We start from the raw sequence: 56,996 nt of genomic DNA, 5'->3' as shown, positions 1-56,996 counted from the left end.
CGCTCGTTTTGCTCACGCGGTGCGCTGCTACGACGCGTGGTTTCACCTGGCTGCTCATCCAGACGCATGGTGAGCGCAATACGTTTACGCGCCAGATCCACTTCCATGACTTTCACTTTGACGATATCACCGGCTTTCACCACTTTGTGCGGGTCGTCGATGAATTTGTCGGAAAGTGAGGAGATGTGGACCAAACCATCCTGATGTACGCCGATATCCACAAATGCGCCAAAGTTAGTCACGTTGGTGACGGCACCTTCCAGAATCATGCCAGGCTGAAGATCGTTCATGGTTTCAACGCCATCAGCAAACTTCGCTGTTTTGAACTCAGGACGCGGGTCACGGCCTGGTTTTTCCAGCTCTTTGATGATGTCGGTAACCGTTGGCACACCAAAACGCTCATCGGTGAAATCACGTGGACTCAGGCCACGTAACGCTTCACCGTTACCCATCAAATCCTGTAGTGCCTGTTCGGTCGCAGCCAGGATACGCTCAACAATCGGGTACGCTTCCGGGTGAACGGTGGAGGCATCCAGCGGGTTATCACCGTGGTTAATACGCAAGAAGCCTGCACACTGCTCGAAGGCTTTTGGCCCCAGACGGCTCACTTTCAGCAACTGCTGGCGGTTCTGGAAACGGCCATTTTCATCACGCCAGTTAACGATGTTCTGCGCCATCATGCGCGTTAAACCTGCCACGCGAGTCAGTAACGGCACAGAGGCGGTGTTCAGATCCACGCCAACGGCGTTTACGCAGTCTTCGACTACCGCATCCAGTTTCTTCGCCAGTTGAGACTGGCTGACATCGTGTTGATACTGGCCGACACCGATAGATTTAGGATCGATTTTCACCAGCTCAGCCAGTGGGTCTTGCAGGCGACGAGCAATGGAAACTGCGCCACGAATAGATACGTCTAAATCAGGGAATTCCAGCGCTGCAAGCTCGGATGCGGAATACACCGATGCGCCCGCTTCGCTGACAATCACTTTTTGTGCGGTGACTTTCGGGAATTGCTCCTGCACATCGAGGAAGAAGCGCTCGGTTTCACGCGATGCTGTGCCGTTGCCAATAGCAACCAGCTCGACGTTATGTTTTTCGCACAGTGCAGCAACTGCAACAGCAGCTTTCGCGGCCTGCCCGGTGTGTGGGTAAATGGTGTCGGTGGCAACAAGTTTGCCAGTTGCATCAACTACTGCCACTTTCACGCCGGTACGCAAACCTGGGTCGAGACCCATAGTCGCACGCAGTCCAGCAGGGGCTGCCATCAATAAATCATGCAGGTTACGGGCAAAAACGTTGATCGCTTCGTCTTCGGCGCGTTCACGTACTGTACCCATCAGCTCCGTCTCAAGGTGCATCAGCACTTTAATGCGCCAGGTCCAGCTCACCACTGCGCGGCGCCAGGTGTCTGCCGGAGCATTGTTCAGGCGCAAACCGAGATGGTCGATAATGATTTGTTCACAATAGCTTTCACGCGGTGGTTCATCGTGTTGCGGATCGGCATTCAGCGCGAGCTGTAAAATGCCTTCGTTACGGCCACGGAACATGGCGAGGGCGCGGTGAGAAGGAGCGGTGGCAATCGGTTCGTGATGGTCGAAATAGTCGCGGAATTTCGCGCCTTCTTCCTCTTTGCCTGCAACCACGTTTGCGACCAGGTGCGCGTTCTTCCACAAGTAGTTACGCACTTTTGCAAGCAACGCCGCATCTTCGGCAAAACGCTCCATCAGAATGTAGCGTGCGCCATCGAGTGCGGCTTTGGTATCGGCAACACCTTTATCGGCGTCAACATAACTTGCAGCGGCTTCTTCCGGCGTGTGGGAAGGGTCATTCCACAGCAACTCAGCCAGCGGCTCCAGACCTGCTTCGATAGCAATCTGGCCACGTGTGCGACGCTTTTGTTTATACGGCAAATAGAGGTCTTCGAGCTCGGTTTTGCTCAGCGTGCCGTTGATGGCCGCGGCGAGTTCGTCGGTCAGTTTGCCTTGTTCGGTAATGGACTTGAGGATCGTCTGGCGACGGTCTTCTAATTCGCGCAGATAGCCCAGACGAGTTTCCAGTTGACGCAGTTGCGTGTCGTCCAGACCGCCGGTGACTTCCTTACGATAACGTGCAATAAACGGCACGGTATTCCCTTCATCCAGCAGGCGAACGGCGGCGTCAACCTGTTCATTTCTGGCCTTAAGCTCGCTGGCAATAATGCGGCAGAGTGAATCATTCATCATGGTTTTTTCATCTGTGTAGACTGACATATCAGGGGTGTAGTTATACGGATTGGAGGGCAAAAATGCCAGCTACAGCGCCCGAGAGGTGATGAATCGGACGGTTCTGTTGCTGGCCTGCGGGCTATTTCACATACTCGATTTCGTTAACGTACCATTGCGCTTCACCGGCAGGTGTTTGCACGATGGCCAAGTCGCCGACTTCTTTTTTCAGCAACGCACGCGCCATCGGCGAATCGATAGAGATGTAGTCTCTGCGCCCAAAAATTTCGTCGTAGCCCACAATGCGAAAACGCATCTGGTTTCCTGCATCGTTTTCAATCTCAACCCACGCGCCGAAGAACACTTTGCCTTCCTGTTGCGGCGAATAGTCGACAATCTTCAACTGTTCGAGGCATTTCGTGAGATAACGCACTCTACGATCTATTTCTCGCAGACGTTTTTTGTTGTACTGGTAGTCGGCATTTTCACTGCGATCGCCAAGGCTTGCCGCCCAGGTGACCTTTTTTGTCACCTCTGGACGCTCTTCACGCCACAAGTAGTCCTTTTCTTGTTTGAGCTTTTCATAGCCTTCGCGGGTAATTAATGGCGTTTTCATCAGCAAGCCTTGCATGGGTGAAACAATTAAAGGTGATTTAAACCGAAATATCAGGGTGATGGCAATCCCGGAGATTTGCGAAGTAAGTCATTATTCTGTGTTAAAAAGTGCCTATAACCATCTGTTTAATATGCTTTGTAACAATTTCGACTAGAATATATACCAGATTTGACTGGTCGTAACGCTCCAGTTTTTTAAGAATACGCACTCACTGTTCGTGCCTTTGGGAGTATAAGAATGCAAGAGAATTATAAGATTCTGGTCGTGGATGACGACATGCGCCTGCGCGCGCTGTTAGAACGTTATCTCACCGAACAAGGCTTCCAGGTCCGTAGCGTTGCTAACGCAGAACAGATGGATCGCCTGCTAACCCGTGAGTCCTTCCACCTGATGGTGCTTGATCTGATGCTACCAGGTGAAGATGGCTTGTCTATTTGTCGCCGTCTGCGCAGTCAAAGCAATCCAATGCCAATCATTATGGTCACCGCCAAAGGCGAAGAAGTTGACCGTATTGTTGGTCTGGAAATTGGTGCCGATGACTACATTCCAAAACCATTTAACCCGCGTGAACTGCTTGCGCGTATCCGTGCTGTTCTGCGCCGCCAGGCCAATGAACTGCCGGGCGCTCCTTCTCAGGAAGAGGCGGTTATTGCGTTTGGTAAGTTTAAGCTGAACCTCGGCACCCGTGAGATGTTCCGTGAAGACGAGCCTATGCCATTAACCAGCGGCGAGTTCGCGGTGCTGAAAGCACTGGTGAGCCACCCTCGTGAGCCATTATCACGCGATAAGCTGATGAACCTGGCCCGTGGCCGTGAATACAGTGCGATGGAACGTTCTATTGACGTGCAGATCTCCCGCCTGCGCCGCATGGTTGAAGAAGACCCTGCGCATCCACGCTATATCCAGACCGTATGGGGCCTGGGCTACGTATTCGTGCCGGACGGTTCCAAGGCATGAGGCGAGTCCGCTTCTCCCCCAGAAGCTCGTTTGCACGCACGCTGTTACTGATCGTCACCTTGCTGTTCGTCAGCCTGGTGACGACATATCTTGTGGTGTTGAACTTCGCCATTCTGCCGAGTTTGCAACAGTTTAATAAGGTACTGGCTTACGAAGTCCGTATGCTGATGACCGATAAGCTGCAACTGGAAGATGGCACGCAACTGGTGGTTCCGCCTGCATTTCGGCGTGAAATCTACCGTGAATTGGGTATCTCTCTTTATTCCAATGAAGCGGCGGAAGACGCGGGTTTACGCTGGGCTCAGCATTACGAATTCCTCAGCCATCAAATGGCGCAGCAGTTGGGTGGCCCAACCGAAGTTCGTGTTGAGGTTAACAAAAGCTCGCCAGTTGTCTGGTTGAAGACTTGGCTGTCACCGAATATCTGGGTTCGCGTTCCTCTGACTGAAATTCATCAGGGCGACTTCTCACCACTGTTCCGCTATACGCTTGCAATAATGCTGCTGGCGATAGGTGGCGCATGGCTGTTTATTCGTATTCAGAACCGACCCTTGGTTGACCTTGAACATGCTGCTTTGCAAGTAGGTAAGGGGATCATTCCACCACCGCTTCGTGAATATGGTGCTTCTGAGGTGCGCTCGGTAACGCGAGCCTTCAACCATATGGCTGCTGGTGTGAAGCAACTCGCCGATGACCGCACGCTGCTAATGGCGGGTGTTAGTCACGATCTGCGTACCCCCCTCACTCGTATTCGTCTGGCAACAGAAATGATGAGTGAAGAAGATGGCTATCTGTCTGAATCGATTAACAAAGATATCGAAGAGTGTAATGCGATAATCGAGCAGTTCATCGATTACCTGCGTACAGGGCAAGAGATGCCGCTGGAAACTGCCGATCTCAATACCGTGTTGGGCGAAGTGGTGGCTGCGGAAAGTGGATACGAGCGAGAAATCGACACCGATCTGCAAGCCGGCGAATTGCTGGTCAACATCCACCCGTTATCCATTAAACGTGCCGTGGCCAATATGGTGGTGAATGCTGCGCGTTACGGAAATGGCTGGATTAAAGTCAGCAGTGGCGGCGAGTTAAACCGCGCCTGGTTCCAGGTGGAAGATGACGGCCCAGGGATTAAACCTGACCAGCTCAAACACCTGTTCCAGCCTTTTGTGCGTGGCGATAGCGCGCGGAGCACCAGCGGCACCGGTTTAGGGCTGGCGATTGTGCAGCGTATTATCGACAACCATAACGGCCTGTTGGATATCGGCGTTAGCGAGCGGGGCGGTTTGCGGATACGGGCTTATTTACCGTTACCGATGAACAAAACGGTCAGCCAGCTAAAAGAAAGCTGAGTGATAAATAAAAAAGCGAACCTTTAAGGTTCGCTTTTTTGTAGGTCGGGTTAGCGTAGATGGTGGATGTCACTTGCGCCAATCCACCTTACGAACTCATTTGCTATTCGAAAATTAAAGCTTTGGCCCTGCGCTTACAAGGGCTGCACCCGCTGGAGTGTCGGTATATTTCTCGAAGTTCTCGATAAACAACTTAGCCAGTTGCTCCGATTTTTCCTGCCACTGTTCTGGTGATGCGTACGTTTTACGCGGGTCCAGAATATTGGCTTCCACACCTGCCAGTGCTGTTGGAACAGCAAGACCAAAGATTGGCAGCGTGAAGGTTTCGGTATCGTCCAGAGAACCATTGAGAATAGCGTCGATAATCGCGCGCGTGTCTTTAATGGAGATACGCTTACCTGTGCCATTCCAGCCAGTGTTAACCAGATAGGCCTGTGCACCTGCCGCCTGCATGCGTTTCACCAGCACTTCTGCGTATTGTGTCGGGTGCAGCGATAAGAATGCAGCGCCAAAACAGGAAGAGAAAGTTGGAGTCGGTTCAGTAATGCCACGCTCGGTACCCGCAAGTTTGGCGGTAAAGCCAGACAGGAAGTGATACTGGGTTTGGTTGGCAGTCAGGCGCGAAACAGGTGGCAATACACCAAAAGCATCAGCCGTCAGGAAGATAACTTTCTTGGCATGCCCGGCTTTCGAAACCGGCTGAACGATGTTTTCAATATGGTAAATCGGGTAAGAAACTCGGGTGTTCTCGGTTTTCGAACCATCGTCAAAATCAATTGAACCATCGGCACGTACCGTTACGTTTTCCAGCAGCGCATCACGACGAATCGCATTATAAATTTCTGGCTCTGCTTCCTGGGATAAACGAATCGTTTTTGCGTAGCAACCGCCTTCGAAGTTGAACACGCCGTCATCGTCCCATCCGTGTTCGTCATCACCAATCAGGCGGCGTTTCGGATCGGTAGAAAGTGTGGTTTTGCCTGTTCCAGACAGGCCAAAGAACACAGCAACATCGCCTTTTTCGCCGACGTTTGCCGAACAGTGCATTGAAGCGATGCCTTTTAGCGGCAGCAGGTAGTTCATGATCGAGAACATCCCTTTCTTCATTTCGCCGCCGTACCAAGTGCCGCCAATCAGCTGCACGCGCTCGGTGAGGTTAAACGCGATGAAGTTTTCAGAGTTCAAACCCTGCTCTTTCCATTGTGGGTTGGTGCACTTGGCGCCATTCATTACCACAAAATCTGCTTCGAATGTTTCAAGCTCTTCTTCGGTTGGACGGATGAACATGTTCTTAACGAAGTGAGCCTGCCAGGCCACTTCGGTAATAAAACGCACCGACAGACGGGTGTCTGCATTCGCACCGCAGTAAGCATCAATAATAAAGAGGCGTTTGCCAGAGAGTTGGGTAGTAACCAGACCTTTCAGATGCTGCCAGGTTTCTTCACTAAGCGGTTTATTGTCGTTTTTACCTTTGCCGTTATCTGCCCACCACAGGGTGTCGCGGGTGGTGTCGTCACGGACGATGTATTTATCTTTTGGGGAACGGCCGGTAAATATGCCGGTATCTACGGCTATTGCACCGAGATTGGTTTCTATGCCGCGCTCAAAACCTTCCAGATTGGGGTTGAGTTCTTCGTGATACAGAGTGTCGTAATCGGGGTTGTAAACCACTTCACTTGCGTCATGAATTCCATAAGCCTTGAGATCTTGCGGGGTTATGCCTTTAACTCGCATTTCACTGCTCCTTAGCCAATTTGTACTGCCTGAGATTGTAGGGTTGTTTATTGGTTGTTAACCGCGACACCTATCATAGATTTGAGCATCCACTCGAATCCATATATACCCTTCGCCCTTCAAAATGCGGGGGTATTGGCTGCTCTCATTTACCCGAATCACTTACTTGAGTAAGCTCATCGGGATTCATTCGATTGCCGCCTACCTGCATTTTGAATAGCTTGGGTATAGCGGAAAACGCTGTGAAGCGAGTCACAACGGGGTGAGAGTATGGCAGGAAATGCTAATGCGGCAGGGAAAATATTCTGAATATGTTAAAAAATAGTGCGATTAACGGACGAGGTGTGATTAAGCACTCAATTCTATGAAACGCAGATTTGCCCTTCCACAAACGGAAGGGCAAAAGGCATTAATGCACTTGCGGATCGGCTGGGGATGCGTTGTTGCGGATCTCTGCAATGTCCATGGCGTTGAACACGTAGTGATTGCCGCAGTAATCACAGTTCATGTCGATTTCGCCTTCTTCTGCAATGATGCTATTCACTTCTTCATCCGGCAGAGTTCTTAGTGCATCGGCACAGCGTTCGCGTGAACAGGTACACTTAAACTCAACGTTTTGCGGATCGTAAAGTGTCACTTCTTCTTCGTGGTACAAACGCCACAGCACGTCATTAGCTGGCAGGGTCAATAACTCTTCAGCCTTGATGGTTTCAGTCAGTGCCGCCAGGTGGTTGAAATCGTCAGCCTGCGCATCTTGCGCTGGCAGAACTTGCAGCAACATGCCGCCCGCAGCTGGTTTGCCTTCAACATCACCAGTACGGATAAACAGACGCGTTGGCAGCTGCTCGGAACGTAAGAAGTAATCTTCCAGACATGCCGCCAGAGTATCACCTTCAAGCCCAACAACACCCTGGTAACGCTCCCCTTGAGCCGGAGTGATAGTAATGACCAGATAGCCATTGCCAACCAACGTTTTCAGATCCGCATCGGCAGGGATATCACCTTTAAAACGCGCAACACCACGCATTTGCTGGTTATTGTTGCCGTTAATCACTGCAAGGGTCATTGGGCCATCACCCTGCAATTGCACAGTAATATCACCATCAAACTTCAGCGTTGCAGTCAGTAGACTGGTTGCGACCAGCAATTCACCAAGAATGGTTTTTACCGGGGCTGGGTAATCATGGTTTTGCATGATTTGCTGCCAGGTGTCTGAAACCGTTACCAGTTCACCGCGAACGGCAAAGTTTTCAAACAGGTAACGATGTAGTTGGTCGTGTTGGGTCATAATTTTCTCTCATTCGGATGACATCTTTTATTCGTTGCCACCGTGTTTAAATTTCATCAAATCACGACGCTCTTTTTTATCCGGGCGTCGGTCGGGGTGGGGCATGGTCAGCGCGTTCATTTTGCGTGCCAGCGCTACTTTTTCCCGCTTAGTGATACTTTCTGCTGTCTCTTCATAAAGCTGCGAGGCATCGGTGGCCGGGCGGCGCTGTTCAGTTAGCGCCAGCACTTTAACGGTTTTTTCGTCATTGCCCTGGCGTAGCGTCAACATGGCATTCAGCTCAACGATTTTACTCGGTTTGCTGCGTTGCCCGTTGTAATGCACCTTACCGCCTTCAACCATTTCCCGGGCAATAGCGCGCGTTTTATAAAAACGAGCAGCCCACAGCCATTTGTCGAGACGCACACCTTCAGACGATTTTTCTTTCATCACGACTCCTTAGATATCAACTTCGGGAGTAGTCGGCGATAGTCGTTCAATGCCGGATGGCGCTGATAAGTTTTGCCAGCCTGGCCAGAATCGGGATTGGTCACGCCCAGGCAATAACGAATACCAAACTTCGCGGCGGAATCCAGAATAGCTTCGCTATCGTCAATAAATAGCGTTCTGGCGGGTTCCAGCCCGGTATGCTCGGCAACGGCTTGCCACAACCGCTGATCTTCTTTCGGATAACCAAATGTGTGGGTGGAAAGCAATAAATCAAGGTGCTGAGCTAAACCAGTGTGCTCAAGTTTGACAGCCAGATTATGTGGGTGAGCATTCGTCAGTAAAATACGACGTTTGCCACAGGATTTTAGGGCATCAAGGAACGGGACCGTATCTTCACGTATCACCGCGTTTGGCCCCTGAGCTGTAGTCATGGCACAAATGTCCAGGCCAAGACGCTCACTCCAGAAATCCAGGCAGTACCAGTTTAGCGTATGTTGTACGGCGTGATATTCGCGGGCGATCAACTGATGGGCTTCATCCAGTGGAATGTTCCTTTGCTCACTGACTGTTTCTGGCACCAATTTTTGCCAGAAGTGGCTATCGAACGCGAGATCCAGCAATGTGCCGTCCATATCGAGCAATACGGTATCGACATCCTGCCAGGCAATATCAATATGCATAGGTTCGGACCTGATTAGAGGAAACTGCGCGACAGGTTAGCACAACCTGCCGCGTGACGTTTAGAACAGCGGGCGTACAGCGGAGATCGTGGTTAACGATGGATTTATACAGTTATCGTAGTACTGCTGGATTTGCGCCAGGCGATTGCGGCTGCGGCGATAGCGGCGAATCGCCAGCACGCTGTTAATGAGCAGACAGGCAATCATGCCGATAAGCAACAGTGTAGTACTGATGTAGCGCCACATGCTGCTGCTATCCGGGATTTTATGCAGGGTGATGTGCTGCGTACCGTTAGCATCCTGGTAGATGCCGGTAATAATGCCCTCGGCACTAAACGGTGTTTTAAGCAGCATATCTGCCAGGCGTTGGAATTCACTCCACTGCTCCTGGGCCGGAATGTCATACAACGGAACCGGTGGCAAAGGCTGGTCTACGAGATCACTTCCTTCATCGCTAATAATCACATATCCAGCAGGAGCAGGACTGTTCAGAGACTGTGCTGCGCGTGCTGTTTCACGAATAAAGAACGGCGCTGTCGAGGTGGTGACCAGGTTATCTAGTGACTCGGCACTGACCGGTCGCAGCAGAACATTTACGCCTGTGAGTTTTCCTGAATCTGCCTTCTTAGTCAGCGTATCCCAATCCTTGGTATTACCCAGATTGACCAGCGCATTTTTCAGGCGCACACATTCATCTTCTGCGGTACATAGTGCCTGTGTTTTCAGCACAATACCGGCGAAATCATCCAACAACACCATGCCTGATTTCTGAATAGCGCTGCGTAGCTGCGGGTTAACTTTTGAATCATCACTGGTTTGCGGATGAATTTGCCCACTCACCGCCTGAGTTAGTGCTGTGGCTTTATCCATAATATCGGATTCAGGCAACGGCAACGCCTGTGCGTTATTCCAGATGATTTGCGAACAGTCGAAGGGGGTAAACGGATAAGATTGTCGATTGGTATAATTACTAGGCGTGTGGATATTGCACATGCCAGTACCGTTTACTTTCAGCGTATCACCAACACGAAGCGTCGTTTTATCGAGGTCAGCTACGGTGGTCGCTTCTATAGTTTGCGCGCCTTTTAGCTTGGAGATACTCAGTTTTAAAGGCATCTCCAGCGGCACCCAAATTGTCAGCATGATTAAAACGGCCAGGCTTCCAATGGCAATCACCAGATTGCGAACCCAATGCTGAATAGGGAAGTTGCGTACTTCGTCATGCAGTGACAGGAATCGACCCTGGCGAATAACATGCCTGTCGAGATAAATATCAATATCGGTTTTTTGCCCCAGGTCCTGAGCAACATAAGGTTGCCAGTGCGCAGGGTAGATCAGATCAATTATCCCCAAAGAGATATTGTTAACCTGATCCTGATTCGATTCCCCAAAAAGCCCCCAGCGCTTAGGTGTCCCACGTAAACAGTGGACCTCACGCAGCGCATTCTTTGCCGGAGGCGCAAATAGGCCCCAAAGGCTCGCAGCCAGTAGCATAAATGCACCACCGACTAACCACGGCAACACAACTGCAGGCGTAACCAGGCACAAAAACAGCATTACAAAGGCGACACAAATAAGAATGGCTTCGCGTAACCCATCGGGGCGGCTCAGTGCATACTCTTCGGGCGTTTCCTGGCGGATATTGAGCAGCTCTATCTGTTCGCTTTCTTCGCCACGAATAGAGGCCTGACTATGAGGAGTTTGTTCCAGTGCAAAACCACGATTTTCGCTGCTGTAGTCGATAAGGGTGTGCCCGTTAAGGGAAATAACCAACGGCATGGTTTCAGTACGAATCAACTCAACGTAGTTATCGTTAGTAATGTACTGTTCCCAGAATGGCGGAAGATGTACCTCTACTGAATCAAGGTAATAGCGCCACTTGTTCGGGTCGTCAGTTGATAAGCCATAGCGGGTGATGGAGCGTGTGAGAGCAAGTGCTGTGTTGCTCAGGGAATTTAATACTAGTTTTGTCGGTGCAGCACTGGCACCTGAAGGCCCCACGATATCCTGCGTGCGGTCTAATGATTCAATATAGTTTTCAACGGCGCTGCGTTCGTCTGTGGTCAACTTGCGCGAAGTTGCACCGCTAAACGATTGGGCTTGTGAAGCACGAGCGCGTAAACGCAGGCTGCGCCAGATAAGCCACCCCGCAATTAAGATGCAGGCCAGCATAGCAGCTAAAAGAAGTAATAAGGTGCTCATGCCTTCCCCATCAAACACTCGTTTTCTTATTAAAACGCAGCAAGTTGCACCCTTTACAGCATCTGGGTGTAAAAAACGTTATCGGCAGGTACGGCCTCAATCTTGAGGCATTTTTGTATGTATAGCCTGCTGTAACATAATGTTAGCAAAGCGACTTTACGAGAAATATCAGCAAATTCCTATTTCATTTGTCGTCTATTGACACGTGACGGAGGTCTTGAAAAATCACCTAAAGTTGCAAAAATGTAAATAATAACTAATGTCCGTTGCGTGAGATATGTGGCATAACGCACAATGGAGCACCTGTATTTACTGTTAGCCCTGCAACGATGAGCAAACCATTACAAAAACCGACCATTTTACATGTTGAAACAGTGGCTCGTTCACGGCTGTTTAATGTCGAAACGGTGGACCTGGAGTTCAGCAACGGTGTGCGCCGAGTCTATGAGCGCATGCGCCCATCTGCCCGCGAAGCTGTAATGATAGTCCCTATCGTTGATAACCATTTGATTTTGATTCGCGAATACGCGGTTGGCACGGAATCATATGAACTTGGCTTCTCTAAAGGGTTAATTGACCCGGGCGAGACAGTCTTTGAAGCAGCGAATCGCGAGTTGAAAGAAGAGGTTGGCTTTGGAGCTAACCAGCTGACATTCTTGAAAAAATTGACGATGGCACCGTCCTATTTCTCCAGCAAAATGAACATCGTGATTGCTGAAAATCTCTATCCAGAATCTCTGGAAGGTGATGAGCCAGAAGAACTACCGCAAGTGCTTTGGCCGATAGAATCAATGCTTGATCTGCTTAACGAGGAAGATTTTAGCGAAGCGCGGAATGTGAGTGCGCTTTTCCTCGTGCGTGAATGGTTGAAAGAGCAGGGGCGTTTGTAACTTTTCTCTTAAAGCCCGTTTCAAGGTGAAACGGGCTTTATCACTACCTAGAACAGCTCGTGGGTCTCGCCGTTATCAATTATCGTAGTCCCGACTTCATGCACAGCCTGCTGCGTCGGTTGGGTACCTTCAATAAAGAATTCAGGACGGCTATTCCCGCCATTGGCAAGTTGCCCGGTGCTGCGATCGATATTGACCGTAACAATGCCCGGTGGCGGCGTTAACGGCTCTTCCGGAACACCTTCCAGTGCGGCTTTCATAAACTCATCCCAGGCTGGTTGAGCACTCTTCGCCCCACCTTCATAACCTGAGATTTGATCTTTAATCGCACCTGATGCTGATGTACGTCCAAGATCGCGACGATGATCATCAAAGCCAATCCAGACAGAAGTCACCACGCCCGGTCCGTAGCCTGAGAACCATGCATCTTTCGAACTGTTTGTCGTACCGGTTTTGCCGCCGATATCATTGCGTTTCAAATCACGCCCTGCACGCCAGCCAGTACCTTGCCAACCTGGTTCGCCATAGATGTTTGAGTTCAACGCACTCTTAATCAGGAAAGCCAGTGGGGTGTTGATAACATGTGGCGCGTATTCAGGCGGGCTGCTCTGCGCAACCAACTCGTTATTCGCTTGTTCAAGCTTCGGCATCGGAACGCTAACATTCTGTTTTTCCTCAGACTGCGCTACGTCTTCTACATTCTGATTTTCCAGCACGTTAGACTTCTGCGTTTCACCATAAATCACCGGGATATCACAATCCGGGCAAGCTACTTTCGGCTTCGCTTCAAAGATTGTGCCACCGATTTCATTCTCAATTTTAGAGATGTAATACGGGTCAACCAGGAAGCCACCGTTAGCCATCACCGAGTAACCACGCGCGACTTGCATTGGTGTGAAGGATGCCGAGCCTAATGCCAGCGATTCGGTATGCACGATGTTTTGCGCAGGGAAGCCAAAGCGTTGCAGGTATTCAGCCGCATAATCCACGCCCATAGCGCGCATCGCACGCACCATTACCACGTTTTTCGACTGACCAAGGCCCTGACGCAATCTTATTGGTCCGGCATATTCTGGCGGGGAGTTTTTCGGTCGCCAGTCGGAACCCGCACCAGCATCCCAGCGGGAAATTGGCACATCATTGAGCACGCTCGCCAGCGTCAAACCTTTATCCATTGCCGCTGTGTAGAGGAATGGTTTGATGTTGGAGCCAACCTGACGTAATGCCTGCGTTGCGCGGTTGAACTTGCTCTGGTTGAAATCAAAGCCACCGACGAGTGCGACTACAGCACCATCATGTGGGTTGATGGAAACCAGGGCGGAGTTCACATCCGGGACTTGTCCAAGCCACCAATTATCATCGACTTTACGCACCCATATTTGCTGCCCGGATTGCACCACATCGGTCACTTTTCGTGGCGTTGGGCCCTGTGCAGTATCTGAACGATAAGGGCGCGCCCAGCGCATACCGTCCATATTGATGGAAACGGCGCTGCCATCCGCCAACAATGCGGTAGCTTCATTCGGTGATGCTTCTGTAATCACAGCAGGGAAAAGCGGGCCGTAGGTCGGTAGATTCTTTAGCGAATCGACAATCTTCGTTTTGTCCCACGGTGTTTCACCTACTTTCCACAACACGTTTGATGGGCCGCGATAGCCGTGGCGCATGTCATAGGCCATTACGTTGTTACGTACGGCTTGTTGCGCGGCTTCCTGCGTTTTGCGAGTGATGGTGGTGTAAACCTTATAACCATCTTCATAGGCCTTCTCACCATACTTAGCAACCATGTCCTGGCGGACTAACTCAGACAGGTAAGGTGAGGAGAACGCGATTTCCGGTGCGTGGTAGTTCGCATCTATTGGCTGATTCCGCGCTTCATCGTATTGCGCCTGAGTGATGTAGTTCTCACTCAACATACGTGATAACACCACATTACGACGGGAAGTTGCACGATCAAGCGAGTAAAGCGGGTTAAAGGTTGACGGTGCCTTTGGCAAACCGGCAATAACCGCTATTTCACTCAGGCTCAATTCATCAACTGACTTACCAAAATAGACTTGTGCTGCAGCACCCACGCCATAAGCGCGGTAACCGAGATAAATCTTGTTGAGGTACAGTTCTAGGATTTCGTCTTTGGTCAGCAACTGCTCAATACGAATTGCCAGGAACACTTCTTTTATCTTACGCGTCAGCGTGCGTTCAGGACTTAAGAAGAAGTTACGTGCCAACTGTTGGGTGATAGTACTTGCGCCCTGCGATGCATGACCAGAAAACAGTGCCACGCTGGCGGCACGGAAGATCCCAACCGGATCGACACCGTGGTGTTCGTAAAAACGGCTGTCTTCAGTCGCAATAAATGCTTTCACCATCACCGGCGGAATTTGATCGAGCGTAACCGGAATACGGCGCTTTTCACCGTATTGCGCGATTAACTCGCCATCAGCTGTATAAACCTGCATTGGAATTTGCAGTCGCACATCTTTCAGCGTGGCGACATCAGGCAACTGCGGCTCAATAAATTTGTAGAGCCCGAAGATCGAGCCTGCTCCCAGCAGAATGCAACATACTGCAAGGATGAATAAATACTTTACGAACTTCACCTTAAATTTCCCATTACGTTTCCATTGGGCAGTTTATAAACAACCGCGCGGTAGTATAAAGGCAAGCCAGTGGCATTGGTATGGCATTTTCCGTAACCGGCGATAAGGAGATCGTAAACATGGTATTCACAACCTGGCAAATTGGCATGGATATTCAACGCGAAAGCATTCGTGTTGTGGCTGTTCAGCGCCAACGGCAAGGGTGGCAACTTCGGCATTGGTGGCAATTGCCATTGCCTGAAGGCACCTTCAGCGATGGGCTAATAATGAATACTGAAGCGCTGACTAAAGCACTGGTGGAGTGGCGAAAAGAGTTACCTCTACGTCACCAGATACGCATCTCTTTTCCTGTGTCACGGACATTACAACGCCCGGTCCCGGCTCCCGATAAACGTTTGTCTGAACCAGCAAGAGAAGCTTATATCGCCTCAGCAACTGCCCGTCAGTTGCAAATGACATCGGCTCAATTGTGTTGGGATTATTTACCGTCACAAGATGTTGCTGACCCACATTTGATAGTAGCTGCGCGCCAGACAGATGTTGCTGCGTTGCTCAAAAGTCTGGCCGCGATAAGGCTCTATCCCACGACACTAACCCCCGGAGCCAGCGCATTGCCGGCACTCGTTTCTCCGTGTCGTCTGGAGAAATATCAGTACCTGGTTCATCAAGAACAGGGCCATTGGCTGTGGGCTTCTACCGAGCCTGTGCCACGTTGGGGATGGAGTGATACCAACGCGGTGCCAACAATTTTCGACTTGTGTCAGCAATTAAAAACCGAGCCTGAGTTGGTTGCATTGAGCCTTGCGCAATCGTCACCAGTACCGGCGAAGATTTTATCTTTGGATGCCTGGCGAGCATTTTCCCGTTTACAGCCACCATTACCGCGTAATGGCGCTGAGTTTACGGTCGCGATAGCGCTGGCGATAGGTAGAGTATTCAGCTGATGCGCCTGATTAATTTACTACCCTGGCGTCAGATACAGCGCCAGCAACGTGTACGCCGCTGGAGCCTGTTATTCAGCCTGATTTTGGTGCTTGTGCCGTTGCTTGTAATGGGCGCGCTGCAGTTCACCGTATGGGAAATTCGCCTACAGCAGGCACGAAACGACCACCTGACAAGCATGCAATCAGCATTGCAGCATCTCTATCAGCAGCGGCTGGTTTTACAAAAGCAGAACCAAGAAATACTGCGTTTGCAGCGCATTCGTGAAGAGCAGCAAAAAGCTATTCGGATTTGGGAAAAACGTTTGATCCATATCGCTAGCTTTATGCCAGGTGGGGCCTGGCTGTCTTCCCTAACACTGCAAAAAGGGCAATTGATAGTAAAGGGACGCACCAACCTTCTTGAAGATTTACAGGGGCTGGAAAAGGAACTTGCTCATCTTGAAGGTGTTTCTACAGTTCGGACAGGTGCGGTCCAGCGCGAAGCACAGGGCGGTTTTGGTTTTGTTTTCACCTTAACGATATCTGAGGTGGCAAATGCCCTGGTTAATTGAACGCTGGCTGAGTGGGCCAGGCTGGAGGCGTGTGGCGATGATTGTCGTCGTAACGGGCTTAGTCAGCGTTGTTGCCTGGGTGAGTTTGATACGGCCACATCATTCTCATTTTTCTCAGCTGGAAGTGGACAACAAGCAGACAACTCAACGCATTGCTGAGTTGCAACGCAAAGTCCTTCAAGTTTCACCCTCTGAACTGCACATGCGTCCATCTAATTTACGGGTATTTTCTGTGGCGGAGTTCGTTGGGGAATCAAGGGGGAAGTTGCTGAAGTGGCAGCCTGAAAATAAGGAGGGAACACTGGAAATTCTTTTGCCATGGGAAGAGCTACCGGGTTTATTTACCAGGCTTGCAGAATATCGAGTGGTATCGGGGCACTCTTTCACCATTACTGAACAAGGTGACTTACTCAAGTTTGTGATAAAAATGGAGTTTTCAGATGGAGCGTAACATTTTTTGGGTAGGATTCATGGTCATTTCAACCGTGAGTGCGATGCCTCCAAACCCCTTTCAGCAGCATATTTCTCCTTGTGAAAAACTGACCGTGCAACTGGCGGCCTGGGTATTACAGGGAGTAATCAGTTCGCCCACTGCGAATACTGCGCTGATGCTCAGTCCACAAGGTATCGGGCAGCGAATCAAAGTTGATAAAGAGCTATTTCCCGATGTTCGCATTGAAAATGTCGGGATGGGGTATGTGGTGGCGAGGGTTAATCCTGCCTGCAAACCCTCTTCTTATCGTTGGGAAATAAAAGGAAAAACATATGCCATGGATGCGGGTATTTCTTCTGGTGTTGGCTCTGCCTCTCTCCAGCCAGGCTGGTAAAGGTATTTCTCTGGTCCTCGATAACGCGCCGGTAACCCAGGTTTTGCAGGCATTAGCTGAAAACCAAAACGTTAACCTTATGGTTGCTCCTGGCGTGGATGGAGTTCTTTCGCTTAACTTGATTGACGTACCGTGGAAGCAAGCATTTGAATTGGTATTGAATAGTGCGGAGCTTAGCCAGCAGCGTGAAGGAAATGTAATACAGATTTTTCCGAAGGCTCGCTTACGTGAGCAACAAGCGCAAGCGATGGAGCAACGAAAACAGCAGGCACTTGATCAACCGATGTTCTACCAGGTCTTCACTCCTCATCATGCCGATGTTGAAGATTTATCGACATCACTAAAATCTGGTGGAAATAAGTTATTGAGTGCTCAGGGTAATATCACGGCTGACAAACGCACTAACCGGCTGATTGTGCGTGATAATAAGACAGTGCTCAAACAGATTGCTGACTGGGTGAAAGAAATGGATTTGCCAATCGGGCAAGTAGAAATTTCAGCCCATATCGTCACTATTAACCAGGATAAGTTACGTGAACTTGGCGTGAAGTGGTCTACTGCCGAGCAAAAAGGGGAAAGTAAGCTTCATCAGACCACAGGTTTTTCAGCCGATCTTTCCGTCAAGAACGCTACTACAAAGGTCGGTTTTAATATCGCTCGAATAGATGGCCGACTGTTGGAGCTTGAATTGTCTGCTCTGGAACAACAGCAACAGCTTGAAATCATTGCCAGCCCGCGCCTGATGGCGGCACATCAACAGCCTGCCAGCATCAAGCAAGGTACGGAGATCCCTTATCAGGTATCCAGTGGCGAGAGCGGGGCAACTGCAATCGAGTTTAAAGAAGCTGTTCTGGGGATGGAAGTGACGCCCACTATTCAGTCAGATGGCAATATTCGTCTAAAATTGCGCATCAGCCAGAACATGCCTGGCCGTAGCATTCAGCAATCTGATGGCGAAGTTCTGGCGATTGACAAGCAAGAAATTGAAACTGTTGTTGCGGTGAAAAATGGCGAAACCCTTGCCCTTGGTGGGATCTTCCAGCAACACAACACTGACAGTAGCGACAGCGTCCCATTGCTTGGCTCAATACCTATTGTGGGCAGCCTGTTTCGCCATGATGCAAAAAATCATCAACACCGTGAATTAGTGGTATTTATTACCCCTCGACTTATCCCTGTTTCGTAGCGTTTTCTTTCCTCATCGTGCAGTTTTTCTTTGAAACGTTGCCCAGGTGTTTGACGGCAGAGAGGAATTAGCTTACAAGGTGTACCGTTTCGAGAGGCTGGTTGCTCAAGTCTTGTGACAGATAACCCCGATTTATGCATTTTCTTCTTCATAAGAAGGCTGGGGAATATAATCGGTTGCCAAACCACCTTGAGTATTGAGATAATTTTCAGTCTGACTCTCGCACTATCGCTTATGAGGTTTCAGTTCATGTCCCGCTGCACCTGGTTGTAACAGGGCGGGTTTATCATCAACGAATTGTCTTAGTAGTACCGAAAAAATGGCAGAGAAACGCAATATCTTTCTGGTTGGGCCTATGGGTGCCGGCAAAAGCACTATTGGGCGTCAGTTAGCTCAGCAACTCAATATGGAATTTTTCGATTCTGATCAAGAGATTGAGAAACGTACCGGAGCTGATGTGGGCTGGGTATTCGACGTTGAAGGCGAAGACGGCTTCCGCGATCGCGAAGAAAAAATCATCAACGAACTCACTGAAAAACAGGGCATTGTGCTGGCAACTGGCGGCGGTTCTGTAAAATCTCGTGAGACCCGTAACCGTCTCTCAGCCCGTGGAGTTGTGGTGTATCTTGAAACCACAATTGAAAAACAGCTCGCTCGTACGCAGCGTGATAAAAAACGCCCACTACTGCAAGTTGAGACTCCACCGCGTGAAGTTCTTGAAGCCTTAGCTCAGGAACGCAATCCTCTTTATGAAGAGATTGCTGATGTGACGATTCGCACTGACGACCAAAGTGCCAAAGTGGTTGCTAACCAGATTATTAATATGTTGGAAAGCAACTGATTCTGGCTTAATCGAAAAAACGCCTGCGGGCTAAGCAACATCAAGGTGGACTTCGCGTTATGGAGAGGTTAACAGTCACTCTCGGGGAACGTAGTTACCCTATCACCATTGCTGCTGGGTTATTTAGTGACTCGGCATCTTTTGGGCCGCTGAAAGCTGGCGACCAGACGATGCTGGTGACCAATGAAACCCTGGCGCCGCTCTACCTGGATAAGGTGCGTGGCGTGCTGGAGCAAGCGGGCGTTAAAGTCGATTCCGTCATCCTTCCGGATGGCGAACAATTTAAGAGTCTCGCTGTATTAGACACTGTCTTTACTGCGTTGCTTGAAAAGCCACATGGTCGTGATACGACACTCATTGCCCTGGGCGGTGGTGTCGTCGGTGACCTGACTGGCTTTGCCGCGGCGAGTTATCAACGCGGCGTGCGCTTTATTCAAGTTCCAACCACTTTGCTTTCGCAAGTGGACTCTTCTGTTGGCGGTAAAACAGCCGTTAACCACCCCCTCGGTAAAAATATGATTGGCGCGTTCTACCAACCTGCTTCGGTAGTGGTGGATCTCGACTGTCTAAATACTTTACCTGCTCGGGAGTTGGCATCTGGTCTGGCAGAAGTCATTAAGTACGGAATTATTCTCGACGGCGATTTCTTTAACTGGCTTGAAGAAAACCTGGATGCATTGCTTGCGCTGGATGGTAAAGCAATGGCCTGGTGTATTCGTCGTTGTTGTGAGCTGAAAGCAGAAGTTGTTGCCGCTGACGAGCGCGAAAGTGGCTTACGTGCTTTACTGAATTTGGGCCACACCTTTGGTCACGCTATAGAAGCAGAAATGGGCTATGGCAATTGGCTACACGGTGAAGCTGTTTCCGCAGGTATGGTTATGGCGGCACGAACAGCTCAGCGTTTAGGGAACTTCAGTGAGGCAGATGTGCAGCGCGTTATTAAATTGCTGCAACGTGCCGGGCTGCCAGTTACTGGGCCGAAAGAAATGTCTGCTGCCGCGTATATGCCCCACATGATGCGTGACAAAAAAGTTTTGGCTGGTGAGCTGCGCTTAGTGCTGCCGCTGGCAATCGGGAAGAGTGAAATGCGTGGCGGAGTTCCACACGATATCGTTTTGTCCGCCATTGCTGATTGTCAGCAGGCTTAATTATTAGAAATTTCGGTCGCTGAAGTCAGGCGATTTTTAACTTCGGGCGATGTGCTGACTTTGAATTGCTGGCACAAGCCTTTGAGTGGGGTGTTAAATGGATGAATTTAAACCGGAAGACGAGCTGAAACCCGATCCCAGCGATCGTCGTTCAGGCCGTAACCGTAAATCTGATGAGCGCGATAATGAGCCGCAAATCAATGTCGATGATGTTGAATTAGACTCTGATGAGCCTCGTCCAGCGCGTACCCGTCGTGCTCGTGATGAAGAAGAGTATGAAAACGACGATGATCTGCAAGTTGATGCAGAAGAACGTCGCCCGGCGCGTACCCGCAAAAAATCCGCTAAACAGAAAGTTCCGGTCTCCCGCCAGCACCTGATGATGGGCATTGGTATTCTTGTACTGTTGCTGCTAATCATCGGAATTGGTTCGGCCCTGAAGGCCCCTTCTACTGATACTGAAACAGCGAATAACAATCCGAACGCTGAAAAGAATATCGACTTGTCCGGCGCTGCTGCTGACCAGGCTAATGGCGCACAACCGCAGCCAGGCAACACCTCTGCTGCTAATCAGACCGAAACCGCAGGTAACCCGCAAGAAGTGACTCTTCCTGCAATTTCTTCAACGCCGTCTGATGCGCAAACTCAACCTGCGCCACAGGGACAACAGCGTGTTGAAGTTCCGGGCGACCTGAATAATGCACTGACTCAACAGTCCGGCCAGATTGACAATGCAGTTAATAGCTCAACATTGCCAACAGCACCGGCTACTGTTGCGGCAGTTGCGGGTGCAACTACAGCTCCGCGTGCGGTAGTGAAATCAGAGCCAGAGAAACAAGCAGCTCCGCGTCAGGAACGTAAAACTGTCGTGATTGAGTCCCAGCACAAGGCTCAGCCTGTAAAACAACCAGCGGTGAAAGCGGAACCAAAACCGGTAGCTACGGCAAAACGTAGTGAGCCTGTTACAGCTCCTGCGCCAACAGCGACTGCACCAGCTAAAGCACCAGTCAGTGCTGCGGCACCTAAAGCTGCTGCTACTCAAACTGCAGCAGCCCCGGTAACGAAAGCCGCAGAAGCTGCTCCTGCAACGGCCGCAACTGGCGCTGTCGCGGGTGATGCAGGTGCAATCAAAGGTGCTCCGGGAAGCCATTATACCTTGCAGCTCAGCTCCTCTTCTAACTCAGCAAACCTGAATGCCTGGGCGAAGAAAGAGAACCTGCAGCACTATATGGTTTACCAGACTGTGCGAAATGGTCAGCCGTGGTATGTGTTGGTTAGCGGTATTTATGCCAACAAAGATGAGGCAAAACGTGCCGTTGCAACATTACCAGCCGATGTGCAGGCCAAGAACCCATGGGCAAAACCTATCCATCAGGTTCAGTCTGATCTGAAGTGATGAACAAGCGCAGCCGCTGTTGGAACCTTTCCACAGCAGGAAAAGGTGTAAATAGTTAGGCAGCATGAAAAAAAATCGCGCTTTTCTGAAATGGGCGGGGGGGAAATACCCCCTGCTCGAAGACATTAAAAAGTATCTGCCGAAAGGTGATTGTCTGATTGAGCCGTTTGTTGGTGCCGGCTCAGTCTTTCTGAATACTGAATACTCTCGTTACATCCTCGCAGATATTAATAGCGATCTGATTAACCTCTATAACATCGTCAAAACCCGCACGGATGAGTATGTTCAGGAGTCACGTAAACTCTTTACTGCCGAGCAAAACGATGAGCAGGCGTTCTATCTCAATCGTACCGAATTTAACCAGTGCAAAGATGAGTTTCGTCGTGCATTGCTGTTTTTATATCTGAACCGCCATTGTTACAACGGCCTGTGTCGTTATAACCTACGTGGTGAATTCAATGTCCCGTTTGGCCGTTACATCAAACCCTACTTTCCTGAAGAAGAGTTGTATCATTTTGCCGAACGAGCACAAAACGCCATATTCTTGTGTCAGTCGTACGATGTCAGCATGGCAAATGTCAGTGCGGGATCTGTTGTTTATTGCGACCCTCCCTACGCGCCTTTGTCTGCAACGGCTAATTTTACGGCGTATCACACCGATAGCTTTAACGCTGTGCAGCAGCAACATCTCGCGCAGTTAGCCGAAAATTTGCAAGGAAATCGCATTCCGGTGCTGATTTCTAACCATGATACGGAACTCACCCGGTTGTGGTATCACCAGGCAAAACTGCATGTCGTGCAGGTGCGTCGCAGCATTAGCCGGAATGGTGGAACACGTAACAAGGTGGACGAACTGCTGGCGCTGTATAAAGTCAGTGCCTAAGACGTTTCGTCCGCGGTCTTTTTTGATTTGCTATTGGAGAAGCGGATGAAACAGTTTTTGATTGCCCCCTCAATCCTCTCAGCCGATTTTGCCCGCCTGGGTGAAGACACGGCTGCGGTGCTGGCTGCAGGTGCGGATGTCGTCCATTTCGATGTTATGGATAACCATTACGTTCCTAATCTCACCATTGGTCCTATGGTGTTAAAAGCGCTGCGTGATTACGGTATTACTGCCCCTATTGATGTGCATCTGATGGTGAAGCCTGTTGATCGCATTATTCCGGATTTCGCCGCGGCCGGTGCCAACATCATTACCTTCCACCCGGAAGCGTCAGAGCATGTTGACCGTTCCCTGCAACTGATCAAAGAGCACGGCTGTAAAGCAGGCCTGGTGCTTAACCCAGCAACGTCGCTGAGTTGGCTTGATCACGTCATGGACAAACTCGATGTCATTTTGCTGATGTCTGTTAACCCAGGTTTTGGCGGACAATCATTTATTCCACATACGCTGGAAAAACTGCGTCAGGTACGTGAGCGCATTGATGCTTCTGGCTATGACATTCGCCTGGAAGTGGATGGTGGCGTGAAAGTAGACAATATTGCTGAAATTGCTGCGGCAGGTGCTGATATGTTTGTTGCCGGTTCGGCGATTTTCAATCAGCCAGATTACAAAGCCGTTATTGATCGTATGCGTAGTGAGTTAGCAAAGGTAAGTCATGGATAAGTTAAGTAAAATTCGCGGTATCGCCTTTGATTTAGACGGTACACTGGTCGACACAGCATTGGGTCTGACGCAGGCAATGGATCAGGCGCTTTATGCGCTGGAGTTGCCGACCGCGGGTGAAGACAAAGTTGAAAAGTGGATCGGCAACGGTGCTGATGTGCTGGTTAAGCGCGCATTGACCTGGGCGCTGAAAGGTGAAGAGCCTGAAGCCGATCGATGCAGCATTGCTCGTAAACTGTTTGACGCCTACTATGCGCAAACAGCAGAAGAGGGCAGCTTCTTGTTCCCGGAAGTCGCTAATACGTTGGCTGTTTTGGCCGAAAAAGGCTTGCCGATGGGGCTGGTAACTAACAAGCCGACACCGTTTGTCTTACCGATGCTCGAAAGATTGGGCATTGCGCAATACTTCAAAGTCATAATTGGTGGCGATGATGTGGAAAATAAAAAACCGCATCCCGAAGCGCTGCATAAAGTGATGGAAGAGTTGAATCTTAGCGCGGAAGAACTGCTTTTTGTTGGTGACTCCCGCAACGATATTCTCGCGGCTCAAGCGGCTGGATGCTGTTCCATTGGCCTGACTTACGGTTATAACTATGGTGAGTCCATCGAGTTGAGCAAACCCGATTACGTGTTTGACCATTTCAACGATTTACTGCCCGCATTAGGGCTCTCTAACAAAGAACATCAGGAATAAGAACATGAGTAAGCCCATCGTCTTTAGTGGCGCGCAGCCATCAGGTGAATTGACCATTGGTAACTACATGGGTGCGCTGCGTCAGTGGGTCAACATGCAAGATGATTACCACTGCATTTACTGCATCGTTGACCTACACGCGATCACTGCGCGTCAGGATGCAACGCAATTGCGTAGCCGGACACTCGATACGTTAGCTCTGTACTTGGCTTGTGGTATCGACCCGGCTAAAAGCACCATCTTTGTACAGTCTCACGTGCCAGAACATGCACAGTTGGGCTGGGCTCTGAACTGCTACACCTATTTTGGTGAGCTGAGCCGTATGACTCAGTTTAAAGACAAGTCTTCTCGTTATTCTGAAAACATCAATGCCGGCCTGTTTGATTACCCGGTATTGATGGCAGCAGATATTTTGCTGTACCAGACCAATCTGGTGCCGGTTGGTGACGATCAAAAACAACACCTGGAACTGAGTCGTGATATCGCAGCACGTTTCAATGCGCTGTATGGCGACGTGTTTAAAGTGCCTGAGCCGTTTATTCCTAAATCAGGCGCGCGCGTGATGTCTCTGCTTGAGCCGACCAAGAAAATGTCTAAATCAGATGATAACCGTAATAACGTTATCGGCCTGTTGGAAGACCCGAAATCGGTCGTGAAGAAAATCAAACGCGCGGTAACTGACTCGGACGAGCCACCTGTTGTGCGTTATGATCCAGTGAATAAAGCAGGGGTTTCCAATATGTTGGATATTCTTTCTGCTGTTACTGGTAAGCCTATCCCTGAACTTGAGCAGCAGTTCGAAGGCAAAATGTATGGCCACCTGAAAGGTGAAGTTGCTGATGCCGTATCTGGTATGTTGACTGAATTGCAGGAGCGTTATCACAATTTCCGTAATGATGAAGCTTATTTGCAGCAAGTGATGAAAGATGGTGCTGAAAAAGCGCGTTCACATGCCAGCGTTACGCTGAAGAAAGTCTATGAAGTGATTGGGTTTGTCGCACAGCCTTAATGACTTATGGCTCGTATACTCTCTTAATGGGGAGCATATCGTAGCTGTCTAATAATAAAGAAACCGCCCTTATATTCGGGCGGTTTTTATATTTGCTTCTGAACTATTATTGTGGAGATGCTGGGCCGCAGCCGCCAATAATTTTTGAAATAGAAATTGCTGGGTGCAGTAAATAATCATAACCACAAGATTTATCTTTGTTCTCAATGTGACCTGTACAACCAGACAACAGAGCCAGGACAGCTAGTGCAGAAGCAGCTTTTACGAACTTGTTCATTGATATTCCCTATCATTAATTATTTGTATACCCGTCATACTTCACGCTGCATATGCGTTGGCTGCGTTTACTCATCCGAATCACTGACCAGGGTAAGCTCATCGGGATTCGCGCACTTGCCGCCTTTGTGCAACTCGAATTGTTTTTGGTATATGTAATGACCTTTCAAAAAGGTGGTTAATTATAGGGTTTACTAATGGTATTACTAAGTCTGAAATCAGACACGTTATTGCATGAAATAAATATTGCTTATGATGATTGGTAAATTAATTAACTGCTTATAAACAAAAAGACTTGGCGAGAATACTCGGCAAGCCTTTTTGTTATCTTAAATAAAAATTAATGATTCGAGAACCAGTTCAACTTATCGCGCAATGCAACAACTCGGCCGACAATAATTAAGGCCGGGCTTTCAACCTGCGTCGATAATTCACCAAGCTCACTTAATATTCCGCTGACCACGCGTTGTTTAACCGCAGTACCATTTTCAACTAACGCTACAGGCATTTCCGCGGACATACCGTATTGAATCAGTTTCTCCTGGATAGCAGGAGCCTGGTTTAAGCCCATATAGAACACCAGCGTCTGTTTTTCTGCAGCCAGGTTTTCCCAGTCCAACTCGCCACCTGTTTTCAGGTGCCCGGTAATGAGACGTACGCTTTGCGCATAATCGCGGTGAGTTAGCGGAATGCCAGAATAAGCTGAACAGCCCGACGCGGCAGTAATTCCTGGTACGACGGAGAACGGAATGCCGCCATCGCACAGGGTTTCTAACTCTTCGCCACCGCGCCCAAAGATAAACGGGTCGCCGCCTTTCAGACGCACCACGCGTTTACCGCTTTGCGCTTCACGCAGCAGAATCTGGTTAATCTCTTCTTGCGGGACGCAGTGATAACCCGCGCGTTTACCAACGAATATGCGGTCGGCATCACGGCGCACCAGGTTCATGATATCGTCGGAAACCAGGCGGTCATAAACCACCACATCGGCCTGCTGGATTTGCTGTAACCCTTTGAGTGTCAACAGACCCGCATCTCCTGGGCCTGCGCCGACTAAAACAACTTCACCACGATGATCTAAAGGCGTGGCAAACATCGACTCAGTTTCTTTATCGACGGCTTGCTTGTCTTCGTTTGCCAGATATTGTGCCAGCCGGTCGTTAGTGAAGAATTTTTCCCAGAAGCGGCGACGCTCGGCCATAGTTTTGAAATTCGCTTTTACCCGGCCACGCAGCGTCCCGGCATAAGAGGCAATTTTCCCCAAATGTAGCGGCAGAATGGCTTCGAGTTTTTCACGCAGCAGGCGGGCAAGAACTGGGGAGGTGCCGCCGGATGAAACAGCTACCATCAGCGGTGAACGGTCGATAATCGACGGCATAATAAAGCTGGCTTGTTTTGGGGCATCGACGACATTACAGAAAATACGGCGGGATTCGCACGATTCGCTGACTTGCTGATTCACCACATCGTTGTCTGTTGCGGCGATGGCCAGCCAACAAACATCGAGCAGTGCGGCGTCGAACTCACCCTGAACAAGGGTAATCATGCCCTGTTCCGCCCACACATGAAATTGCGGAGAAAAATCCAGGGCATTTACAGTGACTCGTGCACCTGCCTCCATCAACAAACGCGCTTTACGTTCTGCAACATCGCCACCACCGACCAGGAGGCAGGCACGACCTTGCAATTGACAAAATATAGGCAGGTGATCCACGTTCAATCCTCAAAAGAAATTAGTTGCGGGCAGTCTCCGGCGCGGCGACTTGCGCAGGCTGGGGACGCTCGGCTTTCGGAGTAGCATACCAATAACCCAGACCCATGAATACTACGCCAGAAAGGGTATTCCCGAGCGTTACCCACAGCAGGTTGTGGCCGATTCCCGCCATAGTATATGCATCGCTGTGATGACCAAACCAGGACAGAGCAAACAGCGTCATGTTGGCGATGGAGTGTTCATAGCCGGAAGCGATAAATGCCAGCAGGCACCACCAGATAGCAATGAATTTAGCAGCACCTTCAGTACGGACAGCCATCCAGATTGCCAGGCAAACCAGCCAGTTACACAACGCACCTTTAAAGAACAGCACCATGGCTGGAGCGGAGGTTTTTGCCAGCGCCGCAGTGTGAACCAGGCTAGTATCTAACGGCAGCAGGCTACCGCCGCCCCATTTGTACAGCAGGGCAACAAACACGGAGCCAATCAGATTACCTAGCCAGGTTTGCGGCAAAATGCCCCACATTTGACCGTGGGAAATGGTGCCTGCTTTAACACCAAAAGTCAGGAACATAGTGTGGCCGGTGAATAATTCAGAGCCAGCAATGATAACCAGTGTCAGGGCGATACCAAAGGTCGCTCCCATCACTAGTGGGCGCAAAGATGGCTCGACCAGGTTACCGAGGGTGAATATTAGAATGATCCCCAGGCCTACATATGCACCAGCCATTGCGGAGCTGATCCAGAAACCAAGCGGGTTGTTTTGCGACAATCGGGCAATGCGAGCGGCATTCGCCGCACATTTATTAATGGTATCGGTGAACATTTTTGTTATCCCAACAAATTGAAAGAAAAAGAGAATCTAAAAAATCGCAGAGGGAAGCGTTTTACGTCTTCCGCTCTACGATGAAGCCTCAAGGGCTTGTTTTAAGCTTTAATCTGAACCTGGCCGTCCTGAACGCGCGCCGGGTAGTGTGCAATCGAGCGGCTCTCGTCTTCCATGCACAATCCATCTCGCAGTCTGAAATGCTGCTTTTTCAACGGACTGGCGACCCAAAGTTCACCCTGGTGTTCGGCGATAAGGCCACGAGATAACACGCTCGCTTCGAAGAACGGGTCAATGTTGTTGATGGCGAAAACCTGGTCGTCATTACGTGGGCGGAAAATTGCAATTTGCTCATTACCTACCAACGCGCAAACACCGGTAGCAGGCAGGATGTCGTTTAACTGGCAAACAGTAGTCCACTGGCTCATACATTTTCCTCCACTTCTTCTACCAGGGTGACCGGGATACGCTCGTAAGATGTCGCCGGGCGATGTTGCTCACGTTCAGGCACGATTTGCACGTTCGGGTCGCGCACCGGGCTGTTGATGAAGTGCTTGAAGCGAACCTGAGCTTCCGGGGTATTCACCGTTTCAGTCCACTCGCAAATCACTTTCTCGCGCAGGCGTTCCAGTTCCGCTTCAAGCTGATCGTTGAGGCCCAGTTTGTCTTCGATGATGACTTTTTTCAGGTACTCGATTCCGCCTTCAAGGCTATCGAGCCACGGCGCGGTACGGGTCAGTTTGTCGGCGGTACGGATGTAGAACATCATGAAACGATCGAGGTACTTGATCAGCGTTTCACGGTCTAAATCAGCGGCCAGCAAATCAGCGTGGCGTGGTTTCATACCACCGTTACCGCAGACATACAGGTTCCAGCCTTTCTCGGTGGCGATAATCCCCACGTCTTTACCCTGTGCTTCCGCACACTCACGGGTACAACCGGACACGCCAAACTTCATTTTGTGCGGGGTACGAATACCTTTGTAGCGATTTTCCAGCTCAACGCCGAAACCAACGCTATCGCCAACGCCGTAGCGGCACCAGGTGCTGCCGACACAGGTTTTAGCCATACGCAGTGCTTTCGCATACGCGTGGCCAGTTTCAAAACCGGCTTCAATCAGCTGACGCCAGATCTCTGGTAAATCATCTTTTTGCGCACCAAACAGGCCGATACGCTGGGAACCGGTGATTTTGGTGTAGAGATTGAATTCGCGTGCGATACGGCCCACTTCCATCAGACCTTCTGGCGTAATTTCCCCGCCAGCGGAACGTGGAATGACTGAGTAAGTCCCGTCTTTCTGGATGTTGCCCAAGAAGTTGTCGTTGGTATCCTGAAGCGGTGTGTGCTGAGGTGCGAGCACATAGTCGTTCCAGCAAGAAGCAAGCAGAGAACCGACGGTCGGTTTACAGACTTCACAGCCGTAACCTTTACCGTATTTTTGCAGCAGTTCATCGAAGGATTTAATGCCTTCAACACGAATCAGGTGATACAGCTCCTGGCGGGAGAACGCGAAGTGTTCACACAGGTTGTGGTTAACTTCGATGCCTTGCTTGCTCAGTTCGGCATTCAATACTTGCGTGATCAACGGGATACAGCCACCGCAGCCGGTACCGGCTTTGGTTTCGGCTTTTAGCGCGGCAACAGTGTGGCAGCCGTTGTTGATTGCTTTAACCAGATGGCCTTTGGTGACATCGAAACAGGAACAGATTTGCGCGCTGTCCGGGAGTTTATCAACACCAATTGCTGGCTTACCGGAACTGGCATGTGCAGGCAGAATCAGCGCATCCGGGTTTTCTGGCAGCTCGATGTTATTGAGAACCAGTTGCAGCAGGTTGCCGTAATCGCTGGTGTCGCCCACCAGAACCGCGCCGAGCAGGGTTTTGTTGTCGGCACTAACAATCAGGCGCTTATAAACTTCTTTGCTTTCGTCGAGATAAACATAGCTGCGGCAATCAGGGGTGCGACCATGCGCATCACCAATCCCGCCAACGTCCACGCCGAGTAGTTTCAGCTTGGCGCTCATATCTGCGCCTTCGAAGGCATTTTCAGAGCCGAGCAGGTGGTCAGCGGTAACCTGCGCCATTTTGTAGCCAGGTGCAACCAGGCCAAATGTGCGGTTATTCCAACTGGCACATTCCCCGATGGCGTAAATGTCCGGGTCAGAAGTCTGGCAGGTATCGTTGACCGCAATGCCGCCGCGTTGACCAGTTGCCAGGCCGCACTGGGTAGCCAGTTTATCGCGAGGGCGGATACCGGTTGAGAAGACGATAAAGTCGACTTCCAGATCCGTACCGTCGGCAAAGCGCATGGTTTTACGCGCCTGCGTGCCTTCCTGGACGATTTCCTGGGTGTTTTTGCTGGTATGAACGCGCACGCCCATGCTTTCGATTTTATTGCGCAGTTGCTCGCCGCCCATGCGGTCGAGTTGCTCGGCCATTAACATTGGTGCGAATTCGATAACGTGCGTTTCAACGCCGAGGTTTTTCAGCGCGCCTGCGGCTTCAAGGCCGAGCAGGCCACCACCGACCACGGCACCGCGCTTGCTGCGGCGGGCACATGCTTCGATAGCGTTCAAATCTTCGATAGTGCGGTAGACGAAACAGTCTTGTGTTTCAGAACCTTTAATCGGTGGGATCCACGGATAAGAACCGGTCGCCATGACCAGTTTGTCGTAATACACGGTACGACCAGTATTCGAATGAATCACTTTTTCCTGGCGGTTAATGGTGATGGCGCGTTCGCCGACCAGCACTTTTACACCGTGTTTCTCATAGAAACCGTCACGTACCAGGGATAATTCTTCAGCAGTATGATGGGAAAAATAGGAAGACAGGTGCACGCGATCGTAGGCTTTGCGCGGCTCTTCACAGAAAACAGTAATGTCGAATTGGCCTGGCTGGGCTTTATCAAGTAAGTCCTCGATAAAGCGATGGCCGACCATGCCATTACCGATGATTGCGATTTTGACTTTGCTCATAATTGCCTCAATTTCTTTTCTATTACTGCCTACCTTAACGATTCAGCAACGGCGATTATTGATACAAATCAAATACACCTTTATATACCTCTTAATGGGTATATTGCTGATTTTAGTGGGTTTTTCTAAGTTGTGGAAATGTTTAGCTATTCGCGGGAAGACAATAAATGTCCCCATTTTGCCTTGTGTGCTATGAAATAGGGGCGGCTAATTAACAAGGAGTGGGTATGAGCAATCTGGCGTTGGAGTTAATTCAAAATGTGCGTCTGGTCGGGCGCGAAGGCTTATGGCAAATAGCCATCGAAAATGGGCGTATCAGCACCATTAAACCAATGAGTGAAACTCAAACCGAAAGCCAGCAGGTGCTTGATGGGCGAGGCGGACTTGCTATACCCCCATTTATTGAGCCTCATATTCACCTCGATACCACGCAAACCGCCGGGCAGCCCAACTGGAATCAGTCAGGCACTTTGTTTGAAGGCATTGAACGTTGGGCTGAGCGCAAAGCGCTGCTGACGCACGAAGACGTCAAACAACGCGCCTGGCAAACACTGAAATGGCAAATCGCCAACGGCATTCAGTATGTGCGTACCCACGTTGATGTTTCAGATCCGACGCTGACGGCGCTCAAAGCTATGCTGGAAGTGAAGCAAGAAGCTGCCCCCTGGATTGAAGTGCAGATCGTCGCTTTCCCACAAGAAGGGATTATGTCGTACCCCAACGGTGAGGCGCTGCTTGAAGAAGCGTTGCAACTGGGTGCAGACGTCGTTGGGGCAATCCCGCATTTTGAATTTACCCGGGAATACGGCGTGGAATCGCTGCACAAGGCGTTCGCTCTGGCGCAGAAATACGATCGCCCGTTAGATATTCATTGCGATGAAATTGACGATGAGCAATCGCGTTTTGTCGAAACCGTTGCAGCCCTGGCGCTGCGAGATGGTATTGGGCAGCGCGTAACCGCCAGCCATACCACGGCGATGCACTCTTACAACGGCGCTTATACTTCGCGCTTGTTCCGCTTGTTGAAAATGTCCGGTATTAACTTTGTCGCCAACCCGCTGGTGAATATTCATCTGCAAGGTCGCTTTGATGATTACCCGAAACGCCGTGGTGTGACCCGCGTGAAAGAGTTACTCGAGGCGGGGATTAACGTCTGCTTTGGTCATGACGATGTGTTTGATCCGTGGTATCCGCTGGGCACCGCCAATATGTTGCAGGTGCTGCATATGGGGCTGCATGTCTGCCAGATGATGGGTTACCAGCAAATTGACGAAGGTTTGAAGCTGATTACTGATAACAGCGCCCGTACTTTTGGCGTGCAGGAGTACGGGATTGTCGAGGGGAAGGCGGCGAACCTGATTATTCTTCCTGCTGAAAACGGTTTTGATGCGGTGCGCAGGCAAGTGCCGGTGCGTTGGTCAGTGCGAGCAGGGAAGGTGATTGCAACCACGCAATTGTCACAAACCTGGGTGATGTTGGATGGAGCTGAAGAGATAACGTTTCGTGGGTGAGAAGTAGTGGATGACGCTTGAGCTTATCCACCCTACAAAACCGCGTAGGGCGGATAAACGTAGCGTAAGCCGACGCTTTTAGTGCGCAGCAGCAGCGTTATGCTGGCGGTGTTTCGTTACCAGGCCGAGAATCAGGCACATGATAAATACCACTGCGTACAAGGCGTTTGAAGTTTGCAGAGCCGCGTGCGGGCCGCTGTGAGCCACAATCGGGCCAGTGACCACGAAGGTTAGCATGGTGCCGATGGTGCCGCAGGTCAGTACGAAGTTAACCAGTTTTGGCGAAGCGATTTTGGTCTGCAATGAACCCAGGGTGATTACAGAGGTGTAAATCGCACTGGAGAAGAAGCCAAGCGCCAAAATAAACCATGCCAGATGTGCCGGTTCGCTTTTGTTAAACAGGTACATCAGAACAGTCGCCGCACCCGCCAGAACAGTCAGAATACGTTGCAAATCGAAGAAACGCAGAATAAAGCTGAACGCCCACATCCCGAACATGTAAGACATCCAGAAATCGCTGACCAGTTGGCCTGCGTCATTCAGGTTCATACCCAGGCTTTTGGCATATTCCGGAACCCAGGAGATAAAGCCCAGTTGGCCGAGGATGTAGCACAAAGCTGCGATGGACAGGAACAGTACGCCCACACCCCATTTTTCTTTCTCGGCGACTTTTTCCGGTTGCGGTGCGTGTTTACCCAATGCCGGGAAGTCACAACCGATGGTCAGGATGAAGATAGCGACATAAACCAGACCGATGCAGACATAAACCCAATACCAGTTGATGCTACGAGCCAGCAGAATCGCGGCCACCATTGGGAAGATCATCCCTGCCATACTGAAGAAGGAGTCGGTAAACAGTAGGCGTGAACCACGCTCACGGCCTTCATACATGTGCGTAATCAGGAACGTACCAATGGACATCGTGATACCGCTGACCAGCCCGAGTACAAACATCGCGACTGAGAAGATAGTCAGGTTATCGCCAAAGATAAGTCCGGCAACGGCCAGCACCATCAGGATGAAACCAAAACGCAGTTGAGTTTTGAGCGGTACGATTTCCATTAACCAGGCATTAAGGAAGATAGAAATCAAAATGCCGGCGTTCAGGAAAGTAAAGGTGTTACTCATGCTGGAAACGGGGACGTGGAAGTATTCGGCGATATTGCCCATCACCATCCCGGTGACGATTACCAACGCACCAGTGAGTGCGTAGGAGAAGAAGCTGATCCATGTGAGCTTAATGCGGTTGCTGTTAGTCATGACAAGCCTGTGAATAGAAATGTAAAGTGCTTTGACAGCACTCGAGAAGAATGGATTTTAGTCAAAAACGTGACTCATTCATACAATTTATAATTCATTTGCTGCAACCACTTGAATTTAAGGTGACCAGCGTCACGATTAATCGTGTTATTTGATTATTGATTCATTTAACTTATTGATTTGTGTGAAAGTAAAAAACCGTAAATGGCTGGCGCATACTTGAGTGCGTCTTTACAATCTAGCAACTTGCCTCATTCACTGCATTCGTAAGGAATTATTCATGCTCAAATCGACTCTGGCGGCTGTAGCAACTGTGTTTGCTCTAACCGCTCTCTCTCCTGCGGCACTTGCTGCTAAAGGTGACCCACATGTCCTGTTGACCACATCAGCGGGTGAAATTGAGCTTGAGTTAAATAGCCAGAAAGCCCCAGTCTCTGTGAAAAACTTTGTGGATTACGTTAACAGCGGTTTCTACAACAACACCATTTTCCATCGCGTGATCCCGGGCTTCATGCTTCAGGGCGGCGGCTTCACTGCAGATATGAATCAGAAGCAGCCTAACCCACCGATTAAAAATGAAGCCGATAACGGCTTGCGTAACACTCGCGGTACTATTTCCATGGCGCGTACTGCCGATAAAGACAGCGCGACCAGCCAGTTCTTCCTCAATGTGGCAGATAACGCCTTCCTCGATCACGGCCAGCGCGACTTCGGTTATGCAGTATTTGGTAAAGTTGTGAAAGGGATGGACGTTGCCGATAAGATCTCCCAGGTCCAGACTCATGATGTCGGCCCATACCAAAATGTTCCGTCAAAACCTGTAGTTATCCTCTCAGCTAAAGTCCTGCCGTAAAAAACTCCTGCGCGAGTATTCCGTACTCGCGCAATCTACCGCTTCCTGCACTTCCACCGATTGCTGCTTATACTTGTGGCAACAACGGGTCGTCATTTAGGGAGGCATCATGGCAAAGAAACTGACCGACAAACAAAAGTCCCGCCTTTGGCAGCAATTGCGCAGCCGTTCATTTCATGCCAGCAGCCGGCTGGATATCCTTGAGCCTCATGCGCAAGATGAGATTATCGCGCAGCGTGTAGATACGATTGAACTTGGCCCGTTGCATCGCGGCTTACCCTGGTTGTGTGCCATCCATCAGCAGCTTTTTCAGGATGTTTTCGACTGGGCAGGCGAGCTACGAGATGTTGATATTTCCAAAGGGGAGATACAGTTCTGTCATTTCGAGTACATCGAAAATGAAGGCAACGATCTGATGCAAGAAATGGAGGACGAGCATTATCTCGTCGGACTTTCCAGAACTGAGTTCGTTCTGCGCCTGTCACATTACTATTGTGAAATTAACGTCCTTCATCCGTTCTTTGTTGGCAGTGGTCGGGCACAGCGTGTGTTCTTCGAGCAGTTAGCGATTCATGCCGGTTACATCCTCGATTGGAAAGACGTATCGCCTGAAGCATGGGCAACGGCGAATCAAACCGGGGCGTTGGGTGATTTGAAAATGCTCAACGAGATTTTCACTAAAGTCGTGAGTGAAGCGCGCGAAAGCGAATAGAATAGCGCGGTTCTTATTTACCCTGGAGCCGCGATGCTACTGCTTATCGACAATTACGACTCATTTACCTGGAACCTTTATCAATACTTTTGTGAATTAGGCGCAGAAGTGGTGGTGAAACGTAACGATGAGCTGACTCTTTCTGATATCACTGCCCTGGCACCAGAAAAACTGGTCATCTCTCCTGGCCCTTGCACGCCCACCGAAGCAGGAATTTCTCTTGCGGCGATTACGCATTTCGCTGGGCAGTTGCCGATTCTCGGCGTTTGCCTTGGACACCAGGCGATTGCGCAGGCATTCGGCGCGACCATTGTTCGCGCGCAAAAAGTGATGCACGGTAAAACCTCGGTTATCTCGCATAGCAATCACGGTGTTTTCCACAGCCTGAACAACCCTTTAACCGTAACGCGTTATCACTCTTTAGTGATCGACCCCGCCACCTTACCCGACTGTTTTGAAGTGACCGCCTGGACGGATAAGCAGGAAATTATGGGCATTCGCCATCGTGAGTTTGACCTGGAAGGTGTGCAGTTTCACCCAGAAAGCATTCTCAGCGAGCAGGGGCACCAGCTGTTAGCCAATTTCCTTAAACGTTGATTTTTTATTGCCAGTTAATGATTTTTTATGCATATTTCATGATTATATTTTCATTTTTTCATGAAGCTTTCACGCGTAAAAAGGGGATGGGCAATAAATGGCAACTGAACAATCAGCAATTACCCGCGCAACTTTCGATGAAGTTATTTTGCCGATTTATGCACCGGCAGAGTTTATCCCGGTAAAAGGCAAAGGTAGCCGCGTATGGGATCAACAAGGGAAAGAATATGTGGATTTCGCAGGTGGGATTGCTGTTACTGCGCTAGGTCACTGCCATCCAGCTTTAGTTGAAGCGCTAAAAACTCAGGGCGAAACGTTATGGCATACCAGCAACGTTTTCACCAATGAACCCGCTCTACGCCTTGGCCGCAAGCTGATTGACGCCACTTTTGCTGAACGCGTGCTGTTTATGAATTCCGGCACCGAAGCGAATGAAACAGCCTTTAAACTGGCCCGCTACTACGCTTCCACGCGCCATAGCCCGTATAAAACCAAGATTATCGCTTTCCATAACGCCTTCCATGGTCGCTCTCTGTTTACTGTTTCAGTTGGTGGGCAACCTAAGTATTCCGATGGTTTTGGCCCGAAACCAGCTGACATCATTCATGTGCCATTTAATGATTTGCACGCGGTAAAAGCCGTGATGGACGACCATACCTGCGCGGTCGTGGTTGAGCCGATTCAGGGTGAGGGCGGCGTTACGGCGGCAACACCAGAGTTCTTGCAAGGCTTGCGCGAACTGTGTGATGAGCACAAAGCCTTGTTGGTATTTGATGAAGTGCAGTGTGGCATGGGGCGTATCGGTGAGCTGTTTGCCTATATGCACTACGGCGTGACGCCAGATATTTTGACCAGCGCAAAAGCACTCGGCGGTGGCTTCCCGGTGAGCGTGATGCTGACGACTCAGGAAATTGCATCGGCGTTTCATGTCGGTACACACGGTTCAACTTATGGCGGTAACCCTCTGGCCTGCGCGGTCGCGGGCGCGGCGTTTGATATCATCAACACACCTGTAGTGCTCAGTGGTGTGACGGCGAAGCGGCAACAGTTCGTCAGCCATTTACAACAGATCGATGAGCAGTTTGATCTGTTTAGCGATATCCGTGGGATGGGGTTATTGATCGGTGCTGAGCTCAAACCGCAATACAAAGGCCGCGCACGTGAGTTCCTTTACGCGGCAGCGGAAGAGGGCGTGATGGTGCTGAATGCCGGGCCTGACGTAATGCGTTTCGCACCTGCGTTGATTGTTGAAGATACCGATATTGAAGAAGGTATGAAGCGTTTCGCTAAAGCAGTCGCGAAGGTGATTAAAGCGTAATACTTAGCCAGGCCGTCGTAGGCGGCTTAGCCAGATGCCATGATGTGGCCGTTGACGCCATGCAACCGAAGATATGGTATGCATGGTGCTCAGATGGCCCAGTATCCGCTGTAAATGTTGTTCCATCGTACTTAATGGCCCGTTTGGAAGCCCTTCCAGCGGGTCGAGAATATTCGCGTCATTGGTTTCCCCCGGCCCATCATACTGAAGCCGCTGTTGGCATCGTTGCAGTGCAATTTCACATGACTGCAAATAGCGCTGGGCGAGATCCGGCGTCAACATGTTGTGTTCGCGAGCCAAAGTCGTCATCGCATTGATGTGCTCGACAATAAACTGGCTGTGCGTCACCCACAATTTCATATCCGCCAGATAATGCGAGTTAAACCCAGGTTCCTGCATCGCCTGGTTCAGGGAGTTAAACAGGGCGTTATGTGCCTGGTTAACCTTCATACGTTCATAAGCGAGCGGCGTTGGTTCGGGGTCATTACTTAGAATCAGGCGAATTGCATTTTGATCTCTTTCCAGCGCATCGTGGGCATTCTGGCGTAACAAGCCACTCTGCCATTGTGGCCACAGCCACACCATGCCGCCAAAGGCTATCAAGCAGCCTAGCAAGGTATCTATCAGGCGAGGGACGATGTACTGCTCGGCACTTAATGTTATCAATTGCAGGGTATAAACGGCGGTCACCGTAAAGCCTATCGTCGCCCAGCCGTAGCTTTTGCGAATAAACAGATAGCTCACCAACGTAATGACCAGCATCGCGCCCAGAGCAATGCTTTGCGGGAAGTGGAAGTGAAGCGCAATACCTGCGATGGCAAGGCCTGCAATGGTGCCAGCCGAACGGTGGAGAATACGAACTCGTGTGGCACCGTAGCCGTTTTGCGTCACGAACATTACCGTCATTAAAATCCAGTAGGGCTTGGGCAGATGTAAAAATGCACCCAGCAGACTGGCTATCGTGAGCATCACACCCAATCTTGCTGCGTTGCGAAGCGCCGCTGACTTCAATGATAAATAACTTTTCAATGCCGCCCACAACGGTAAACGGCGTTGCCGGTCTTCCATTAAATCACGGACATACAGTGGGCGTTGGGTGCGTAGCACGCGAGCGACACGGCTGAAGTGGTAATGGCAAAATTGCCCAACCGGGTTATCTGGATTTTGACGGGCGATTTTCTCAAGGGCATCGATCTGTTTTTCCATCGTAAAACGCTGTGGATAACGATGGTAAAGAATGTCGTCAGCCAGTACACGTAACCGCGCCGCGATGGTCTGTGCATTCCAGCGAATAACCGCTTCTGCATGGCTTTGCTCGACGAGCTTCTGAACTTCAGCTGGTTGGTGAAGGCTTACCGAGATGTGCTCTTGCAAATCCAATGCTACCTGGAATGCACGCAGCAAACGCTTGTAGCCGTTTTGCTGGTTTGCCGCCAGCATATGAAGCTGTTGGTAGCACTGGGTAATGAGATCCACCGCTTTTTGCTGACGAGCCAGCAGCGGTGGGAGCGCTTTTTCCGGATCGGTATGTTGAGTCAGCATGCCGTATTTTGCTTCACAGTAATCAGCCAACTGCCGATAGAGCAGACTCAATGATTCCCGCAGTGGCTGCTCGCGCCACATCCAGAACCAAAACCAGTTAAATACGCCGTACCAAATCGTACCGCAGACATACAGCAGCATCGGTTTCCAGATCGGCATATTCCCGGCCATGCTGAGCGTAAATATGGCAGCAATGAGTGATGCGGGAAGCAGACGAGCGTGCAGGGAACTGATTTCTGCCGTGACACCCAGCAAGAGCGCCATCACAACAAGAATGACGGGCAGTGGCACAGTGGTGTAAAGCAGCAAAAGTTGCATGATCAAACTGCTGGCAGCAAACAGACAGCCACCGACGATCAGGCGTTTGAAGAAACGTTTATGCGGAGTATCAAGACCGGCAATGTTGCAACAGGCAGGGACTAAAGAGAAAAGCAGACCAGACTGGAGATCGCCGACGAGCAAACCTACTGCCACCGGAAGGCACAGCACCAGCGTTTGCCGCAGTGCGTAGTTTACTTCGGGATGGTAGATCAGTCTTCGCCACATAAACCCTTCTTACTTAAAGCTGCAGCGGCGTTAGCTGCGTTCATTCACCCGAATCACTTACTTGAGTAAGCTCATCGGGATGAACTCACTTGCTGCCTTGCTGCAACTTCAATTAATCGGGTTTCGGATTTAGTTTTTTAGAGACAAAAAAGGCGTGTTATGAAGCAACACGCCATTTTTTAGACGGAGATTAACGAGTGCCGTATACGACGATCGTTTTACCGTGAGCGGAGATCAGATTTTGATCTTCCAGCATTTTCAAGATACGACCAACAGTTTCGCGAGAGCAACCCACGATCTGACCGATTTCCTGACGGGTAATTTTAATCTGCATACCGTCTGGGTGAGTCATTGCATCAGGTTGTTTAGCCAGGTTCAGCAGCGTCTGCGCGATGCGACCGGTAACGTCCAGGAATGCCAGGTTGCCTACTTTCTCAGAAGTGACTTGCAGACGGTTAGCCATCTGTGAAGACAGGCGCATCAGAATGTCTGGGTTGACCTGGATCAGCTGGCGGAATTTTTTATAAGAAATTTCAGCCACTTCACAGGCACTTTTAGCACGAACCCAGGCACTACGTTCCTGACCTTCTTCGAACAGTCCTAACTCACCAATGAAATCGCCCTGATTTAGATAGGAGAGGATCATTTCCTTGCCCTCTTCATCTTTAATCAGAACAGCCACAGAGCCCTTGACGATGTAATACAACGTCTCTGCCTTCTCACCTTGGTGAATGAGTGTGCTCTTCGATGGATACTTATGAATGTGGCAATGGGACAAGAACCATTCGAGAGTCGGGTCTGTTTGCGGTTTGCCAAGCACCATGCGCGGTTATCCTCTGTTTTATAACTGGCTACCAACGACAGGACGCTAAACATCCTGTCTGGCGTTGCAAGTAATTAGAATATTCCCCACCTTGGGGAGATGGCATGCAAGTCATTCTTGCTGCCTGTAATTAGTGATGTCCTCTGCATACATGCATTACGTCAATGTATCGATGTAGCATCTGGATTGTTTTAGCATAGCTTTTGACAAGTGTCTCCTGTTGTCTCGTTTCAGCTTGACGCATGTCGCCTTCCGTTGCCAGATTTGCTGAATCTGCGTACTCTGAAAGGTAATTTTTCTACAGGAGTGAGTAGCATGCAGGCACGAGTGAAATGGGTTGAAGGGTTTACCTTCCTGGGCGAGTCCGCTTCAGGGCACCAGATCCTTATGGATGGCAATTCAGGTGATAAAGCACCAAGCCCAATGGAAATGGTGCTGATGTCCGTTGGCGGTTGCAGTGCAATTGACGTAGTTTCTATTTTGCAAAAAGGCCGCTACACCGTGACCGATTGTGAAGTGAAACTAACCTCTGAGCGCCGTGAAGAGGCTCCGCGTTTGTTTACGCATATCAATCTGCATTTCATCGTGACAGGCAAAGAGCTAAAAGATGCTGCAGTTTCCCGTGCAGTAGACCTTTCTGCAGAGAAGTACTGCTCTGTTGCACTGATGCTTGAAAAAGCGGTAAACGTTACACATAGCTATGAAGTGATTGAAGGCTAAAGAGTGAAAACGGGCGGGTTCAACCGCCCTGATTATTGATATTCCGACCTTCTGCCAGACGCTTAACCAGCGGTGTCATAATCAATTCCATCGCCAGCCCCATCTTGCCGCCCGGCACCACCAATGTATTGATATGCGAAATAAATGAGCCTTGTAGCATGGCGAGCAAATACGGGAAATCGATGTCATCCAGCCCGCGAAAATGAATCACCACAAAACTTTCATCCAGAGACGGGATGCCGCGAGCTGCAAATGGGTTAGAGGTATCAACAGTTGGGACGCGCTGGAAGTTGATGTGGGTGCGGGAGAATTGCGGTGTGATGTAATTGATATAGTCGTCCATAGAACGAACCACAGAGTCCATTACCGCTTCTCGGGAATGCCCGCGCTCACTGGTATCTCGCACTAACTTTTGTATCCACTCCAGGTTCACAATCGGTACCACACCAACCAGCAAATCGACGGCTTTAGCCACATCGTGCTGTGGCGTGACTACACCGCCGTGCAAACCTTCATAAAACAAAACATCAGTGGGTTCTGGCAATGGCTGCCATGGCGTAAAGGTTCCGGGGATTTGGTTCCAGGGTACGGCTTCATCGTAAGTATGTAGATACTTGCGTGACTTACCTTGCCCGGTTCTACCGTATTCAATGAACGTTTGTTCAAGCAAACCAAAGTCATTGGCTTCTGGGCCGAAATAGCTGATATGGCGCCCCAGGTCGCGTGCTTTACGAATAGCCATATCCATTTCAGGACGAGTGAAACGATGGAAACTGTCACCTTCGACTTCCGCTGCACGTAAATTGAGTTGCTGGAAGATTTTACGGAAGGCAAGGCTGGTGGTTGTCGTTCCCGCGCCGCTGGAACCTGTTACGGCAATAACCGGATGTTTGGCTGACATAAGGCAACAACTCCATGGGTGATAGCAAGTATGTGTAAGTAAGGGCTGGCCCTCACTCTCAGGGAGATAGCTGGGTGAGGGTGGTTTTATTATGCAGTATAGAAGTTAAACACTTAGCCGCGAAACTGCCCGCGAGCCATAATATTTACCGTTTCATGGAGTTCCGACCATACCAGCACAGCCTCACCACTTTGCAGCTGGCGCTTAACATCGGCCACTTTCTGCTCCAGTGAACGCTCTTGTTCACCATAATCGGTGCCTTCGCGTAATACAAAGGATTCAATCAGATTATCAAGCGTTTCGGGAGGAAGATCTTGCCAGGGAATCATCATATTACTGGTCCAGGAATTTATTCAGCCACTGTGGGATACGTTGCTCAAGCCACATTTCCGGGCGACGCAGCGTACCACCAACAAATCCAACGTGCCCGCCGTAGCGTGTCAGTTGATACTCGATATTGGCAGGTAAGATAGCTTTATCTGGGATCACATGATGATCCATAAACGGGTCATCTTTTGCATGGATGATGAGCGTCGGCGTTTTGATTTGTGGTAGCAGCGGCATCGCGCTGCACTGGCGGTAATAATCGATAGCGTCAGCAAAGCCGTGAATTTTTGAAGTAATCAAATCGTCAAACTCGCGTAGACGACGCATTCCTTTAAGCTGACGCATATCTACCGGGAGTGTGCCCGGATAGCTTCTTAGCTTACGTGCGGCATTCTTCTTCAGCAGATTCAAAAGATAGTGCTGATAAACGCGGGAGAAACCTTTTTCGATATGTGCGCTGCAATGTTCAAGCATCAGTGGGGCTGAAACCACTACACCAGCCTGAAGCGTACAATCGGCACCCTGTTTTGCCATCAGGCAGGCGAGCATGTTGCCGCCGAGAGAAAAACCGACCGCCGCCGTCGGTACTTTGCCATAACGCTCAGACAGCCAGTTTAAGAAGTAGCTTCCGTCTTCAGTTTCACCCGAGTGATAAATGCGCTTCATGCGGTTTGGCACCCCGCTACATCCGCGGAAATGCATTACCACGCCTAACCAGCCTTGCTTGCTGGCGGCCTCGATTAAACCATGGGCGTATGGGCTGTGCAGGCTACCTTCGAGTCCATGAAAAACGACTAACCGTGGTTTATGCATTGCCTGGCGCGGGTCCTCGCTCCAGGCAAGATCGACAAAATCCCCGTCAGGCATGTCAAGACGCTGCCAGTGAGGTTTGAAATTGAGGCGACGGCGAATCAAACGCGGAAGCATGGTTTGCAGGTGTGGATTACTGACACCCTTCAACGGACGGAATTGTTCATCTTCTTCGTGATTAAAATTCAATACTGCGGGACTTGTCGTAGCCATATCACACTGTTAGTTTCATTTAGTTTGCTAATTAACTTTACGGGGTGTGGAACACCCATTTCATGGAAACGCTTTTTCTCTCAATGCTGGGCTTTCTCTGGGTTGCTGCTATCACACCAGGCCCAAACAACATGCTACTCACTTCATCCGGCGCGAATTACGGATTCCTGCGCACCATACCATTGATGATAGGTATCATGCTTGGTATGCAGTGCATTTTATTATTGGTAGCTTTTGGTGTGGGTAGCTTAATTCTATTGTACCCCGCTTTACACCTGATTCTGAAGGTTGCCGGTAGTGCTTATCTTTTATGGTTGGCATGGAAAATTGGTACAGCGACCTACGAACGCCTGGAAACAGATGCGCCACCACCCGAGCCAATTCCATTCTGGCAGGGCGGTTTGCTGCAAGTCATTAACCCAAAAGCTTGGTTGATGGCGCTAGGTGCTGTCGCAAGTTTTAGTCTGGCGGGTTCTCAGTACTTGCATTCTGTGGCGTTAATCAGCATCGGTATTGCACTGGTTAACATTGTTGCGGGGATGATTTGGATTGCGTTTGGTAGCTTGATAGGTACGCTTCTGCGTAGTCGCCGTGCCTGGACTCTGTTTAACGTCTTTATGGGATTACTGACTGCGGCGTGTGTGTTGCTGATTTGGCACTAAGAATGAAGTCAATGTTCAGACGAGTAATTGGCCCACAAGTGGGCCAATTTGTTTGATTAAAAGCGGTATTGGACTCCGGCGGAAATGATGTAATTTTCGTTTTTAATTCCTGCAGAATCACCACCTGAGTATTCAGTTTTGCCTGTCGCGCGGTTGATCATTTCACTCCCGCCCTTACCTTCTGAATAATAGTTATAAGCAAACTCAGTCGAGACTTTCGCATTCGGTGTAATGTAATATCCGACTTCGATTGCGGCCGAATAATAACGAGAGTTCGTTGTTTTTTCACGAAATGTGGTATCTCGTAAATAGTGCTCATCATTATCTTTTGCGGTAACCCAATCGCTGAATTTCAATAATGTATTAATCTCTATACCTTGATATAGGTATTGACCAGCAAAGCCGATATAGGGTAATGAAAATTTCTGTTGGTAACCAATAGTGCGCTTGCCATCGGGTAAGTTACCAATATCAGTCCCATTATCGTAATTGTAGTTACCACCATATGCACTCCAGCTAAATCGAGTTTGTTGATAACCAGCCACTGCTGCTAATTTGTAGTTGTCAGCTTTTAATAACCAACCCCTGAGACTGAGATCAAATTCATTAGCGTAATTGAGAGGGGTATTGGGATGATGTGACCAGTCACTCCAGCCAGATTTTTTATCATCAAGCCAGTCATAGTCGTCCATCGTGTTGCCGCGCGAGGCCAGAGATGTCCACCCTCTGGCATTAAGTGTGAGTCTTTGCCAGGCATCCCAGTTTATTTCACCTTTAAGAACAGGAGTGTTTTTTATTTTCCACTCAAGTTGACTTATTTTTTTACCGCTTTTGTCATCATATACTCGTTCTGTAGATTTTCCGCCCAGAATACCTAGCGATGTTCCTATAGATAAACTTTCGGGTTCTAGTGAGGGTGCAAAATTATTAAAGTCATTTGCATAGGCCAGTTGGTCAAATGCAGAAAGCATAATGATGGATGTAATTAGTCGTCTCATTATATTCATTCCATTGAAGTGAGTTTTTATATTTTATGACCGTCATTGTGTAGATGGCTGTAAAAATATAGTGTGCGTGATAACGAATAAACATGTTATCTGGCACAGTTGTACTCTATTGATTAACGAATAAGCAATGTAACAAATCCATCATTGCGATAAGATTCATATATGCGAAGAAATAGGAGGTTTCCCGGGATGTTATCTTATAGAGTTCTCCCGGGATAAGTGATAATTTTCGCGAGTTTATTTATTCGCTTTGCATCATCTGTTCTAACTGATCATGAGCATCAAGCCATTCCATCTCGCATTCTTCCAGAGCTGACTTCACTTTCACCTGAGTTTGCAGACATTCGGTCATTTCTGCTTTGCGACTTTGATCGTAAATGGCGCTGTCAGCCAGTTTTTCTTCGACTTCAGTAAGCTGCGCATTTAACTTTTCCATTTGTTTTTCAAGCGTGGTGATTTGCTTACGCAGCGGCTGAGTTTGTGTGCGTAATTCAGCTTCACGGCGTTTCTGGTCTTTACGTGCCTGGGCGCTATTGGTGTTATCTTTCGCGGAATCATCAGGCTGGTTTTCCTGCTTTTGCAGATCAATAAGCCATTGCTGATAATCTTCCAGATCGCCATCAAACGCTTCCACTTTGCCATCGTGAACCAGGTAGAGATCGTCTGTGGTTGAACGCAGCAGGTGACGGTCGTGCGATACCACTACCAGCGCGCCTTCGAAATCAATTAACGCTTCGGTTAGCGCCTGACGCATGTCGAGATCAAGGTGGTTGGTCGGTTCATCGAGCAGCAGTAGGTTAGGGCGCTGCCAAACAACCAATGCCAGAACCAGACGTGCTTTTTCGCCACCAGAGAAACGAGCTGTTTGCTCGGTAACTTTATCGCCCCGGAAGCCGAAACCGCCGAGATAATCACGCAGTTGCTGTTCAGACTCTTTTGGTGCGATACGTGCAAGATGTTGAAGCGGGGATTCGTCAGCGCGTAAATATTCCAACTGATGCTGAGCGAAGTAGCCGAGCTTGATGCCTTTTGCCAGGCCGATATCGCCCTGCAACGGTTTGATTTCTTCCGCCAGCAGTTTGATAAGCGTTGATTTACCAGCACCGTTGCGGCCGAGCAAACCAATGCGCGAGCCAGGCACCAGATTCAGTTTGATTGAATCAAGGATGACGCGCTCGCCATAACCAGCACTGACTTTTTCCATTCGCAATAGCGGATTCGGCAAGCTTTCTGGCTCGCGGAAACTGAATTGGAACGGGTTGTCGACGTGTGCCGGAGCAATCAATTCCATGCGCTCGAGCATCTTCACGCGGCTCTGCGCTTGTTTTGCTTTGCTGGCTTTGGCTTTGAAACGATCGATAAAGCTTTGCAAGTGAGCAACACGCTCCTGCTGGCTTTCATACATCGACTGCTGCTGAGCAAGGCGCGTCGCGCGCTGGCCTTCAAACGAAGAGTAGTTGCCAGTGTATTCAAACATCGACTCTTGTTCGATATGAATAATTTTGCCCACCACCGGGTCAAGGAAGTCGCGGTCGTGAGAAATCAGAATCAATGTGCCCTGATAACTTTTCAACCAGCGCTCAAGCCAGATAACGGCGTCTAAATCCAGGTGGTTGGTTGGTTCATCAAGCAGAAGTAAATCTGAGCGGCAGATCAGCGCTTGTGCCAGGTTCAGGCGCATACGCCAGCCACCGGAAAAATCACTGACCGGGCGTTCAAGTTGTTCATTGCTGAAGCCTAAACCGTGCAGCAGGCTCGACGCGCGTGAGCGAATCGTCCAGGCATCAACCGCGTCAAGTTTACCGTGCACCAGTGCAATCGCGTGGCCATCGTTGCGCTCATTGGCTTTTGCCAGTTCCGCTTCAAGCTGGCGGAATTCACGATCGCCATCAATAACATATTCAATGGCTGGCATCGCCAGTGCAGGGGTTTCCTGGTTTACCCAGGCCAGCGCCCAGTTACCAGGATAGGTCATACTTCCGCCATCGGCGCTGATCTCGTTCTTCAGCAGCGCCAGCAGCGTGGATTTACCGCAGCCGTTTTTACCCACCAGACCCACTTTCTGGCCCGGATTGATGGTAGCGGTGGCGTTATCCAGCAGAACGCGGGTACCGCGACGAATTTGTAACGAGGAGAAAACAATCATAAAGCGCCGTATGTTCAGAGTATGTTAAATTGTCATTATATTAAGGTAACGTGATGCCATCGGCACCGCGTCGGGCTGCATGGTAGCCCAAAAAAATCACTATGACGACGCCCTGGAGGGTAATGATGTCGCAGCCGCCGAAAGTTTTGCTGCTATATGCCCATCCGGAGTCACAAGACTCGGTCGCAAACCGCGTCTTACTCCAGCCGGCGCAGCAGCTTGCCAATGTCACTGTGCATGACCTTTATGCGCACTATCCCGACTTTTTTATTGATATCTATCGCGAGCAGGCATTGCTGCAAGAGCACGATGTCATCGTCTTTCAACATCCTCTCTATACCTATAGCTGCCCGGCGTTACTCAAAGAGTGGCTGGATCGCGTTCTAAGTCGTGGTTTTGCCAGTGGTGTCGGAGGTACTGCTCTGGCGGGAAAGTACTGGCGTAGTGTGATTACCACCGGCGAGCCAGAAGGTGCTTACCGGCACGATGGTTTTAACCGCTTCCCGCTGACCGATATTTTACGTCCCTTTGAACTCACTGCCGCCATGTGCCGTATGCACTGGATGAACCCGATGATTGTTTACTGGGCTCGTCGGCAATCTCCCCAGGAGCTGGCCAGCCATGCGAAAGCTTATGGCGAATGGTTGGCTTCACCGACATTACCGGGAGGCCGCTGATGGAAGGTTCAGATGTATTGCTGGCTGGCGTGTTGTTTTTGTTTGCTGCGGTTGTGGCTGTGCCAATTGCTGCGCGTTTAGGTATTGGCGCGGTGCTGGGCTATTTACTGGCAGGTATTGCGATTGGGCCGTGGGGATTAGGATTTATCAGCGATGTAGATGAAATCCTTCACTTCTCGGAATTGGGCGTTGTATTCCTGATGTTTATCATCGGGCTGGAACTGAACCCTTCCAAGCTTTGGCAGCTTCGGCGTTCGATATTTGGTGTCGGTGCGGCACAAGTTTTACTCAGTGCCACGATCCTGGCTGGATTACTGATGTTGACGCAGTTTTCCTGGCAAGCCGCGGTGATTGGCGGGATTGGCCTGGCGATGTCGTCAACGGCGATGGCGCTACAGCTGATGCGTGATAAGGGCATGAATCGCAACGAGTCCGGACAACTGGGCTTTTCAGTGCTGCTGTTTCAGGACTTGGCGGTAATTCCGGCGATTGCGCTGGTACCGTTGTTAGCCGGCAATGACGGCGGCCATACCGACTGGATAAAGATCGGCTTCAAAGTGCTGGCTTTTGCGGGGATGTTGGTTGGCGGGCGTTATCTGCTGAAACCTGTGTTCCGCTTTATTGCGGGTTCCGGGGTACGGGAAGTGTTTACGGCGGCGGCATTGTTGCTGGTTTTGGGTTCGGCGCTATTTATGGATGCGCTGGGCTTTTCAATGGCGCTTGGGACATTTATCGCGGGCGTGCTATTGGCGGAAAGTGAATACCGGCACGAACTGGAAATCGCGATCGACCCTTTTAAAGGATTATTGCTCGGCTTGTTCTTTATCTCCGTTGGCATGGCATTAAACCTCGGGGTGCTTTACACCCATATCTTCTGGGTTGTTTTAGGTGTTGTGGTGTTGGTGGCAGTTAAAGCCGGCGTGCTGTATGGCCTGTCGTGGTTTTTCGGGTTGCGTAGCTCTGAGCGCCTACAGTTTTCAGGTGTACTAAGCCAGGGCGGGGAGTTCGCATTCGTTCTTTTCTCGACGGCTTCATCGCAAAAGCTGTTCAGCGGTGACCAGATGCCACTGTTACTGGTGACGGTCACACTTTCAATGATGACTACGCCGCTATTGATGAAAGGCGTTGATGCCATTCTGGCGCGGCGATTTAATGTTGCTGATGACGAAAACGATGAAAAGCCTTATGTGGAAGACGATCAGCCGCAAGTCATTATTGTGGGCTTTGGGCGTTTTGGGCAGGTGATTGGCCGCTTGCTGATGGCGAACAAAATGCGCATTACAGTTCTTGAGAGAGACATTAGCTCCGTTAGTCTGATGCGCAAATATGGCTACAAGGTCTATTACGGCGATGCCACCGAGCTTGAGTTGCTGCGTTCGGCAGGAGCGGAGACCGCAAAATCTATTGTTATCACCTGTAATGAGCCGGAAGACACAATGAAAGTCGTCCATTTGTGTCAACAACACTTTCCACATCTGGCGATACTGGCGCGAGCCAGAGGGCGTGTAGAAGCGCATGAATTGTTGCAAGCTGGAGTGACACAGTTCTCACGTGAAACCTTCTCCAGTGCGCTGGAATTAGGGCGCAAGGCGCTGATGACATTGGGGATGCATCCTCATCAGGCGCACCGCGCACAGCTCCATTTCCGCCGTCTGGATATGAGTATGCTGCGTGAGTTAATGCCAATTCATACTGATAACGCACAAATTTCCAGGGTGCGTGAAGCGCGTCGTGAGTTAGAAGAGATTTTCGAACGCGAGATGCAGCAAGAGCGTCGGCAGTTCGATGGTTGGGATGAATTTGAATAAATAAGGTGAAGCGAATGCCGGTGCGTAAACGTTTTATTGCCGGGGCTGTTTGCCCCGAATGCCAGGCGCGAGATTCCCTCGCGATGTGGCGTGAGAATAATGTCGATATTGTTGAGTGTGTTAAGTGCGGCCACCAAATGCGTGAAGCCGATAAGCAAGTTCGTGAGCATGTTCGCGAACAAGAGCAAGTCATTGGGATTTTTCATCCGGACTAGCGAGATGCCCCAGCTTTTTTTAAGCTTAGGGGTACACCGGCGCTAAATTCCGCTACAATCGGCGCCAGTTTTTTTTCTCACGCTCGCTCAGGAGATATCATGAAAGTAGCAAAAGACCTGGTGGTCAGCCTGGCTTATCAGGTACGTACAGAAGACGGTGTGTTGGTTGATGAGTCTCCGGTGAGTGCGCCGCTGGACTATCTGCATGGTCACGGCTCCCTGATTTCAGGTCTGGAAACTGCGCTGGAAGGTCACGTTGTTGGTGATCGTTTCGACGTGAATGTTGGCGCAAATGACGCTTACGGCCAGTATGACGAAAATCTGGTGCAACGCGTTCCTAAAGACGTGTTCATGGGCGTTGATGAGCTGGAAGTTGGTATGCGCTTTATGGCTGACACCGACCAGGGTCCAGTACCAGTTGAAATTACTGGCGTTGAAGATGAACACGTTGTTGTCGATGGCAACCACATGCTGGCAGGCCAGAATCTGAGCTTCAACGTAGAAGTTATCGCGATTCGCGAAGCAACTGCTGAAGAACTGGCTCATGGCCACGTTCACGGCGAGCACGATCATCACCATGATCACGACCATGAAGGTGGTTGCTGTGGTGGTCACGGTCACGGCGACGACCATGAACATGGTAAAGGCGGCTGTGGCGGTAATGGCGGTTGCGGTTGCCACTAATCTGCGAAAGATAAAAAAAGGCGTGTCAGTGACACGCCTTTTCTTTTGGGAACTAGTAATGCGGAGGTGGAGTCTCTTCGGCTTCTGATGCCACCATCGAAGGCTGGCTTGCTTTTAGTTTTTCAACCAGCAAGCGGAAATGCTCGCGCAGTTTGACCATCTCTAATTCATGAGCCGTTACCGTCTGATTTAACTCTTCTATAGTAATCTCCTGGAAAGCAAGACGACTCTCAAGTTCTTCTAGCCGTTGTTCGGTCGATTTCTGTTGCATGGCTAATACTCCTGGCCTGCGGATGGACAATTTCGGGCGATTCTACTGAAAATTCCAGCACGTTACAGCGCTGTTTTACTTAGGAAGAAACTTCTTTATACAAAAAGAGTCTGAATTTGTCTCGATAAGGCGCGGAGAGATTGTGTAGATTTCTTCCACGACGTTATAGTACGTGTCTTAGTTGATAATAACCTTGGGGTTAGAGGCCCCGGCCCTGGAGAAATGGATGAAATCACTGTTTAAAGTAACGCTACTGGCGACCACGATGGCCGTTGCCCTGAGCGCTCCGGCGTTCGCTGCCCCGGCAACTGCTGCCGCTAAAGATGCCCCAGCTGCAAGCAATGCGGCATTCAAAAATGACGATCAGAAATCTGCGTATGCATTGGGTGCTTCGCTGGGCCGTTATATGGAAAACTCTCTGAAAGAACAAGAAAAGCTGGGGATCACGCTGGATAAGAACCAGCTTATCGCTGGTGTTCAGGATGCATTTGCTGATAAGAGCAAATTATCCGATCAGGAAATTGAGCAGACGCTGCAAGCTTTCGAAGCTCGCGTGAAGTCTTCCGCTCAAGCGAAAATGGAAAAAGATGCTAAAGAAAACGCGGATAAAGGCAAAACCTTCCGTGATACTTTCGCAAAAGAGAAAGGTGTTAAAACTTCTCCAACTGGTCTGATGTATAAAATCGACAAAGCGGGTACAGGTGAAGCACCAACTGACAGCGATACTGTTGTCGTTAACTACAAAGGTACGCTGATCGACGGTAAAGAGTTCGATAACTCTTACACCCGTGGCGAACCACTCTCTTTCCGTCTTGATGGTGTAATCCCTGGTTGGACTGAAGGCCTGAAGAATTTGAAGAAGGGCGGTAAAATCCAACTGGTTATTCCACCAGAACTAGCTTATGGCAAGACTGGCGTTCCGGGGATCCCTGCTAACTCAACTCTGGTATTTGACGTAGAGTTGCTGGATATCAAGCCAGCACCTAAAGCTGACGCGAAACCAGAAGCCGCTCCAGAAGCTGATGCAGCTAAGAGCAAATAAGGCATTATTAACCGCCGTCCTCAGGGGCGGCGGTTTTTTATTTGAGGCAGGATATAATAAAAGCTGGAAAGCGCCTCTTACGCTGTATTACCTTAGCAGGCTGCGCAACAACGAGTATGAGTCTGCCCTGACACCATTTAAGCGCGACAGGCTCTCTGTAGAGGGTGGTATCTTTAAATGTCCAATTCGCTTTTAACCAATGAAACCAGTGAGCTTGATTTACTGGACCAGCGTCCTTTCGAACAAACCGACTTTGAAATATTAAAATCCTACGAAGCGGTGGTGGACGGGTTAGCGATGCTGATTGGTTCTCACTGTGAAATTGTGTTGCACTCGCTGCAAGATCTGAAGTGTTCCGCTATTCGCATCGCAAATGGTGAACACACAGGGCGAAAAATTGGCTCCCCGATTACCGATCTTGCCTTACGCATGCTGCATGATATGACCGGTGCGGATAGTAGTGTTTCCAAATGCTATTTCACCCGTGCAAAAAGCGGTGTCCTGATGAAGTCAGAGACTATCGCCATTCGTAACCGTGATGAACGTGTTATCGGCCTGTTGTGTATCAACATCAATCTTGATGTTCCATTCTCGCAAATTATGTCGACGTTCATTCCGCCAGAAACGCCTGAAGTGGCTTCATCGGTGAACTTTGCGTCCTCAGTCGAAGATTTGGTTATGCAGGCTCTGGAATTCACGATTGAAGAAGTGAATGCCGATCGCAATGTGTCCAACAATGCCAAGAATCGGCAGATTGTGCTGAACCTTTACGAGAAAGGTATCTTTGATATCAAAGATGCGATTAACCAGGTTGCCGATCGTTTGAATATTTCTAAGCACACGGTTTATCTTTACATCCGTCAATTCAAAAACGGTGATTTCCAGGGGCAGGATAAGTAATGCGTTTTGCCATCCTGGTGACAGGCCCGGCTTATGGTACGCAGCAGGCGAGTAGTGCATTGCAGTTTTCTCAGGCCGTTATTGCTCAAGGACACACATTAGAAAGCGTGTTCTTCTACCGCGAAGGTGTTTATAACGCAAACCTTCTTACATCCCCTGCAAATGATGAATTTGATATTGTTCGAGCATGGCAGCAGCTCAATGAACAGCATGGCGTTGAATTGCACATCTGTGTTGCAGCGGCTCTGCGTCGCGGTGTTACTGACGCAGAGCAAGCTAAACAGCTTGGTTTACCTTGTCATAATATGCAGCCTGGCTTCACCCTTAGTGGGTTAGGGGCACTGGCTCAGGCTTCGTTGAGCTGTGATCGGACGGTACAATTCTGATGAAGCGTGTAGCATTCGTATTTAAATCAGCACCTCATGGAAGCGCCAGCGGGCGTGAAGGGCTTGATGCCTTACTTGCCACATCAGCACTAACCGAAGATATCGGCGTGTTTTTCATTGGCGATGGGGTTTTGCAACTGATACCAGATCAGCAACCAGGCCTTATCCTCTCCAGAGACTACATCGCGACATTCCGCGTGCTGCCATTGTACGATATCGAGCAGTGTTATCTCTGCGCGGCATCGATTCGTGAACGAGGATTATCGCCAGAAATAACCTGGCTTCTCGATGCTAAACCGCTTGAGCCTGATGCATTGTGCGAAATGCTGCACCAATTTGATGTGGTGCTAACCTTCTGAGGCAACATGCTGCATATTTTACAACACTCACCTTTTCAGGCCGATTTTGAATCGTTGCTGCGCTGTTTGAAATGCGGTGATGAACTTTTATTACGGCAAGATGCGGTCATTGCAGCCCTCTCAGGGACCAAAGCCCTTGATTTACTGCTCGCAGCCCCCATTTCTGTGTATGCTCTGCAGGAAGATATCGAGGCTCGCGGCTTAACTGCTCAAATTTCAACCGGTGTAGGCAAGGTCAGCTATACTGACTTCGTTGCATTGACGGTTAAACACGAACAACATATTTCCTGGTAAAATCCAGGATTGTTGTATATTTCTTGACACCTTTTCGGCTCAGCCCTAAAATTCTGCGTCCTCATATTATATGAGGCCGTTTTATTACGTGTTTACGAAGCAAAAGCTAAAACCAGGAGCTATTTAATGGCAACAGTTAACCAGCTGGTACGCAAACCACGCGCTCGCAAAGTTGCAAAAAGCAACGTGCCTGCGCTGGAAGCCTGCCCGCAGAAACGTGGCGTATGTACTCGTGTATATACTACCACTCCTAAGAAACCAAACTCCGCACTGCGTAAAGTATGCCGTGTGCGTTTGACTAACGGTTTTGAAGTTACCTCCTACATCGGCGGTGAAGGTCACAACCTGCAGGAACACTCCGTGATCCTGATCCGTGGCGGTCGTGTAAAAGACTTGCCAGGTGTTCGTTACCACACCGTTCGTGGTGCACTTGACTGCTCCGGCGTTAAAGACCGTAAGCAATCTCGTTCCAAGTATGGCGTGAAACGTCCTAAGGCTTAATGGTTTCCGTTAAGTAAGGCCAAACGTTTTAAATAAATGTCAAACTCAATAGAGTTTTGGACAACCCTGAATTAACAACGGAGTATTCCCATGCCACGTCGTCGCGTCATTGGTCAACGTAAAATTCTTCCAGATCCTAAGTTCGGATCAGAGTTGCTGGCCAAATTTGTAAACATTCTGATGGTAGATGGTAAGAAATCTACTGCTGAATCTATCGTGTATACCGCGCTGGAGACCCTGGCTCAGCGTTCTGGTAAACAAGCACTGGAAGCTTTCGAAGTCGCTCTGGACAACGTTCGTCCGACTGTCGAAGTTAAGTCCCGCCGTGTTGGTGGTTCTACTTATCAGGTTCCAGTAGAAGTACGTCCGGTTCGTCGTAATGCTCTGGCAATGCGTTGGATCGTAGAAGCTGCTCGTAAACGCGGTGATAAATCCATGGCTCTTCGCCTGGCGAACGAACTTTCTGATGCTGCAGAGAACAAAGGTACTGCAGTTAAGAAACGTGAAGACGTTCACCGTATGGCTGAAGCCAACAAGGCGTTCGCTCACTACCGTTGGTAATCCCTTCGGAGTGTTAGTCACCAAGCGGGCGCTTCATGTGAGCTGCCCGCTTTGGGTTACTTAAATGAACGTCCTAGGATATAGAGGAATCAAATGGCTCGTAAAACACCCATTGAGCGTTACCGTAACATTGGTATCAGTGCTCACATCGACGCCGGTAAGACAACTACTACCGAACGTGTTCTGTTCTACACCGGTGTAAACCACAAAATCGGTGAAGTTCATGATGGCGCAGCCACTATGGACTGGATGGAGCAGGAGCAGGAACGTGGTATTACCATCACGTCCGCTGCGACCACCTGTTTCTGGTCAGGTATGGCTAAACAGTTCGAACCACACCACATCAACATCATTGACACCCCAGGGCACGTTGACTTCACCATCGAAGTTGAACGTTCCATGCGTGTTCTTGATGGTGCGGTAATGGTTTACTGTGCTGTTGGTGGTGTTCAGCCACAGTCTGAGACCGTATGGCGTCAGGCAAACAAATATAAAGTTCCACGTATCGCGTTCGTTAACAAAATGGACCGTATGGGTGCTAACTTCCTGAAAGTTGTTGACCAGATTGAAAAACGTCTGGGCGCAACTCCGGTGCCTCTGCAACTGGCTATCGGCGCGGAAGAGAAATTCACCGGTGTTGTTGACCTGGTGAAAATGAAAGCCATCAACTGGAACGAAGCTGATCAGGGCGTGACCTTCGAATACGAAGAGATCCCAGCTGATATGCAGGAACTGGCCGAAGAATGGCGCCAGAAACTGGTTGAAGCCGCCGCTGAAGGTTCTGACGAACTGATGGAGAAATTCTTTGGTGGCGAAGAGCTGACTGAAGAAGAGATCAAAACTTCTCTGCGTAAGCGCGTACTGAACAACGAAATTATCTTGGTTACCTGTGGTTCTGCATTTAAGAACAAAGGTGTTCAGGCGATGCTGGATGCGGTTGTTGAATACCTGCCAGCTCCAACTGACGTTACCGCGATTAACGGTATGCTGGACGACGGTAAAGACACTCCGGCTGTTCGTCACTCAGACGACAACGAGCCGTTTGCTGCTCTGGCGTTCAAAATCGCAACTGACCCGTTTGTTGGTAACCTGACCTTCTTCCGCGTTTACTCTGGCGTGGTTAACTCTGGTGACACCGTGTTCAACCCGGTGAAATCAGCACGTGAGCGTCTGGGCCGTATCGTACAGATGCACGCTAACAAACGTGAAGAGATCAAAGAAGTTCGCGCGGGCGATATCGCTGCAGCTATTGGTCTGAAAGAAGTGACTACTGGTGATACCCTGTGTGATCAGGACAATGTGATCATTCTGGAGCGCATGGAATTCCCTGAACCGGTAATTTCTATCGCTGTTGAACCAAAAACCAAAGCTGACCAGGAAAAAATGGGTCTGGCTCTGGGTCGTCTGGCTAAAGAAGATCCATCATTCCGCGTATGGACTGATGAAGAAACCAACCAGACCATCATCGCTGGTATGGGTGAACTTCACCTCGACATCATCGTTGACCGTATGAAACGTGAATTCAACGTTGAAGCTAACGTTGGTAAACCTCAGGTTGCTTACCGTGAAGCGATTCGCGCGAAAGTTACCGATGTTGAAGGTAAACACGCTAAGCAGTCTGGTGGTCGCGGTCAGTACGGTCATGTTGTTATCGACATGTACCCACTGGAGCCGGGTTCGAATCCGAAAGGTTACGAGTTCGTCAACGACATCAAAGGTGGTGTAATCCCAACGGAATACATCCCTGCTGTTGATAAAGGCATCCAGGAGCAGCTGAAGTCTGGTCCTCTGGCGGGTTACCCAGTAGTGGATCTCGGCGTGCGTCTGCACTTCGGTTCTTACCACGACGTTGACTCCTCTGAACTGGCGTTTAAACTGGCCGCTTCTATTGCCTTTAAAGATGGCTTTAAGAAAGCGAAACCAGTTCTGCTTGAGCCTATCATGAAGGTTGAAGTTGAAACTCCGGAAGAGAACACCGGTGACGTTATCGGTGACCTTAGCCGTCGTCGTGGTCAGCTGAAAGGTCAAGAATCTAACGCTACTGGCGTTCAGATTCACGCTGAAGTTCCGTTGTCTGAAATGTTCGGTTACGCAACTCAACTGCGTTCACTGACCAAAGGTCGTGCATCTTACTCCATGGAATTCCTGAAGTATGATGACGCGCCAAACAACGTTGCTCAGGCCGTAATCGAAGCTCGCGGCAAATAAGCCCAGAGTTTTAAAAAACATTGATCCCGTGCTCTCTCCTTGAGGGGAGAGCGCAACAGTAAGGAATATAGCCGTGTCTAAAGAAAAATTTGAACGTACAAAACCGCACGTCAACGTCGGTACTATCGGCCACGTTGACCATGGTAAAACCACTCTGACTGCAGCAATCACTACCGTTCTGGCTAAAACCTACGGTGGTTC

General features: G+C 49.8%; 57 protein-coding genes (1 of these 57 running past the window's edge). 35 read left to right on the top strand and 22 right to left on the bottom strand.

Going from position 1 to position 56,996, the window contains the following annotated elements; translation table 11 throughout:
* Window positions 1-2,222: the 5' portion of a Tex family protein gene (locus tag LVQ76_RS12205; RefSeq protein WP_232921734.1), read on the bottom strand. The gene continues 112 nt to the left of window position 1, outside the view; the window shows 2,222 of its 2,334 coding nt (coding positions 1-2,222); it begins with the start codon at window positions 2,220-2,222; its stop codon lies off the left edge, out of view.
* Between the two features lie 121 nt (window positions 2,223-2,343).
* Window positions 2,344-2,817: a transcription elongation factor GreB gene (gene greB / locus LVQ76_RS12200; RefSeq protein ID WP_064514344.1), complete on the bottom strand. Its 474-nt coding sequence runs from the start codon at window positions 2,815-2,817 to the stop codon at window positions 2,344-2,346.
* A gap of 237 nt (window positions 2,818-3,054) precedes the next feature.
* Here greB and ompR point away from each other — a divergent pair, with 237 nt between their 5' ends.
* The gene (gene ompR, locus LVQ76_RS12195) at window positions 3,055-3,774 is read left to right on the top strand and encodes an osmolarity response regulator transcription factor OmpR (RefSeq protein WP_001157751.1); all 720 of its coding nucleotides are present in this window, start codon (window positions 3,055-3,057) and stop codon (window positions 3,772-3,774) included.
* Window positions 3,771-5,123: a two-component system sensor histidine kinase EnvZ gene (envZ, locus tag LVQ76_RS12190; protein WP_151993674.1), complete on the top strand. Its 1,353-nt coding sequence runs from the start codon at window positions 3,771-3,773 to the stop codon at window positions 5,121-5,123. Before ompR ends, envZ begins: the two co-directional genes overlap by 4 nt.
* Before the next feature lie 114 nt (window positions 5,124-5,237).
* On the opposite strand, the gene pckA is transcribed toward envZ, so the two are convergent.
* From pckA to LVQ76_RS12165, 5 genes are all read right to left on the bottom strand, one after another.
* Window positions 5,238-6,857 carry a phosphoenolpyruvate carboxykinase (ATP) gene (pckA, locus tag LVQ76_RS12185; RefSeq protein WP_232863797.1) on the bottom strand — a complete coding sequence of 540 codons (1,620 nt, stop codon included), beginning with the start codon at window positions 6,855-6,857 and terminating at the stop codon, window positions 5,238-5,240.
* Window positions 6,858-7,266: 409 nt separating this feature from the next.
* A complete protein-coding gene (gene hslO / locus LVQ76_RS12180; RefSeq protein ID WP_064514340.1) occupies window positions 7,267-8,145 on the bottom strand; it encodes an Hsp33 family molecular chaperone HslO in 879 nt (292 codons plus the stop codon).
* Window positions 8,146-8,172: 27 nt separating this feature from the next.
* A complete protein-coding gene (gene hslR, locus LVQ76_RS12175) occupies window positions 8,173-8,574 on the bottom strand; it encodes a ribosome-associated heat shock protein Hsp15 (RefSeq protein ID WP_064514338.1) in 402 nt (133 codons plus the stop codon).
* Complete coding sequence (gene yrfG / locus LVQ76_RS12170; protein WP_232921733.1) at window positions 8,574-9,254, bottom strand: GMP/IMP nucleotidase; 681 nt, start codon at window positions 9,252-9,254, stop codon at window positions 8,574-8,576. Before yrfG ends, hslR begins: the two co-directional genes overlap by 1 nt.
* 60 nt (window positions 9,255-9,314) lie before the next feature.
* Entirely contained in the window at window positions 9,315-11,456 is a 2,142-nt protein-coding gene (locus tag LVQ76_RS12165; protein ID WP_232921732.1) for an intracellular growth attenuator family protein, read from the bottom strand.
* Between the two features lie 329 nt (window positions 11,457-11,785).
* On the opposite strand from LVQ76_RS12165, the gene nudE reads away from it, so the two are divergent.
* Window positions 11,786-12,346, top strand: a complete 561-nt coding sequence (gene nudE / locus LVQ76_RS12160) for an ADP compounds hydrolase NudE (RefSeq protein ID WP_134185664.1) — start codon at window positions 11,786-11,788, stop codon at window positions 12,344-12,346.
* Window positions 12,347-12,393: 47 nt separating this feature from the next.
* Here the strand turns inward: nudE and mrcA are convergent, their stop codons facing one another.
* Window positions 12,394-14,946: a peptidoglycan glycosyltransferase/peptidoglycan DD-transpeptidase MrcA gene (gene mrcA / locus LVQ76_RS12155; RefSeq protein ID WP_232904787.1), complete on the bottom strand. Its 2,553-nt coding sequence runs from the start codon at window positions 14,944-14,946 to the stop codon at window positions 12,394-12,396.
* A gap of 119 nt (window positions 14,947-15,065) precedes the next feature.
* Here mrcA and pilM point away from each other — a divergent pair, with 119 nt between their 5' ends.
* The 12 genes from pilM to trpS all read left to right on the top strand — a co-directional run bounded on the left by pilM (window position 15,066) and on the right by trpS (window position 25,148).
* Window positions 15,066-15,890: a type IV pilus biogenesis protein PilM gene (pilM, locus tag LVQ76_RS12150; protein ID WP_232863791.1), complete on the top strand. Its 825-nt coding sequence runs from the start codon at window positions 15,066-15,068 to the stop codon at window positions 15,888-15,890.
* Window positions 15,890-16,441, top strand: coding sequence for a PilN domain-containing protein (locus tag LVQ76_RS12145; RefSeq protein ID WP_232863790.1), 552 nt, complete (start codon window positions 15,890-15,892; stop codon window positions 16,439-16,441). The genes pilM and LVQ76_RS12145 overlap by 1 nt, the downstream gene beginning before the upstream one ends.
* A 37-nt stretch (window positions 16,442-16,478) precedes the next feature.
* Window positions 16,479-16,892: a HofO family protein gene (locus LVQ76_RS12140; RefSeq protein WP_232863789.1), complete on the top strand. Its 414-nt coding sequence runs from the start codon at window positions 16,479-16,481 to the stop codon at window positions 16,890-16,892.
* Window positions 16,882-17,268, top strand: coding sequence for a hypothetical protein (locus tag LVQ76_RS12135; protein ID WP_232863788.1), 387 nt, complete (start codon window positions 16,882-16,884; stop codon window positions 17,266-17,268). Before LVQ76_RS12140 ends, LVQ76_RS12135 begins: the two co-directional genes overlap by 11 nt.
* Window positions 17,207-18,454 (top strand): DNA uptake porin HofQ, encoded by a 1,248-nt coding sequence (gene hofQ, locus LVQ76_RS12130; protein ID WP_370640076.1) that lies wholly within the window; start codon window positions 17,207-17,209, stop codon window positions 18,452-18,454. The genes LVQ76_RS12135 and hofQ overlap by 62 nt, the downstream gene beginning before the upstream one ends.
* A gap of 319 nt (window positions 18,455-18,773) precedes the next feature.
* Window positions 18,774-19,295 (top strand): shikimate kinase AroK, encoded by a 522-nt coding sequence (gene aroK / locus LVQ76_RS12125; protein WP_034460280.1) that lies wholly within the window; start codon window positions 18,774-18,776, stop codon window positions 19,293-19,295.
* A 59-nt stretch (window positions 19,296-19,354) separates the two neighbouring features.
* Window positions 19,355-20,443 (top strand): 3-dehydroquinate synthase, encoded by a 1,089-nt coding sequence (gene aroB, locus LVQ76_RS12120; RefSeq protein WP_034460277.1) that lies wholly within the window; start codon window positions 19,355-19,357, stop codon window positions 20,441-20,443.
* Between the two features lie 97 nt (window positions 20,444-20,540).
* Entirely contained in the window at window positions 20,541-21,839 is a 1,299-nt protein-coding gene (gene damX, locus LVQ76_RS12115; RefSeq protein WP_232863786.1) for a cell division protein DamX, read from the top strand.
* A 64-nt stretch (window positions 21,840-21,903) separates the two neighbouring features.
* A complete protein-coding gene (dam, locus tag LVQ76_RS12110) occupies window positions 21,904-22,722 on the top strand; it encodes an adenine-specific DNA-methyltransferase (RefSeq protein WP_232863785.1) in 819 nt (272 codons plus the stop codon).
* Window positions 22,723-22,767: 45 nt separating this feature from the next.
* Window positions 22,768-23,445, top strand: coding sequence for a ribulose-phosphate 3-epimerase (rpe, locus tag LVQ76_RS12105; protein WP_232904785.1), 678 nt, complete (start codon window positions 22,768-22,770; stop codon window positions 23,443-23,445).
* Window positions 23,438-24,139, top strand: a complete 702-nt coding sequence (locus LVQ76_RS12100) for a phosphoglycolate phosphatase (protein WP_232863783.1) — start codon at window positions 23,438-23,440, stop codon at window positions 24,137-24,139. Before rpe ends, LVQ76_RS12100 begins: the two co-directional genes overlap by 8 nt.
* A 4-nt stretch (window positions 24,140-24,143) precedes the next feature.
* A complete protein-coding gene (gene trpS / locus LVQ76_RS12095; RefSeq protein ID WP_232863782.1) occupies window positions 24,144-25,148 on the top strand; it encodes a tryptophan--tRNA ligase in 1,005 nt (334 codons plus the stop codon).
* A 106-nt stretch (window positions 25,149-25,254) separates the two neighbouring features.
* On the opposite strand, the gene LVQ76_RS12090 is transcribed toward trpS, so the two are convergent.
* The 5 genes from LVQ76_RS12090 to nirB all read right to left on the bottom strand — a co-directional run bounded on the left by LVQ76_RS12090 (window position 25,255) and on the right by nirB (window position 30,941).
* On the bottom strand, window positions 25,255-25,425 hold the full coding sequence (locus tag LVQ76_RS12090; RefSeq protein ID WP_151993657.1) for a DUF4223 family protein: 171 nt from the start codon (window positions 25,423-25,425) through the stop codon (window positions 25,255-25,257).
* Between the two features lie 339 nt (window positions 25,426-25,764).
* Window positions 25,765-27,138 (bottom strand): siroheme synthase CysG, encoded by a 1,374-nt coding sequence (gene cysG, locus LVQ76_RS12085; RefSeq protein ID WP_232904783.1) that lies wholly within the window; start codon window positions 27,136-27,138, stop codon window positions 25,765-25,767.
* Window positions 27,139-27,157: 19 nt separating this feature from the next.
* Entirely contained in the window at window positions 27,158-27,964 is an 807-nt protein-coding gene (nirC, locus tag LVQ76_RS12080; RefSeq protein ID WP_232904781.1) for a nitrite transporter NirC, read from the bottom strand.
* A gap of 101 nt (window positions 27,965-28,065) precedes the next feature.
* Window positions 28,066-28,392 (bottom strand): nitrite reductase small subunit NirD, encoded by a 327-nt coding sequence (gene nirD, locus LVQ76_RS12075; RefSeq protein WP_064514301.1) that lies wholly within the window; start codon window positions 28,390-28,392, stop codon window positions 28,066-28,068.
* Complete coding sequence (gene nirB, locus LVQ76_RS12070; RefSeq protein WP_232921731.1) at window positions 28,389-30,941, bottom strand: nitrite reductase large subunit NirB; 2,553 nt, start codon at window positions 30,939-30,941, stop codon at window positions 28,389-28,391. Before nirB ends, nirD begins: the two co-directional genes overlap by 4 nt.
* 227 nt (window positions 30,942-31,168) lie before the next feature.
* Between nirB and LVQ76_RS12065 the strand changes: the two genes are divergently transcribed.
* The gene (locus LVQ76_RS12065; protein WP_232921730.1) at window positions 31,169-32,452 is read left to right on the top strand and encodes a cytosine deaminase; all 1,284 of its coding nucleotides are present in this window, start codon (window positions 31,169-31,171) and stop codon (window positions 32,450-32,452) included.
* A 78-nt stretch (window positions 32,453-32,530) separates the two neighbouring features.
* Here the strand turns inward: LVQ76_RS12065 and tsgA are convergent, their stop codons facing one another.
* Window positions 32,531-33,712, bottom strand: a complete 1,182-nt coding sequence (gene tsgA, locus LVQ76_RS12060; RefSeq protein ID WP_151993651.1) for an MFS transporter TsgA — start codon at window positions 33,710-33,712, stop codon at window positions 32,531-32,533.
* Window positions 33,713-33,992: 280 nt separating this feature from the next.
* Between tsgA and ppiA the strand changes: the two genes are divergently transcribed.
* The 4 genes from ppiA to argD all read left to right on the top strand — a co-directional run bounded on the left by ppiA (window position 33,993) and on the right by argD (window position 37,192).
* Window positions 33,993-34,565: a peptidylprolyl isomerase A gene (gene ppiA, locus LVQ76_RS12055; protein WP_064514292.1), complete on the top strand. Its 573-nt coding sequence runs from the start codon at window positions 33,993-33,995 to the stop codon at window positions 34,563-34,565.
* Between the two features lie 109 nt (window positions 34,566-34,674).
* Window positions 34,675-35,277, top strand: coding sequence for a putative adenosine monophosphate-protein transferase Fic (locus LVQ76_RS12050; protein ID WP_151993650.1), 603 nt, complete (start codon window positions 34,675-34,677; stop codon window positions 35,275-35,277).
* 33 nt (window positions 35,278-35,310) lie between these two features.
* Window positions 35,311-35,874, top strand: coding sequence for an aminodeoxychorismate synthase component 2 (pabA, locus tag LVQ76_RS12045; protein ID WP_232904773.1), 564 nt, complete (start codon window positions 35,311-35,313; stop codon window positions 35,872-35,874).
* A gap of 97 nt (window positions 35,875-35,971) precedes the next feature.
* Window positions 35,972-37,192, top strand: a complete 1,221-nt coding sequence (gene argD, locus LVQ76_RS12040; protein ID WP_232904772.1) for a bifunctional acetylornithine/succinyldiaminopimelate transaminase — start codon at window positions 35,972-35,974, stop codon at window positions 37,190-37,192.
* A gap of 3 nt (window positions 37,193-37,195) precedes the next feature.
* Here the strand turns inward: argD and LVQ76_RS12035 are convergent, their stop codons facing one another.
* On the bottom strand, window positions 37,196-39,280 hold the full coding sequence (locus LVQ76_RS12035) for a YccS/YhfK family putative transporter (RefSeq protein ID WP_232904771.1): 2,085 nt from the start codon (window positions 39,278-39,280) through the stop codon (window positions 37,196-37,198).
* Between the two features lie 190 nt (window positions 39,281-39,470).
* Window positions 39,471-40,103, bottom strand: coding sequence for a cAMP-activated global transcriptional regulator CRP (crp, locus tag LVQ76_RS12030; RefSeq protein ID WP_151993646.1), 633 nt, complete (start codon window positions 40,101-40,103; stop codon window positions 39,471-39,473).
* 315 nt (window positions 40,104-40,418) lie between these two features.
* On the opposite strand from crp, the gene LVQ76_RS12025 reads away from it, so the two are divergent.
* Window positions 40,419-40,823, top strand: a complete 405-nt coding sequence (locus LVQ76_RS12025) for an OsmC family protein (protein ID WP_034460229.1) — start codon at window positions 40,419-40,421, stop codon at window positions 40,821-40,823.
* Between the two features lie 19 nt (window positions 40,824-40,842).
* Here the strand turns inward: LVQ76_RS12025 and LVQ76_RS12020 are convergent, their stop codons facing one another.
* The 3 genes from LVQ76_RS12020 to LVQ76_RS12010 form a co-directional block, all read right to left on the bottom strand.
* On the bottom strand, window positions 40,843-41,724 hold the full coding sequence (locus LVQ76_RS12020; protein WP_151993645.1) for a phosphoribulokinase: 882 nt from the start codon (window positions 41,722-41,724) through the stop codon (window positions 40,843-40,845).
* A gap of 113 nt (window positions 41,725-41,837) precedes the next feature.
* A complete protein-coding gene (locus LVQ76_RS12015) occupies window positions 41,838-42,056 on the bottom strand; it encodes a YheU family protein (protein ID WP_034460225.1) in 219 nt (72 codons plus the stop codon).
* A gap of 1 nt (window position 42,057) precedes the next feature.
* The gene (locus LVQ76_RS12010; protein WP_232863775.1) at window positions 42,058-43,074 is read right to left on the bottom strand and encodes a hydrolase; all 1,017 of its coding nucleotides are present in this window, start codon (window positions 43,072-43,074) and stop codon (window positions 42,058-42,060) included.
* A 62-nt stretch (window positions 43,075-43,136) separates the two neighbouring features.
* Here LVQ76_RS12010 and LVQ76_RS12005 point away from each other — a divergent pair, with 62 nt between their 5' ends.
* Window positions 43,137-43,736, top strand: coding sequence for a LysE family translocator (locus tag LVQ76_RS12005; RefSeq protein ID WP_232863774.1), 600 nt, complete (start codon window positions 43,137-43,139; stop codon window positions 43,734-43,736).
* Window positions 43,737-43,792: 56 nt separating this feature from the next.
* Here LVQ76_RS12005 and LVQ76_RS12000 read toward each other — a convergent pair whose 3' ends face one another.
* Window positions 43,793-44,734 carry an omptin family outer membrane protease gene (locus tag LVQ76_RS12000; RefSeq protein WP_232863773.1) on the bottom strand — a complete coding sequence of 314 codons (942 nt, stop codon included), beginning with the start codon at window positions 44,732-44,734 and terminating at the stop codon, window positions 43,793-43,795.
* A gap of 250 nt (window positions 44,735-44,984) precedes the next feature.
* Window positions 44,985-46,889 (bottom strand): ABC transporter ATP-binding protein, encoded by a 1,905-nt coding sequence (locus LVQ76_RS11995; protein ID WP_232863772.1) that lies wholly within the window; start codon window positions 46,887-46,889, stop codon window positions 44,985-44,987.
* A 125-nt stretch (window positions 46,890-47,014) separates the two neighbouring features.
* Here LVQ76_RS11995 and kefG point away from each other — a divergent pair, with 125 nt between their 5' ends.
* From kefG to slyD, 4 genes are all read left to right on the top strand, one after another.
* Window positions 47,015-47,566 carry a glutathione-regulated potassium-efflux system ancillary protein KefG gene (gene kefG, locus LVQ76_RS11990; RefSeq protein WP_064514274.1) on the top strand — a complete coding sequence of 184 codons (552 nt, stop codon included), beginning with the start codon at window positions 47,015-47,017 and terminating at the stop codon, window positions 47,564-47,566.
* Window positions 47,566-49,374, top strand: a complete 1,809-nt coding sequence (kefB, locus tag LVQ76_RS11985) for a glutathione-regulated potassium-efflux system protein KefB (protein WP_064514272.1) — start codon at window positions 47,566-47,568, stop codon at window positions 49,372-49,374. The genes kefG and kefB overlap by 1 nt, the downstream gene beginning before the upstream one ends.
* A 14-nt stretch (window positions 49,375-49,388) precedes the next feature.
* Entirely contained in the window at window positions 49,389-49,589 is a 201-nt protein-coding gene (locus tag LVQ76_RS11980; RefSeq protein WP_034460208.1) for a YheV family putative zinc ribbon protein, read from the top strand.
* Between the two features lie 99 nt (window positions 49,590-49,688).
* Window positions 49,689-50,273: a peptidylprolyl isomerase gene (gene slyD / locus LVQ76_RS11975; protein WP_232904770.1), complete on the top strand. Its 585-nt coding sequence runs from the start codon at window positions 49,689-49,691 to the stop codon at window positions 50,271-50,273.
* Between the two features lie 52 nt (window positions 50,274-50,325).
* Here the strand turns inward: slyD and LVQ76_RS11970 are convergent, their stop codons facing one another.
* Window positions 50,326-50,544, bottom strand: coding sequence for a protein SlyX (locus LVQ76_RS11970; protein ID WP_034460204.1), 219 nt, complete (start codon window positions 50,542-50,544; stop codon window positions 50,326-50,328).
* 226 nt (window positions 50,545-50,770) lie between these two features.
* Here LVQ76_RS11970 and fkpA point away from each other — a divergent pair, with 226 nt between their 5' ends.
* From fkpA to LVQ76_RS11925, 9 genes are all read left to right on the top strand, one after another.
* Complete coding sequence (gene fkpA / locus LVQ76_RS11965) at window positions 50,771-51,586, top strand: FKBP-type peptidyl-prolyl cis-trans isomerase (RefSeq protein WP_232863771.1); 816 nt, start codon at window positions 50,771-50,773, stop codon at window positions 51,584-51,586.
* A gap of 177 nt (window positions 51,587-51,763) precedes the next feature.
* Window positions 51,764-52,486: a helix-turn-helix transcriptional regulator gene (locus LVQ76_RS11960; protein ID WP_034460202.1), complete on the top strand. Its 723-nt coding sequence runs from the start codon at window positions 51,764-51,766 to the stop codon at window positions 52,484-52,486.
* On the top strand, window positions 52,486-52,872 hold the full coding sequence (gene tusD, locus LVQ76_RS11955) for a sulfurtransferase complex subunit TusD (RefSeq protein ID WP_064514263.1): 387 nt from the start codon (window positions 52,486-52,488) through the stop codon (window positions 52,870-52,872). Before LVQ76_RS11960 ends, tusD begins: the two co-directional genes overlap by 1 nt.
* On the top strand, window positions 52,872-53,231 hold the full coding sequence (gene tusC, locus LVQ76_RS11950; protein ID WP_232921729.1) for a sulfurtransferase complex subunit TusC: 360 nt from the start codon (window positions 52,872-52,874) through the stop codon (window positions 53,229-53,231). The genes tusD and tusC overlap by 1 nt, the downstream gene beginning before the upstream one ends.
* A gap of 6 nt (window positions 53,232-53,237) precedes the next feature.
* A complete protein-coding gene (tusB, locus tag LVQ76_RS11945) occupies window positions 53,238-53,525 on the top strand; it encodes a sulfurtransferase complex subunit TusB (RefSeq protein ID WP_232921728.1) in 288 nt (95 codons plus the stop codon).
* Between the two features lie 126 nt (window positions 53,526-53,651).
* Window positions 53,652-54,026: a 30S ribosomal protein S12 gene (rpsL, locus tag LVQ76_RS11940; RefSeq protein ID WP_003023654.1), complete on the top strand. Its 375-nt coding sequence runs from the start codon at window positions 53,652-53,654 to the stop codon at window positions 54,024-54,026.
* A gap of 90 nt (window positions 54,027-54,116) precedes the next feature.
* Entirely contained in the window at window positions 54,117-54,587 is a 471-nt protein-coding gene (rpsG, locus tag LVQ76_RS11935; RefSeq protein WP_034499040.1) for a 30S ribosomal protein S7, read from the top strand.
* 93 nt (window positions 54,588-54,680) lie between these two features.
* Window positions 54,681-56,795 (top strand): elongation factor G, encoded by a 2,115-nt coding sequence (gene fusA / locus LVQ76_RS11930; RefSeq protein WP_034499038.1) that lies wholly within the window; start codon window positions 54,681-54,683, stop codon window positions 56,793-56,795.
* A gap of 73 nt (window positions 56,796-56,868) precedes the next feature.
* A partial coding sequence (locus LVQ76_RS11925; RefSeq protein ID WP_016197641.1) for a GTP-binding protein occupies window positions 56,869-56,996 on the top strand: 128 nt, incomplete at its 3' end.

It is taken from the genome of Buttiauxella cochleicola (assembly GCF_021283185.1).
Taxonomy (GTDB): Bacteria; Pseudomonadota; Gammaproteobacteria; order Enterobacterales; family Enterobacteriaceae; genus Buttiauxella; species Buttiauxella massiliensis.
The sequence above is the reverse complement of the archived record's forward strand: the minus strand, read 5'-3'. Positions and strand labels throughout refer to the sequence as shown.

Excerpts from the sequence above, each read along its gene's own strand:
- greB (WP_064514344.1), bottom strand. The coding sequence starts at position 2,817 with ATGAAAACGCCATTAATTACCCGCGAAGGCTATGAAAAGCTCAAACAA.
- ompR (WP_001157751.1), top strand. The coding sequence starts at position 3,055 with ATGCAAGAGAATTATAAGATTCTGGTCGTGGATGACGACATGCGCCTG.
- envZ (WP_151993674.1), top strand. The coding sequence starts at position 3,771 with ATGAGGCGAGTCCGCTTCTCCCCCAGAAGCTCGTTTGCACGCACGCTG.
- pckA (WP_232863797.1), bottom strand. The coding sequence starts at position 6,857 with ATGCGAGTTAAAGGCATAACCCCGCAAGATCTCAAGGCTTATGGAATT.
- hslO (WP_064514340.1), bottom strand. The coding sequence starts at position 8,145 with ATGACCCAACACGACCAACTACATCGTTACCTGTTTGAAAACTTTGCC.
- hslR (WP_064514338.1), bottom strand. The coding sequence starts at position 8,574 with ATGAAAGAAAAATCGTCTGAAGGTGTGCGTCTCGACAAATGGCTGTGG.
- yrfG (WP_232921733.1), bottom strand. The coding sequence starts at position 9,254 with ATGCATATTGATATTGCCTGGCAGGATGTCGATACCGTATTGCTCGAT.
- LVQ76_RS12165 (WP_232921732.1), bottom strand. The coding sequence starts at position 11,456 with ATGAGCACCTTATTACTTCTTTTAGCTGCTATGCTGGCCTGCATCTTA.
- nudE (WP_134185664.1), top strand. The coding sequence starts at position 11,786 with ATGAGCAAACCATTACAAAAACCGACCATTTTACATGTTGAAACAGTG.
- pilM (WP_232863791.1), top strand. The coding sequence starts at position 15,066 with ATGGTATTCACAACCTGGCAAATTGGCATGGATATTCAACGCGAAAGC.
- LVQ76_RS12145 (WP_232863790.1), top strand. The coding sequence starts at position 15,890 with ATGCGCCTGATTAATTTACTACCCTGGCGTCAGATACAGCGCCAGCAA.
- LVQ76_RS12140 (WP_232863789.1), top strand. The coding sequence starts at position 16,479 with ATGATTGTCGTCGTAACGGGCTTAGTCAGCGTTGTTGCCTGGGTGAGT.
- LVQ76_RS12135 (WP_232863788.1), top strand. The coding sequence starts at position 16,882 with ATGGAGCGTAACATTTTTTGGGTAGGATTCATGGTCATTTCAACCGTG.
- hofQ (WP_370640076.1), top strand. The coding sequence starts at position 17,207 with ATGCCATGGATGCGGGTATTTCTTCTGGTGTTGGCTCTGCCTCTCTCC.
- aroK (WP_034460280.1), top strand. The coding sequence starts at position 18,774 with ATGGCAGAGAAACGCAATATCTTTCTGGTTGGGCCTATGGGTGCCGGC.
- aroB (WP_034460277.1), top strand. The coding sequence starts at position 19,355 with ATGGAGAGGTTAACAGTCACTCTCGGGGAACGTAGTTACCCTATCACC.
- damX (WP_232863786.1), top strand. The coding sequence starts at position 20,541 with ATGGATGAATTTAAACCGGAAGACGAGCTGAAACCCGATCCCAGCGAT.
- dam (WP_232863785.1), top strand. The coding sequence starts at position 21,904 with ATGAAAAAAAATCGCGCTTTTCTGAAATGGGCGGGGGGGAAATACCCC.
- rpe (WP_232904785.1), top strand. The coding sequence starts at position 22,768 with ATGAAACAGTTTTTGATTGCCCCCTCAATCCTCTCAGCCGATTTTGCC.
- LVQ76_RS12100 (WP_232863783.1), top strand. The coding sequence starts at position 23,438 with ATGGATAAGTTAAGTAAAATTCGCGGTATCGCCTTTGATTTAGACGGT.
- trpS (WP_232863782.1), top strand. The coding sequence starts at position 24,144 with ATGAGTAAGCCCATCGTCTTTAGTGGCGCGCAGCCATCAGGTGAATTG.
- LVQ76_RS12090 (WP_151993657.1), bottom strand. The coding sequence starts at position 25,425 with ATGAACAAGTTCGTAAAAGCTGCTTCTGCACTAGCTGTCCTGGCTCTG.
- nirC (WP_232904781.1), bottom strand. The coding sequence starts at position 27,964 with ATGTTCACCGATACCATTAATAAATGTGCGGCGAATGCCGCTCGCATT.
- nirD (WP_064514301.1), bottom strand. The coding sequence starts at position 28,392 with ATGAGCCAGTGGACTACTGTTTGCCAGTTAAACGACATCCTGCCTGCT.
- nirB (WP_232921731.1), bottom strand. The coding sequence starts at position 30,941 with ATGAGCAAAGTCAAAATCGCAATCATCGGTAATGGCATGGTCGGCCAT.
- LVQ76_RS12065 (WP_232921730.1), top strand. The coding sequence starts at position 31,169 with ATGAGCAATCTGGCGTTGGAGTTAATTCAAAATGTGCGTCTGGTCGGG.
- tsgA (WP_151993651.1), bottom strand. The coding sequence starts at position 33,712 with ATGACTAACAGCAACCGCATTAAGCTCACATGGATCAGCTTCTTCTCC.
- ppiA (WP_064514292.1), top strand. The coding sequence starts at position 33,993 with ATGCTCAAATCGACTCTGGCGGCTGTAGCAACTGTGTTTGCTCTAACC.
- LVQ76_RS12050 (WP_151993650.1), top strand. The coding sequence starts at position 34,675 with ATGGCAAAGAAACTGACCGACAAACAAAAGTCCCGCCTTTGGCAGCAA.
- pabA (WP_232904773.1), top strand. The coding sequence starts at position 35,311 with ATGCTACTGCTTATCGACAATTACGACTCATTTACCTGGAACCTTTAT.
- argD (WP_232904772.1), top strand. The coding sequence starts at position 35,972 with ATGGCAACTGAACAATCAGCAATTACCCGCGCAACTTTCGATGAAGTT.
- LVQ76_RS12035 (WP_232904771.1), bottom strand. The coding sequence starts at position 39,280 with ATGTGGCGAAGACTGATCTACCATCCCGAAGTAAACTACGCACTGCGG.
- crp (WP_151993646.1), bottom strand. The coding sequence starts at position 40,103 with ATGGTGCTTGGCAAACCGCAAACAGACCCGACTCTCGAATGGTTCTTG.
- LVQ76_RS12025 (WP_034460229.1), top strand. The coding sequence starts at position 40,419 with ATGCAGGCACGAGTGAAATGGGTTGAAGGGTTTACCTTCCTGGGCGAG.
- LVQ76_RS12020 (WP_151993645.1), bottom strand. The coding sequence starts at position 41,724 with ATGTCAGCCAAACATCCGGTTATTGCCGTAACAGGTTCCAGCGGCGCG.
- LVQ76_RS12015 (WP_034460225.1), bottom strand. The coding sequence starts at position 42,056 with ATGATGATTCCCTGGCAAGATCTTCCTCCCGAAACGCTTGATAATCTG.
- LVQ76_RS12010 (WP_232863775.1), bottom strand. The coding sequence starts at position 43,074 with ATGGCTACGACAAGTCCCGCAGTATTGAATTTTAATCACGAAGAAGAT.
- LVQ76_RS12005 (WP_232863774.1), top strand. The coding sequence starts at position 43,137 with ATGGAAACGCTTTTTCTCTCAATGCTGGGCTTTCTCTGGGTTGCTGCT.
- LVQ76_RS12000 (WP_232863773.1), bottom strand. The coding sequence starts at position 44,734 with ATGAGACGACTAATTACATCCATCATTATGCTTTCTGCATTTGACCAA.
- LVQ76_RS11995 (WP_232863772.1), bottom strand. The coding sequence starts at position 46,889 with ATGATTGTTTTCTCCTCGTTACAAATTCGTCGCGGTACCCGCGTTCTG.
- kefG (WP_064514274.1), top strand. The coding sequence starts at position 47,015 with ATGTCGCAGCCGCCGAAAGTTTTGCTGCTATATGCCCATCCGGAGTCA.
- kefB (WP_064514272.1), top strand. The coding sequence starts at position 47,566 with ATGGAAGGTTCAGATGTATTGCTGGCTGGCGTGTTGTTTTTGTTTGCT.
- LVQ76_RS11980 (WP_034460208.1), top strand. The coding sequence starts at position 49,389 with ATGCCGGTGCGTAAACGTTTTATTGCCGGGGCTGTTTGCCCCGAATGC.
- slyD (WP_232904770.1), top strand. The coding sequence starts at position 49,689 with ATGAAAGTAGCAAAAGACCTGGTGGTCAGCCTGGCTTATCAGGTACGT.
- LVQ76_RS11970 (WP_034460204.1), bottom strand. The coding sequence starts at position 50,544 with ATGCAACAGAAATCGACCGAACAACGGCTAGAAGAACTTGAGAGTCGT.
- fkpA (WP_232863771.1), top strand. The coding sequence starts at position 50,771 with ATGAAATCACTGTTTAAAGTAACGCTACTGGCGACCACGATGGCCGTT.
- LVQ76_RS11960 (WP_034460202.1), top strand. The coding sequence starts at position 51,764 with ATGTCCAATTCGCTTTTAACCAATGAAACCAGTGAGCTTGATTTACTG.
- tusD (WP_064514263.1), top strand. The coding sequence starts at position 52,486 with ATGCGTTTTGCCATCCTGGTGACAGGCCCGGCTTATGGTACGCAGCAG.
- tusC (WP_232921729.1), top strand. The coding sequence starts at position 52,872 with ATGAAGCGTGTAGCATTCGTATTTAAATCAGCACCTCATGGAAGCGCC.
- tusB (WP_232921728.1), top strand. The coding sequence starts at position 53,238 with ATGCTGCATATTTTACAACACTCACCTTTTCAGGCCGATTTTGAATCG.
- rpsL (WP_003023654.1), top strand. The coding sequence starts at position 53,652 with ATGGCAACAGTTAACCAGCTGGTACGCAAACCACGCGCTCGCAAAGTT.
- rpsG (WP_034499040.1), top strand. The coding sequence starts at position 54,117 with ATGCCACGTCGTCGCGTCATTGGTCAACGTAAAATTCTTCCAGATCCT.
- fusA (WP_034499038.1), top strand. The coding sequence starts at position 54,681 with ATGGCTCGTAAAACACCCATTGAGCGTTACCGTAACATTGGTATCAGT.